Annotated in this window: 51 protein-coding genes (2 of these 51 only partly in view); 27 read left to right on the top strand and 24 right to left on the bottom strand. The window is 61.1% G+C overall.

Annotation, left to right across the window (positions count from 1 at the left end; all coding sequences use genetic code 11):
* The 4 genes from D3P04_RS16970 to ybgC form a co-directional block, all read right to left on the bottom strand.
* Positions 1–238: the 5' portion of an ExbD/TolR family protein gene (locus D3P04_RS16970; protein ID WP_119750968.1), read on the bottom strand. Its footprint begins 215 nt before the window's first position; 238 of the gene's 453 nt are visible here — the first part of the coding sequence; the start codon lies at positions 236–238; its stop codon lies beyond the left edge, outside the window.
* A gap of 3 nt (positions 239–241) precedes the next feature.
* Entirely contained in the window at positions 242–934 is a 693-nt protein-coding gene (tolQ, locus tag D3P04_RS16975; RefSeq protein ID WP_119750969.1) for a protein TolQ, read from the bottom strand.
* 111 nt (positions 935–1,045) lie between these two features.
* Entirely contained in the window at positions 1,046–1,777 is a 732-nt protein-coding gene (locus D3P04_RS16980) for a sulfotransferase-like domain-containing protein (RefSeq protein ID WP_333473104.1), read from the bottom strand.
* Positions 1,770–2,174, bottom strand: coding sequence for a tol-pal system-associated acyl-CoA thioesterase (gene ybgC, locus D3P04_RS16985; protein ID WP_119750972.1), 405 nt, complete (start codon positions 2,172–2,174; stop codon positions 1,770–1,772). Before ybgC ends, D3P04_RS16980 begins: the two co-directional genes overlap by 8 nt.
* 171 nt (positions 2,175–2,345) lie before the next feature.
* Between ybgC and D3P04_RS16990 the strand changes: the two genes are divergently transcribed.
* Both D3P04_RS16990 and D3P04_RS16995 read left to right on the top strand, forming a co-directional pair.
* Positions 2,346–2,597: a hypothetical protein gene (locus D3P04_RS16990; protein WP_119750973.1), complete on the top strand. Its 252-nt coding sequence runs from the start codon at positions 2,346–2,348 to the stop codon at positions 2,595–2,597.
* A gap of 130 nt (positions 2,598–2,727) precedes the next feature.
* Positions 2,728–3,609 (top strand): LysR family transcriptional regulator, encoded by an 882-nt coding sequence (locus tag D3P04_RS16995; protein WP_182912906.1) that lies wholly within the window; start codon positions 2,728–2,730, stop codon positions 3,607–3,609.
* Positions 3,610–3,624: 15 nt separating this feature from the next.
* On the opposite strand, the gene D3P04_RS17000 is transcribed toward D3P04_RS16995, so the two are convergent.
* The 10 genes from D3P04_RS17000 to D3P04_RS17045 form a co-directional block, all read right to left on the bottom strand.
* Positions 3,625–4,200 carry a hypothetical protein gene (locus tag D3P04_RS17000; protein WP_119750977.1) on the bottom strand — a complete coding sequence of 192 codons (576 nt, stop codon included), beginning with the start codon at positions 4,198–4,200 and terminating at the stop codon, positions 3,625–3,627.
* Positions 4,201–4,312: 112 nt separating this feature from the next.
* Complete coding sequence (locus D3P04_RS17005) at positions 4,313–4,939, bottom strand: CoA transferase subunit B (RefSeq protein WP_119750979.1); 627 nt, start codon at positions 4,937–4,939, stop codon at positions 4,313–4,315.
* Positions 4,939–5,643: a CoA transferase subunit A gene (locus D3P04_RS17010; RefSeq protein ID WP_119750980.1), complete on the bottom strand. Its 705-nt coding sequence runs from the start codon at positions 5,641–5,643 to the stop codon at positions 4,939–4,941. Before D3P04_RS17010 ends, D3P04_RS17005 begins: the two co-directional genes overlap by 1 nt.
* 129 nt (positions 5,644–5,772) lie before the next feature.
* A complete protein-coding gene (locus D3P04_RS17015; RefSeq protein ID WP_147391952.1) occupies positions 5,773–7,551 on the bottom strand; it encodes a glycosyltransferase family protein in 1,779 nt (592 codons plus the stop codon).
* A 138-nt stretch (positions 7,552–7,689) separates the two neighbouring features.
* Positions 7,690–8,634, bottom strand: a complete 945-nt coding sequence (locus D3P04_RS17020; protein WP_119750984.1) for an AEC family transporter — start codon at positions 8,632–8,634, stop codon at positions 7,690–7,692.
* Entirely contained in the window at positions 8,631–9,461 is an 831-nt protein-coding gene (locus D3P04_RS17025; RefSeq protein WP_119750986.1) for an MBL fold metallo-hydrolase, read from the bottom strand. The genes D3P04_RS17020 and D3P04_RS17025 overlap by 4 nt, the downstream gene beginning before the upstream one ends.
* On the bottom strand, positions 9,458–10,267 hold the full coding sequence (locus D3P04_RS17030) for a TatD family hydrolase (protein WP_119750987.1): 810 nt from the start codon (positions 10,265–10,267) through the stop codon (positions 9,458–9,460). The genes D3P04_RS17025 and D3P04_RS17030 overlap by 4 nt, the downstream gene beginning before the upstream one ends.
* Positions 10,268–10,275: 8 nt before the next feature.
* Entirely contained in the window at positions 10,276–11,388 is a 1,113-nt protein-coding gene (locus tag D3P04_RS17035; RefSeq protein ID WP_119750989.1) for a DNA polymerase III subunit delta', read from the bottom strand.
* A complete protein-coding gene (gene tmk / locus D3P04_RS17040) occupies positions 11,385–11,981 on the bottom strand; it encodes a dTMP kinase (RefSeq protein ID WP_119750990.1) in 597 nt (198 codons plus the stop codon). Before tmk ends, D3P04_RS17035 begins: the two co-directional genes overlap by 4 nt.
* Complete coding sequence (locus D3P04_RS17045) at positions 11,981–13,126, bottom strand: D-alanyl-D-alanine carboxypeptidase family protein (protein ID WP_119750992.1); 1,146 nt, start codon at positions 13,124–13,126, stop codon at positions 11,981–11,983. Before D3P04_RS17045 ends, tmk begins: the two co-directional genes overlap by 1 nt.
* 38 nt (positions 13,127–13,164) lie before the next feature.
* Here D3P04_RS17045 and D3P04_RS17050 point away from each other — a divergent pair, with 38 nt between their 5' ends.
* The 8 genes from D3P04_RS17050 to D3P04_RS17085 all read left to right on the top strand — a co-directional run bounded on the left by D3P04_RS17050 (position 13,165) and on the right by D3P04_RS17085 (position 19,726).
* On the top strand, positions 13,165–13,959 hold the full coding sequence (locus D3P04_RS17050) for a hypothetical protein (protein WP_147391953.1): 795 nt from the start codon (positions 13,165–13,167) through the stop codon (positions 13,957–13,959).
* A gap of 114 nt (positions 13,960–14,073) precedes the next feature.
* Positions 14,074–14,706 (top strand): CDP-diacylglycerol--glycerol-3-phosphate 3-phosphatidyltransferase, encoded by a 633-nt coding sequence (pgsA, locus tag D3P04_RS17055; protein ID WP_119750995.1) that lies wholly within the window; start codon positions 14,074–14,076, stop codon positions 14,704–14,706.
* Positions 14,699–14,947: a molybdopterin converting factor subunit 1 gene (gene moaD, locus D3P04_RS17060; protein WP_182912911.1), complete on the top strand. Its 249-nt coding sequence runs from the start codon at positions 14,699–14,701 to the stop codon at positions 14,945–14,947. Before pgsA ends, moaD begins: the two co-directional genes overlap by 8 nt.
* A gap of 3 nt (positions 14,948–14,950) precedes the next feature.
* The gene (locus D3P04_RS17065; protein ID WP_119750999.1) at positions 14,951–15,385 is read left to right on the top strand and encodes a molybdenum cofactor biosynthesis protein MoaE; all 435 of its coding nucleotides are present in this window, start codon (positions 14,951–14,953) and stop codon (positions 15,383–15,385) included.
* A gap of 40 nt (positions 15,386–15,425) precedes the next feature.
* The gene (locus D3P04_RS17070) at positions 15,426–15,986 is read left to right on the top strand and encodes a hypothetical protein (RefSeq protein WP_119751000.1); all 561 of its coding nucleotides are present in this window, start codon (positions 15,426–15,428) and stop codon (positions 15,984–15,986) included.
* 15 nt (positions 15,987–16,001) lie between these two features.
* Complete coding sequence (locus D3P04_RS17075) at positions 16,002–17,372, top strand: glutamate--cysteine ligase (protein WP_119751002.1); 1,371 nt, start codon at positions 16,002–16,004, stop codon at positions 17,370–17,372.
* Between the two features lie 140 nt (positions 17,373–17,512).
* Positions 17,513–18,928, top strand: a complete 1,416-nt coding sequence (cysS, locus tag D3P04_RS17080) for a cysteine--tRNA ligase (RefSeq protein WP_119751003.1) — start codon at positions 17,513–17,515, stop codon at positions 18,926–18,928.
* A 27-nt stretch (positions 18,929–18,955) separates the two neighbouring features.
* Positions 18,956–19,726 (top strand): squalene/phytoene synthase family protein, encoded by a 771-nt coding sequence (locus D3P04_RS17085; RefSeq protein ID WP_182912907.1) that lies wholly within the window; start codon positions 18,956–18,958, stop codon positions 19,724–19,726.
* 18 nt (positions 19,727–19,744) lie between these two features.
* Here the strand turns inward: D3P04_RS17085 and D3P04_RS17090 are convergent, their stop codons facing one another.
* The 4 genes from D3P04_RS17090 to D3P04_RS17105 form a co-directional block, all read right to left on the bottom strand.
* Positions 19,745–20,227, bottom strand: coding sequence for a GNAT family N-acetyltransferase (locus D3P04_RS17090; RefSeq protein WP_119751007.1), 483 nt, complete (start codon positions 20,225–20,227; stop codon positions 19,745–19,747).
* Positions 20,228–20,269: 42 nt separating this feature from the next.
* A complete protein-coding gene (locus D3P04_RS23755) occupies positions 20,270–21,469 on the bottom strand; it encodes a Hint domain-containing protein (protein WP_232845057.1) in 1,200 nt (399 codons plus the stop codon).
* Between the two features lie 237 nt (positions 21,470–21,706).
* Positions 21,707–23,077, bottom strand: a complete 1,371-nt coding sequence (locus D3P04_RS17100; protein WP_119751009.1) for an aspartate aminotransferase family protein — start codon at positions 23,075–23,077, stop codon at positions 21,707–21,709.
* Between the two features lie 13 nt (positions 23,078–23,090).
* Positions 23,091–24,551, bottom strand: coding sequence for an NAD-dependent succinate-semialdehyde dehydrogenase (locus D3P04_RS17105; protein WP_119751011.1), 1,461 nt, complete (start codon positions 24,549–24,551; stop codon positions 23,091–23,093).
* Positions 24,552–24,842: 291 nt separating this feature from the next.
* Between D3P04_RS17105 and D3P04_RS17110 the strand changes: the two genes are divergently transcribed.
* The 3 genes from D3P04_RS17110 to D3P04_RS17120 all read left to right on the top strand — a co-directional run bounded on the left by D3P04_RS17110 (position 24,843) and on the right by D3P04_RS17120 (position 33,240).
* The gene (locus D3P04_RS17110; protein WP_119751013.1) at positions 24,843–30,308 is read left to right on the top strand and encodes an alpha-2-macroglobulin family protein; all 5,466 of its coding nucleotides are present in this window, start codon (positions 24,843–24,845) and stop codon (positions 30,306–30,308) included.
* Positions 30,305–32,413 (top strand): penicillin-binding protein 1C, encoded by a 2,109-nt coding sequence (gene pbpC / locus D3P04_RS17115; protein WP_232845058.1) that lies wholly within the window; start codon positions 30,305–30,307, stop codon positions 32,411–32,413. The genes D3P04_RS17110 and pbpC overlap by 4 nt, the downstream gene beginning before the upstream one ends.
* Positions 32,414–32,568: 155 nt before the next feature.
* A complete protein-coding gene (locus D3P04_RS17120; protein ID WP_119751014.1) occupies positions 32,569–33,240 on the top strand; it encodes a DUF1523 family protein in 672 nt (223 codons plus the stop codon).
* Position 33,241: 1 nt separating this feature from the next.
* Here D3P04_RS17120 and D3P04_RS17125 read toward each other — a convergent pair whose 3' ends face one another.
* Positions 33,242–33,634 carry a YigZ family protein gene (locus D3P04_RS17125; RefSeq protein WP_119751016.1) on the bottom strand — a complete coding sequence of 131 codons (393 nt, stop codon included), beginning with the start codon at positions 33,632–33,634 and terminating at the stop codon, positions 33,242–33,244.
* A gap of 142 nt (positions 33,635–33,776) precedes the next feature.
* Between D3P04_RS17125 and D3P04_RS17130 the strand changes: the two genes are divergently transcribed.
* Positions 33,777–35,093: a GH1 family beta-glucosidase gene (locus D3P04_RS17130; protein WP_119751018.1), complete on the top strand. Its 1,317-nt coding sequence runs from the start codon at positions 33,777–33,779 to the stop codon at positions 35,091–35,093.
* A gap of 118 nt (positions 35,094–35,211) precedes the next feature.
* Here D3P04_RS17130 and D3P04_RS17135 read toward each other — a convergent pair whose 3' ends face one another.
* The 3 genes from D3P04_RS17135 to D3P04_RS17145 form a co-directional block, all read right to left on the bottom strand.
* Positions 35,212–36,828, bottom strand: a complete 1,617-nt coding sequence (locus D3P04_RS17135; RefSeq protein ID WP_119751019.1) for a GMC family oxidoreductase — start codon at positions 36,826–36,828, stop codon at positions 35,212–35,214.
* 78 nt (positions 36,829–36,906) lie between these two features.
* The gene (locus D3P04_RS17140; protein WP_119751021.1) at positions 36,907–37,983 is read right to left on the bottom strand and encodes a YcjF family protein; all 1,077 of its coding nucleotides are present in this window, start codon (positions 37,981–37,983) and stop codon (positions 36,907–36,909) included.
* Positions 37,980–39,350, bottom strand: coding sequence for a YcjX family GTP-binding protein (locus tag D3P04_RS17145; RefSeq protein WP_119751023.1), 1,371 nt, complete (start codon positions 39,348–39,350; stop codon positions 37,980–37,982). Before D3P04_RS17145 ends, D3P04_RS17140 begins: the two co-directional genes overlap by 4 nt.
* Positions 39,351–39,478: 128 nt before the next feature.
* On the opposite strand from D3P04_RS17145, the gene hrpB reads away from it, so the two are divergent.
* On the top strand, positions 39,479–41,896 hold the full coding sequence (gene hrpB / locus D3P04_RS17150; RefSeq protein ID WP_408634388.1) for an ATP-dependent helicase HrpB: 2,418 nt from the start codon (positions 39,479–39,481) through the stop codon (positions 41,894–41,896).
* Between the two features lie 27 nt (positions 41,897–41,923).
* Here the strand turns inward: hrpB and D3P04_RS17155 are convergent, their stop codons facing one another.
* Entirely contained in the window at positions 41,924–43,615 is a 1,692-nt protein-coding gene (locus tag D3P04_RS17155) for an acyl-CoA dehydrogenase family protein (RefSeq protein ID WP_119751026.1), read from the bottom strand.
* Positions 43,616–43,756: 141 nt separating this feature from the next.
* Between D3P04_RS17155 and D3P04_RS17160 the strand changes: the two genes are divergently transcribed.
* The 11 genes from D3P04_RS17160 (at position 43,757) to D3P04_RS17210 (ending at position 56,132) form a co-directional block, all read left to right on the top strand.
* Positions 43,757–44,125: a Zn-ribbon domain-containing OB-fold protein gene (locus D3P04_RS17160; RefSeq protein WP_119751028.1), complete on the top strand. Its 369-nt coding sequence runs from the start codon at positions 43,757–43,759 to the stop codon at positions 44,123–44,125.
* Entirely contained in the window at positions 44,125–45,276 is a 1,152-nt protein-coding gene (locus tag D3P04_RS17165) for a thiolase (RefSeq protein WP_119751029.1), read from the top strand. The genes D3P04_RS17160 and D3P04_RS17165 overlap by 1 nt, the downstream gene beginning before the upstream one ends.
* Positions 45,266–47,371, top strand: coding sequence for an acetate--CoA ligase family protein (locus tag D3P04_RS17170; RefSeq protein WP_119751031.1), 2,106 nt, complete (start codon positions 45,266–45,268; stop codon positions 47,369–47,371). Before D3P04_RS17165 ends, D3P04_RS17170 begins: the two co-directional genes overlap by 11 nt.
* Positions 47,368–48,426, top strand: coding sequence for an acyl-CoA dehydrogenase family protein (locus D3P04_RS17175; RefSeq protein ID WP_119751033.1), 1,059 nt, complete (start codon positions 47,368–47,370; stop codon positions 48,424–48,426). Before D3P04_RS17170 ends, D3P04_RS17175 begins: the two co-directional genes overlap by 4 nt.
* Positions 48,427–48,479: 53 nt before the next feature.
* Entirely contained in the window at positions 48,480–49,658 is a 1,179-nt protein-coding gene (locus D3P04_RS17180) for an acyl-CoA dehydrogenase family protein (RefSeq protein ID WP_119751035.1), read from the top strand.
* 11 nt (positions 49,659–49,669) lie between these two features.
* On the top strand, positions 49,670–50,590 hold the full coding sequence (locus tag D3P04_RS17185; RefSeq protein ID WP_119751037.1) for an SDR family NAD(P)-dependent oxidoreductase: 921 nt from the start codon (positions 49,670–49,672) through the stop codon (positions 50,588–50,590).
* A gap of 252 nt (positions 50,591–50,842) precedes the next feature.
* The gene (rpsA, locus tag D3P04_RS17190; protein ID WP_119751039.1) at positions 50,843–52,522 is read left to right on the top strand and encodes a 30S ribosomal protein S1; all 1,680 of its coding nucleotides are present in this window, start codon (positions 50,843–50,845) and stop codon (positions 52,520–52,522) included.
* A gap of 132 nt (positions 52,523–52,654) precedes the next feature.
* Positions 52,655–53,299 (top strand): LysE family translocator, encoded by a 645-nt coding sequence (locus tag D3P04_RS17195; protein ID WP_220475364.1) that lies wholly within the window; start codon positions 52,655–52,657, stop codon positions 53,297–53,299.
* 77 nt (positions 53,300–53,376) lie between these two features.
* Positions 53,377–54,426 carry a selenide, water dikinase SelD gene (selD, locus tag D3P04_RS17200; protein ID WP_119751040.1) on the top strand — a complete coding sequence of 350 codons (1,050 nt, stop codon included), beginning with the start codon at positions 53,377–53,379 and terminating at the stop codon, positions 54,424–54,426.
* A 180-nt stretch (positions 54,427–54,606) separates the two neighbouring features.
* A complete protein-coding gene (locus D3P04_RS17205; protein WP_119751042.1) occupies positions 54,607–55,506 on the top strand; it encodes a DMT family transporter in 900 nt (299 codons plus the stop codon).
* A gap of 23 nt (positions 55,507–55,529) precedes the next feature.
* Positions 55,530–56,132 carry an inner membrane-spanning protein YciB gene (locus tag D3P04_RS17210; protein ID WP_119751043.1) on the top strand — a complete coding sequence of 201 codons (603 nt, stop codon included), beginning with the start codon at positions 55,530–55,532 and terminating at the stop codon, positions 56,130–56,132.
* 35 nt (positions 56,133–56,167) lie between these two features.
* Here the strand turns inward: D3P04_RS17210 and D3P04_RS17215 are convergent, their stop codons facing one another.
* Positions 56,168–57,064, bottom strand: coding sequence for a DUF726 domain-containing protein (locus D3P04_RS17215; protein ID WP_119751045.1), 897 nt, complete (start codon positions 57,062–57,064; stop codon positions 56,168–56,170).
* A 541-nt stretch (positions 57,065–57,605) separates the two neighbouring features.
* Here D3P04_RS17215 and D3P04_RS17220 point away from each other — a divergent pair.
* Positions 57,606–57,671 carry the 5' portion of an Rne/Rng family ribonuclease gene (locus tag D3P04_RS17220; protein ID WP_119751140.1) on the top strand. The gene runs 2,595 nt beyond the window's last position, so the window shows 66 of its 2,661 coding nt (coding positions 1–66); it begins with the start codon at positions 57,606–57,608; its stop codon lies beyond the right edge, outside the window.

Consider the following 57,671-nt stretch of genomic DNA (forward strand, 5'->3'; position numbering starts at 1 on the left):
GCCCTTCGGCCGGAATCGAGATGACCAGCGGCTCCTCCGGTTCGGAGGGCACGGCCGTCGCGGCGGTACGAGGCAGGTTCAGCGGCACACCCGCGGTCATAAGCGGCGCCGCGACCATGAAGATCACCAGCAGAACCAGCATCACATCCACAAAGGGCGTGACGTTGATCTCGGACATCGGCGCGTTGCGCCTGCGCCCGCGGCCCTTGCGCGTTACCCGTTTGACGACATCCGCCATGGCTCAGCTTTCATCCATCTGCCGCGACAGCAGGGTCGAGAATTCATCGGCAAATGCTTCCCAGTTGCCAACAACCCTTTCGGCGTCGCCCGACAGCTTGTTGTAGAAGATCACCGCCGGGATGGCGGCCAGCAGGCCAAGAGCCGTGGCCAGAAGCGCCTCGGCGATGCCGGGGGCGACGACGGCAAGGCTGGTATTCTGGGACATGGCGATCCCTTCGAACGCGGTCTTGATCCCCCAGACAGTGCCGAACAACCCGATAAACGGGGCCGTCGCGCCAACCGTGGCAAGGAAGGACAGGCCGCGGAACAGCCGGGTTTCCTCGCGCTGGATCGCCACATTCATCGCCCGGTCGATGCGCTGCGCGCCCCCGGGAATCAGCGCTCCGTCATCGCGGTGACTGCGCCGCCATTCGGTCATGCCCGCCGCAAAGATCCGTTCGGACGCGCCGGAAGGGGTTTCGCCCAGCCGGTCATAGAGATCGTCCAGGGGTTCGCCCGACCAGAAGGCGCGGTCGAAGCGCGACGCCTCACGCTTCGCATTCGCGAAGGTCAGGAATTTCTGAATAATGATCGCCCAGCCCCAGAAAGAGGCGATGATCAGGATAATCATCACGATCTTTACGGTCAGAGAGGCGCGGAAAAACAGCGCCATCAGCGAAAAATCAAGGGCCTGCGCGGCCTGAATGGGTTCCATTGTCACTGCCTCATATGGATCGGGCGCGTTTCGGGCCTTCTAGCGCCTGTTTTACAGGAGTTTTACCCCCCACGACAACACAATGCTGTCAATCTCCCGTGTCGGACGGGATCATCGGATCGCAAGCTTGTGCGCCGCGATTTTCTCATATGCCGGCCGCAGCTTATCCGCCAGACGCGCCAGGTCGCCGCCCAGTTCCGGCAATGCTCCCTCGGCCCCGGCAAATCCGGTCGAGCGGTTGACCGCGTCATACCACACCTCGCCCCAGACCCCGTCCTCGGGATGCGGGCCGGGCTGCCATGACAGCATGCTTTCGCGGAATGCGATGCCAATCCCGTCACATAGCGTTTGCAGGGCGGGCGCGGGGGCGCGGCGGATATCGGCGCTGTCGATGACGATAGGGGCAGGGCCGCGGGCGGCCATTTCCTGAAACATCTCCCATTGTCTGTCGAAACCGAGTTCATCGGGATCGGGCAGCCCCCGCTTGGCCGCGAAAGAGGCCGCGACACGTTCGGGTTCGCGGATCAGGAAGATATTGGTGATCATGGCGGTCCAGCTCAAATCCATATCGGGCAGCATATGCTGGACCATATGTTTCTGATATTGGATCGGTTTCCCGCAAGGTTCCGTTGTCAATCCGGGCAGAACCTCGCGCCAGTCGCCTGGCTGGCTGGCAATCACCTTGTCGCGGACGGGATGGGGCAGGCCGGTCCGGATCAGGTAATGCGCATAGAAAGGCTCATCCACGCAGGCGCAATCGCCGCGTGCGCCGAATGATCGCATCATCGCGGTAGACAGGTTCCGCGGTCCCGACCACATGGCGATCCGGTGAGGCTCAGTCATCCGCATCTTCCTTCAGGGCAGAGATCAGGGCCGTGGGCAATCGGGCGGGGCGGCCGGACGAACCCAGACAGACGATGGTGACGCGGGCCGTAAACAGAATCCGGTCATCCCGCCGCACCGACTGATCCAGAACTACCCGCGCTGGGGTCACCATGAAGGTTTCGGTCGTAACCTCCAGAAGATCGTCGAATTTCGCCGGGCGCAGGTAGTCGGCTTCGACTCGCCGCACGGCGAAGACATGCCCGGTTTGCTCCTTCATTGCGGCCTGATCCAATCCGATTTGCCGCAGCCATTCAGAACGGCCGCGTTCGATGAATTTCAGATAATTGGCATAATAAACGATCCCGGCAAGATCGGTGTCCTCGTAATAGACCCTTATGGTCAGTCGATGCGCCATAGCCGTTCCTTTCGGTCTGCATATCCCCTTTTCTCGTCCGCTTTGCATATTGTGCAACCACATCGAACACAGAAAGCGAAAAATCGCGCCTAATCATTCCAAGGGTGCGGCCATATTTCCATGTCACAAAACAGACGCATTGATGCGCCGCATTTCAGATGGAGAAGAAAAATGAAAGTCCTTACAGCGTCTTTGCTTGCATTGGGTCTGGTCGCCAGCGCTGCTTCTGCAGGCCAGTTCTCTGGAACCAGCCGGAATTCGATCGTCGAGCGTCCGGCACCGAATACCCAGCAGATCGAGGTCAGAGCCGGCTCCGTTCTGACGACGCCCGAACTTAAAAGGGCCAATCTTGCAGCTGATGACCTGATCACGGTGACGAGTTTCCCAAGCCCGGAAAACGCTCGGCTGACCAACGAACGTTAAATTCTTTCCCGGGGTCCCTGCGAGCATGGGGACCCCGGTTTCACAGCCTGCGACTGATACCGCCCGCTTTGGGCGGTATTTTTTTGTCGTGATCTTGTCAAACACGCCCTGCGGAAACATTTCCCTAGTCATGGACACGACCGTTCTTCGCACATTCATCAGCATCCTTGACGAAGGCAGCTTTTCTGCGGCTGCCAGACGTATGGGAATTTCCCGCAGCCTTTGCAGCAAATATATCTCTGATCTCGAGTCCGATCTGGGCGCAAGGCTGTTGACGCGCACGACGCGCGCGCTGCGTCCGACCGCGCTGGGGACCGAATATGCCCAGCATATCCGAGAGGTCCTGAACCGGTTGGACAATGCGAATGAAATGGTGCGCAGCGCCTCGGGTCACCCGGCTGGGGCGCTCAAGATCGGGGCGCCGTCAGCCTATGTCCATAAGGTGTTTCATCCGCATATCCTGCGCTTCATGGACGATCATCCCGATATCCAGATGGAAATGGTGCTGGATGACGGCGTTACCAATCTGGTCGCGGGCGGTTTCGACGCGATGATCCGCATCGGCATTCTCGGAGATTCAACCCTGCATGCCCGCAAACTGCATGAGGCGGCAATCCTGCTGGTTGCCTCGCCCGATTATCTGGAGCAGCGGGGCATTCCGGAAAACCCTGCCGATCTGTCCCGCCACAGCTGCCTGCATTACACCAATCTTCGCGGATCGGGCACATGGCCCATGCGCTGCGGCGACCAGACTTTTCATCAGAAGGTTCAGCCGGTCTTTTCGACCAATAACACCGAGTTGCTGAAGTCTCTGGCCGTCAGTGGAAAGGGGATTGCGCTTTTGCCGCGCTTTATCGTGGCCGAAGATCTCGAGGCGGGCCGACTGGTGCAACTGCTGACCAATTTCACGCTGCCGGATATCCCGGTGAATCTTGTCTATCCGACCGGCAAGCTGATGACGGCGGCAATGCGCAGTTTTCTGGATTTCACCACACATCTGCGTTTGCTCTGAGACGGGTGTTCCGGTTCAGTCCCGCATTATCCGTGCCGCCAGACGCATTGCATGGGCTGGCTGATCCGTGGCGACGGGCAGCACCGGGTCATAGGCCGCCCGGATCAACGCGGCCAGTTCTGGCGAAGGCGCGATCTCGCGGGCGAAACTCAATGCGCTGCGCATCATGAGCGCCTCGGCAAGTGCGGCCGGATGCGCTTTGGCCAATGAGCCGGACATACGCAGAAAGATCATGCAAGCCCGAATGCCCCCATCCGGATCAAAGCGGAACAGGCGGTATTGATCGGCCTCTCCGCCTTGCAGCCGTGCAGGCAGGTCGGGTTGCCCCGTCAGGCGGTCAAGATCGGGAACGCCATCCATCTCTGCCCAGTCCCGCATGAAAAACAGCATCAGGTTGCTGCCCATCTCGGGATCGGTATCGACGACGGGATGCCCGGCATGCGCATATCCCGCGCGGATCGCGCTGCGAAAAATATCGAGACTTTCATCCGCCAGCCCGAAAATCACCGGCGCCACCGGCCGTCCCCAGCGGGCGCAAAGAAAGGCTCCGTCCTCGCCCGTGAACAATGCGGCGATCCGCTCGGGTGTCATGCCTGCCAAAGCCTTTCTTCTTCATGGAAATATCCCGGGGGGAACCGTCGTATAAACGATGACGGGGGGCAACGCCCCCCGCTTGACAGCCCAGGATGACGGCCAGTCAATGTCAGCCGACGATCGTCGCCTCGGTCGCCGCGCGAAGCTCGTCTTCGGTCACGCCGTCGGCCGTCTCGACGATCTTCAGCCCGCCAGGGACAACATCCAATACCCCCAGATTGGTGATGATCCGGTCGACCACTCCCTTGCCGGTCAGCGGCAGGGTGCAGGTTTTCAGCAGCTTGGATTCGCCGGCCTTGTTGGTGTGGTCCATGACCACGATCACCCGGCCCACGCCTGCGACCAGATCCATCGCACCGCCCATGCCCTTGACCAGCTTGCCCGGGATCATCCAGTTCGCCAGATCGCCATTTTCGGCCACTTCCATCGCGCCAAGGATTGCCGCGGCGATCTTGCCGCCGCGGATCATCCCGAAACTCATCGCGCTGTCGAAATAGGACGTCCGCGACAATTCGGTTATGGTCTGCTTGCCGGCATTGATCAGGTCGGGATCCTCCTCACCCTCATAGGGGAAGGGACCCATGCCAAGCATGCCGTTTTCGGATTGCAGTGTGATGTCCTTGTCGCCGACATAATTGGCCACCAGCGTCGGAATCCCGATGCCGAGATTCACATACATGCCATCTTCCAGCTCCTGCGCGGCACGTTCGGCCATCTGGTTGCGATCCCAAGGCATTACGCGGTCTCCTTCTTGCGGGTGGTGCGCTGCTCGATGCGCTTCTCATGCTGTCCCTGCACGATCCGGTGCACATAGATGCCGGGCAGGTGGATCAGGTCGGGATCGAGACTGCCGCGCGGCACGATTTCCTCGACCTCGGCCACACAGACCCGCCCGCACATCGCCGCCGGAGGATTGAAATTCCGCGCCGTCTTGCGGAATACCAGATTGCCGGTATCGTCCGCTTTCCACGCCTTGACGATCGACAGATCGGCGAAGATGCCGCGTTCGAGGATATAATCCTCGCCGTCGAAACTCTTGACCTCCTTGCCCTCTGCGATCTGGGTGCCGACGCCGGTTTTGGTGTAGAAGCCGGGAATACCCGCACCGCCCGCGCGCATCCGTTCGGCCAGGGTGCCCTGGGGGTTGAATTCAAGCTCCAACTCGCCGGACAGATATTGCCGCATGAACTCGGCGTTCTCGCCGACATAGGAGGACATCATCTTGCTGATCTGCTTGGTGTCCAGTAGCTTGCCGAGGCCGAAACCGTCGACACCGCAATTATTGCTGGCCACGGTCAGGTTCCTGACCCCGCTTTTGACGATCGCGTCAATCAGCAATTCGGGAATCCCGCAGAGGCCAAATCCTCCGGCTGCGATCAGCATCCCTTCCTTCAAGAGGCCATCAAGCGCCTCATCCGCATTGGCATAGACCTTTTGCATCGGTCCTCCTTTGATACATCGCTGCGTTGTATCTTAACTGACGGGTCCGCACGGCCAAGTCAATCTGGCGCAGCGGGAATCGCGGAGCCTGTCAGACGTTAACATTTCCGCCTGCACAATCCTCCCGCTTCATTTTCGCGAAGCAGCCCATAGCGAGGATAATGAAAACTTGCGTGGAGGCTGCTCGAGTGGCGCGGCCTCGTTGCCCGCCTGCGGGACCGGGGTCAATGTCATGCTTCCGGTGGGCAGGTCAGGCGCCACTGGGATCTTGTCAAGATCGACCGTGACCTGGGCAAGCTGGGCGAACAGTTCGTCGTCGATCTGTTGCTTATAAATGGCGAGATCCTGGCTTGTGAAACCTGCGAAGATATTCTTGTCGGAATATTTCCTGACATAATCCGCCGTGGTCAGGGTGCTTCTATCCTCGCTTTTGGCGGCATTGGACAGAAATTCCAGCTTCTCCCGGGACTGTTGAAAATGTCCGGAAAGCGCAAGAAGAAAACTCTCCTGCTTCCGGATGATATCCTCATAGGAAAAGATCAGCGTTCTTTCCGGCGCCGCTTGCGCGAGCTCCAGATATCCGCGCAGTTTTTCCTGATAAATGGCCAGAGGGGTTCCGATGAAGTCATAGGGCAGACAATCCCGGTCGGTCAAAGCGAAATCGCGGGTCATGAAATCCCGCAATCTCTCGGCTTTCTGCTTCTGAAACGGATTGTAAGGCCGTTTGAACATGGATTTCAGCCAGAATGCGGGGTGTTTATAGGTCAGGATAAAGACGGTGTAGTCCCAATTCGCGTTTTTCCTGAACCGGGGAATGTCGGGTCTGGCATGTTTCCATCCGAATTGCGTGTCCATGGAATATTCATGCAGCAGATCCCGCCAGGCGAGGGGATGTTCGGGAATGCCAGCCGTGATCTCGTTCATGAGGTTTCGAAGCGTCGCGCCTTCGGGACTGGTGATCAAAGGGCGTGCGCGAAAGTTCCTCCGGATCGTCGATTCGATGAGATTGGTGCCGGTATTCCGTTCGCCCATGACCTTCGCGAACGGATAGTTCTTATTATCTGGCGTCCTTCCGGCTTCGTTGGCTCCTTTCAGAACCTGATACAGGAAATGCTCGAATGAGCGGCATTTCAAAACCCGCCTGACCGCGAAATCCGCCGCCCGGGCAAGCCCGGAACTGCGCAGAAACACCAAATTCGTATAATGGGCCAGGACGATATCATGCGCCCGGCGACGCCGGGGCCGGATATTTATGGTGTTCTTTACCAAAGCAGTGTCATCCGATACCCGCATCGCCGCCAGCGAAAGAGCGATCTGATCCAGCCAGGGACGCTTTTGCGTGATCGTGCTGTCGGCATCGATTTCTCGGCTGATCCGTAGCCATTCCTGCGCGAAACCCGTCTTTTTGTCGAATGACACAAGTCCGGCATTGAAATACGGGAATGTGTGGCCGCTCCGATCCCGCAGCCGCTTCAGACGGTCCTGATCTATCGAGTAGCGGCCATACAACTGGTCCCAAACGCCATTCTGTCCGACATTCCGGGTCCATAACGGGAAAAACACCTCCTGCACGGCGATCTCGCCCCTGCATAATTCGGAGATATCGACCGAGCGGACAAAGATCGTGTCGCTGTCCAGAAAGACGATCCGGTCCTCGGGGTATTCGAGTGTACTGGCGATGACCTTGTTGCCGATCTTGTATTCGGGATTGAATACCCCCCTGTTGGAGATCGTCCGGATGGTTCCGCCAAGCTGCCTGATGAAATTGCGGGTGGATTGCGCCAATTGCGGAAGCTGTGTGTCTTCGATGCAGAAATACAGGTTATACTCGCCTTTGACGTAATTCCGTATCGTCGCGCCAAGCAGAAGCGCCTGCCACTCCAACTCATGTGATGGAGCAATCATCATGATTATCGCACATGATGCAGACGTCACTTTCGGGTCTTGCATATCGTTTTCCCTTGCGCGGTTCCGGGAAGCATAGCGCCTCATTCCGGCGGGTACTACTCACAGGCTTGGTTCATAGGCAAGCGGAAAGGCCCGGTTTCAGGGTAGGATCGCCAACCACATCCAGATGCTCAGGATCGACAGCGCGGTGCCGATCAACACGGTGGAAGCGGCGACACGGCGGGCTGCTCCGTAGAAATTGGCGAAGAGATAGGCATTGACGCCCGGCGCCATCGACGCGGTCATGACACCGGAACGCATGCCCGCCGTATCGAGCCCGACAAGCGAGCCAATCCCGAAGACAATGGCCGGATGCAGGATCAGTGAACAGGCGCAGCACATGACGATCGCCGAGATGTCTCCTTCCGGGCGATAGCGGTAAAGAACTCCTCCAAGACCGAACAGCGCCGCAGGCAGGGCCGCGTGCGAGATCATTTCTACCGCTTCCCAGAAGCTGCCGGGCATGACAAGTCCGGCATGCGTCAGCAGGTTCATCGCAAATCCGGCGAGTATTCCGATAACCATCGGCGTGCGCAGCGTTCCCGACAACGCGCGCAAGGCGACCCGGCCCAGGGACATCCCGCTGCCCCTGGCGCGGGTAAACTCCATGAAGCTGATCCCGAATGTATAAAACAGCGGCGAGTGTAGCGCGATGATGGTCCAGTTTCCGGCAAGCGCCTCGGGGCCATAGGCGCGCTCGGTGATGGGAATTCCCAACAATACCGTGTTCGAGAACAGGCAGGTGAAGCCGATCACCACGCAATCCTGTGGCGCACGTTTAAGCAGATATTTCGCGCCCGCCCATCCTGCGAAAAAGCTGATCCATGCGCCCACATAGAATGAAATCAGCATGGATGGGCGGAACTCGGTCCCCAAATTCAGCCGGGCCATCGATGAGAACAGCAGGACGGGAACCGCGAAATTCTGGGCGAATATCATCAGCCCGTCCACCGCGCTTTCGCTGAACCATTTTCTCCAACTGACAAGATAACCGAAACCGACCACCAGGAAGACCGGCAGGATGATCGTCAGAAGCGCGTTCATAGCAGCGCGGCCATTGTTGCGGGAAGCCTGGGATCTTCGGACAAAGTTTCCAGCACCATCCCGTCATGTGCGGGAACAACGTGATCCGGGGTCTCTGCCATGACCCTATCGTAATCCATATCGATATGCATATTGGTCAATACGCCGCGCCGGCAGCCAGAACGCGCGATCCATTCCAGTGCCTGCGCCATATGGGCGTGGCTGGGATGCGGCTGAGGACGCAGCGCGTCGATCACGAAGATGTCCGCGCCTTCGATCAGCGTCCATGCGGCTGCGGGGATCTCCGAGACGTCGGGCAGATAGACCAGACCGCCGATGCGAAAACCCAGCGCGGTGATGCCGCCATGCTGAACCCGGAACGGGTGGAAGGTGATAGACCCTCCAGGCCCGTCAATGGTGACCGGGCCATCGATCGGATGCAGCTCTGCGATCGGGGGATAATGGCTTCCCTCGGGTGCCGCGAAGATATAGCGGAAACGCTCCATCAGGGCTTCGGTCGTGGGTTGATCGGCCCAGACCGACATGATGCGGCGGGCATTGTAAACCGGTTGCCGCAGATCATCGATGCCGTGGATATGATCGGCATGGGGATGGGAATAGATCACCGCATCCAGCGTGCTGACCCCGGCATCCAGAAGCTGCGATACCAGATCGGGACCGGTATCGATCAGCACCTGTGTCGCGCCCTTGTCCCCATGCCGTTCGACCAGCAGTGAACAGCGTCGGCGGCGGTTCCTCGGGTTGTTCGGGTCGCATGCCCCCCATCGTCCCCCGATCCGCGGTACCCCACCGGACGAACCGCAGCCCAGGATGGTCGCGCGGATCACGCCTTGCCCCCGGCGGCCTTCCAGAACAGGCGGTCGAAATTCTCGGAGGTCTGGCGGGCGAAATCGGGGTAATCCATGCCGAATAGTCCCGCCCCGACTGCGGCGGTTTTGGCGGCGTAAGCCGGTTCGTTCCGTTTGCCGCGATAGGGCGGCGGAGCGAGATAGGGGCTGTCTGTCTCGACCAGAATGCGGTCGACGGGTGCGGCGGCAAAGATTTCGCGCAGTTCCGCCGATTTCGGAAAGGCGGCGATTCCGGACATGGACAGATAGAAGCCAAGATCAAGCGCCGCCTGTGCAAGCGCCGGCCCCGAACTGAAGCAATGCATGACGCAGGTGAAAGTACCGGCGCGGTATTCATCCGACAGGATGCGGGCCATATCCTCATCGGCGGCGCGGGCATGGATGATCAGCGGCAGGCCGGTGCGGCGCGCGGCCTCGATATGGATAAGCAGGCTTTCCTGCTGAAGCTTCGCGCTTTCGGCGGTGTAATGATAATCAAGGCCGGTTTCGCCGATGCCCACGAGTTTGGGATGATTTGCCAATGCGACCAGTTCCCCGACCGTCGCCATCGGCTCTTCCGCCGCGCTCATCGGATGGGTGCCCGCAGCATAGAATACTTCGTCATAGGTTTCCGACAGGGCGCGGACCTGCGGCTCGTTCCGCAATCGGGTGCAGATCGTGACCATGCGGGTGACGCCGGCCTCGCGCGCGCGGGCAACCAAAGCGTCGCGTTCGCCGTCGAAATCGGGGAAATCCAGATGGCAGTGGCTATCGACGATCGGCGAGACAGGGGCCGCTTGGGTCATGAGGCAGGTCAACTCTTGGCTGGGCGTGCGGATTGCGCAGGCGGCAGATGCGCCAGTTCCGTCAGCATATCCATCACCAGAGCGGCAGGGTCAAGGTTGACCGCCCGTCCCGCGCGGGCACGCGCCGACAGTCTTGCCTGGGCATCGGCCCAGTCCCGCGCCGCCAGATCGTCGGGCGAAAGCCGCGTCAGCAGGGCGCCTTCGCCATTTGCCGCCTGCGGAAGCGGCGCACCCATCAGCCCGGTGCGGGCGGTCCGGGACAGGAAGCGATCCAGCAGCGTCGTCGTCAGATCGAAAGGATCGCCATCGGCATTGGCCCGCCCCGCCGCCTGATCGGAAAGCTTCGCAGCCGCCAACCGGTCAAGCCGGGGCAGGGTGGTGAATAGGTCAACAATCTGCTGATAACGGGCAAGCCCGTCCTGCCCGGAAAGCCTGAGCGCCTCGCCGACGGAACCGTCAGAGAGCGCCGCCAGCGCCTCGGCATCTTCCTTTACGTCCAACCCGGCCAGCACATCGGTCATCAATTCCGGTGTCAGGGGGTTCAGGCGCAGTAGCCGGCAACGTGACCGGATGGTTGGCAGAAGCCGTGCCGGCTGATGCGCGATCATCAGGATCAGCCCGTTTGCAGGGGGTTCTTCCAGCACTTTCAGCAACGCATTGGCGGCGGCGGTATTCATCTCGTCGGCGGCGTCGATAATGGCAATGCGCCAGCCGCCTTCGGAGGATGACAGATGAAAGAAAGACAGAAGTTTCCGGATCTCGTCCACGGTGATCTCGGCCCGCAATCGGCCCGCCTTGTCATCCCAAGGACGGCGGATCAGTTGCAGCCCCGGCTCGGACAGCGCGCGGATCCGGCGCGCGGCGGGATCGTCTTCCGCGACGCTGAGATCGCCGCTTTTCTCGCCTGAGATCAGCCAGCGGGCAATCGCCCAGGCCAAGGTGGCCTTGCCGACGCCACGCGGCCCGGTCAGCAGCCATGCGTGATGCAGCCGCCCTCCCTTGGCCGCCTCGACGAAATCGGCGATGGCGTGATCCTGTCCGATGACCCGGTTGGTCATGCGCGGATGCGGTGCGCCGGGAACCCGGTCGGGTTCGGGGATATCCTGCGGATCCGTACTCATAACGCGGCCCGGACGCGGGCGGCGACATCAGCGATATTGCCGCTGCCGTCGATCAGTCGCACCCGTTTGGGATATTCCTGCGCCAATGCCCGGAACCCCTTCGCCAGCTTTTCCTGAAAGTCGAGGCCAAGGCTTTCGAAGCGATCCTCGGTTCCGCCACGCGCCTTGCCGCGTGCCAGGGCGGTTGCCGGGTCGATATCGATCACGAAGGTCCGGTCTGGTTCCGTCATGATCATCAGATCATGCAACCGGTCCACCAGTTCGCGCAGATCACCACGCGCCACGCCCTGATAAACCCGGGTCGAATCCGCGAAGCGATCCGTAACCACGACCTGCCCCTGTTCCAGTGCCGGAAGGATCCTGCGTTCAAGGTGATCGCGACGGGCAGCGGTGAACAGCAGGCATTCAGTCTCGGGCGACCAGCGTTCACCTGCACCCTCGACCAGAAGCCTGCGGATTTCCTCCGCCCCGGCGCTGCCGCCGGGTTCGCGGGTCAGAATCACGTCACGCCCCTCGGCCCGCAACGCCTCTGCCAGCATTTGCGCTTGCGAGGATTTTCCGCAGCCGTCGATTCCCTCGAAGCTGATGAACATCAGCCGCCCACGGCGTCGATGGCCCTGGAGCCCAGGCGCAGGACCGCGCCTTTCATCCTGCCCATGAAACCCGCTTCCGGCACATCCTGCGCGGCAAGCAAAGGCGTGACCGCGTTCTTGGCCCCCGGAACCGTCACCACAAGCTGCCCCAGTTGGTCACCCTTGGCGATCGGCGCGGGAATGGGGGAATTGTAAACCGCTTCGACCTTCACCTGATCCTGAGCGCCTGCCGGAACCAGCACATTCGCCCCGTCCTTCGTCGTCAACCCTACTTTGGGGAGGGTACCCAGCCAGACCGGAGCCTCGACCACGGTTTCGCCCGCCGGAACCAATGTTTCCATCGTGAACTGACGGAATGCCCAATTGACGATCCGTTCTGCCTCTTCGGCGCGGGCGGAATCGCTTTGCAGCCCGGTGATGACGAAAATGACCCGGCGGCCATCCTGCACGGCCGATCCGACCAGCCCGTAACCGGCCTCCTGCGTGTGGCCGGTTTTCAGGCCATCCGCTCCGATCCCCAGTTTCAGCAGTGGGTTACGGTTGAACCGATTCGCCGGCGCGCGATTGTCGAACGGGAATTCGGTCAGGGCGAAATTCTTGTAAAGCTCGGGGAAATCGCTGATCAGATGCATCGCCAGAATACCCAGATCATGGGCCGTCATGCGATGTCGCGGATCGGGCCAGCCCGAGGAGTTGGCGAAGACGGAATTGGTTAGCCCCAGTTCCTTGCCCTTTTCGGTCATCTGCCGGGAAAATGCCTCTTCAGTGCCCGCCAGTCCTTCGGCGACGACCACGCAGGCATCATTGCCGGACAGGACGATGATGCCCTTGATAAGCTCGTCCACAGTCGGCCGGTCCTGCTCGTTGAGGAACATGGTCGAACCGCCCATCTGTCGCGCCTTTGTCGAAACCGGCAGGCGGGTATCCGGTTGCACCCGTCCTTCGCGGATCGCCTCGAACAGCATATAAGTCGTCATCAGCTTGGACATCGATGCCGGGGGAATCGGCTGGTCCGCATTCTTCTCCATCAACACCGTGCCGGTCGCCATGTCATAAACCCACGCCGTTTGGGCATTCGTATCGAATGCCTGAGCCGGAGCGGATAAAGCCAGCAGGGCGATTAGCTTCAGCAGGAATGCGCGCATGGGATGTCCTTTGCCAGTTACGTATTGATGGTTACTATATGGGCGATCATGCCGCAACGCGGCTGCGCTATTCGCGCCCTGATTTGAACGGATTTTTATCGCGAGGATATGAAGCAACCCCGTTCGATGCGAATCCCCTCCGGGCGATCATGACCTTTCACCGAATTACCTCCTGTGGAATCGGTGATACCACCCAGCTTCGAGATTGCGGGGGGCGCGTCATTCGGTCGCAGCAGGCATCCGGGCGCCATGCCCCTCCGAACGCAGAGAACCTTCATAAGCGATTTTTTGCTGATTGCTCTGTCCCCCTGCTTTTGTTCACGAAAACGTTAATCTCGACCCGTAATATCGTCTATGTGGAGCAGAAGGTAAAAATTTACCGCTTCCGTGAGGTGGATTCGCGTTATGGTAAACATCTGCTCACCCACACTCTTGAGGAGGCTGCCATGCCCCATCTTCCGTGCTTTGGCATCAATAGAAACCCGACGCGCCTTTTCGCGCCGGACGACGTCATGTCCGGCAATCCCTGGGCCGAATTCGAGGAAGAACTGACCAGACTGGATGCTGTCATTACCGATATCAACATATCCGGCAGCGATCCCACATTGCAGGTCAGGGCCAGCAATGGCGTGAACTGGACCATCGAACTGGGCGATCGTAGCCGTAATCGCCAGGCCGGGCTGGAGGATGCTTCGGCCATCATTGGCGATCCGGTTTCGGTTACCGGGCGGCAGACGCATCATTTCAGCGAAAACCGGATCAAGGCTATAGAACTGACCATCAATAATCTTGATTACAAACTTTATCCCGAGGAGTGGAACCGCGGGTTCTGAATTTCTTGGGAAATACCACTTCCGGTCTTGCGCCAGCCAGCGAGTTGTCATTTTACCGTCAGAGAAGAGGCGCTGCCTCTTTCCAACCGCCGTCGCAAGGATTAGCTTGCCGCCATGCGCTGGACCGTTCCGAATATCCTTACTCTCTTGCGGCTGATTGCGGCACCTGCCGTGCCGCTGATGTTTCTGTATTTCCACCGTCCCTGGGCGGATTGGGCGGCGCTCGCGCTGTTTCTGGTTGCGGCGATAACTGACTGGTTCGACGGTTATCTGGCACGAGCCTGGCAGCAGGAAAGCCGCTTTGGCGCCGCCATGGACCCAATCGCCGACAAGGCGATGGTGGTGATCGCCATCGTTGTGATCACGGGCTATTCAGGCATGAGTCCCTGGTTGATTCTGCCGGTGACGGTGATCCTGTTCCGCGAAGTCTTCGTTTCGGGTCTGCGCGAGTTTCTGGGTGCGAATGCCCGGCTGTTGAAAGTCACCAGGCTGGCGAAATGGAAAACCACGTTCCAGATGGTCGCGATCGCGGTGCTGTTCCTGGGTACCGGGCTGGCATATGTGGAACATGGCCGTCCGCCACTCGTCGGCGAAGGGCATCTGCCCTGGTCCGACAGTTGGTCGGATCTGGCGACGCAGCTTGGCCTTGTGCTGATCTGGTTGGCGGCGATCCTCACCGGTTGGACCGGCTGGGAATATTTCATCAAGGCGCTGCCTTACCTCCGAGGGCCGAAAGATGATGCTTGACGTCCTGTATTTCGCGTGGCTGCGCGAACGTATCGGCCAGCCCCGCGAGCGGATCGAGACCAGTGCCGCCACGGTGCGCGATCTCGTGGCCGAGCTGGCCGCGATGGATGAATGGCACGCCGCCGCATTCTCCGACATGTCGGCGGTTCGCTGCGCCGTGGATCAGCAGCTGGCCGAGCTGGACACATCACTGAACGAGGTTCGCGAAGTCGCCTTCTTCCCACCCATGACCGGAGGCTGAGCCATGTCCGCCCGCGTCCAGACCGCGCCTTTCGATCTTGCCGCCGAGCTGCGCGGCTTCGGAAAGGGCGCTGGCGCGGTCGTGACCTTTTCGGGCGTGGTGCGTGATGATACGGGGCAGATGACGGCGCTTGAGATCGAGCATTATCCCGGCATGACCGAACGGATCCTGAACGATTACGGCCAACAGGCCGCCAGCCGGTTCAAGCTGACCGACTGGCGGATCCTTCATCGTCACGGCCGTTTGGCGGTGGGCGAACAGATCATGATGGTCGCTACCGCGGCTCGCCACCGCCGCGCGGCATTCGACGCGGCTGATTATCTGATGGACTGGCTGAAATCCCGTGCGCCCTTCTGGAAACGCGAGCTATCCGCCGATGGCGGCGGCGCATGGGTCGATGCAAGGGACAGTGACGAAACCTCGCTGAAACGCTGGTGAGTTGTTTCTTTGCCCAGATAGCTGTTCGGGGTTGCCATCCGTGATCCGCCCGGAATTGCGCAAATTTCTTTCACGCTGGTCCGAACTGCTGATCGCAGGGTTCATATCTCTGGCGGGTCTGTGGCTGGCGTTTCGTGGCGGCTGGTTTCTTGCCCTGCTTGGGGGATTGGTCATTTTGGTGGGGGCGGCGCTGCTGATCGGCGCATGGCAAAGACTGCCCTTCCGCCGCAGGATCGCGGCACCTGGCGTGGTCGAGATCGATGAGGGAACGGTCCGCTATTATGATGCCACGGTTCCGGGTGGCGAGATCGCCTTGCGGGACCTGACGGAAATCCGGCTGCTGCGTCTGAATGGGCGGGGCTATTGGCGCTTGCGTTCCGATTTGAACGAGGCGCTGCTGGTTCCGGTCGACGCCGCAGGCGCCGAAGCGTTGGCGCATGCTTTCACCGCATTGCCCGGATTGGAAATGGGGCTGCTCTCTGCTGCACTGGCGCATCTGGGTGAACAGCGGGACGCCATGCGCACCGTTTGGACGAGGCCCGGTCGTGGCGGGTTGACTCGGCCGGGTCCTGTTGCCACCTGTGACACAGATCAATCTTGAAAGGGCCTCATCGCCATGTCCATTCCACAGCAGGGCGGTGGCCCGATCGAGCACCGCGATCAACTGATCGACTATATCGCCTCGGGTGAGAAACCCCGTGACGCATGGCGAATCGGTACCGAGCACGAGAAATTCGGCTACTGCAAGGACAGGAAGCTGCCATTGCCCTATGAGGGCGACTGCTCGATCAAGGCCATGCTGACCGGGTTGCAAGAGCGTTTCGGCTGGCAGCCGATTTTCGAGCAGGACAATATCATCGGGCTGGAACGGAACGGCGCGAATATCAGCCTTGAGCCGGGCGGGCAGCTTGAACTGTCGGGCGCGCCTCTGGAAACGATTCACCAGACCTGCGACGAGGTGAACCAGCATCTGGCCGAGGTGAAGACGGTTGCCGATTCCATCGGTGCCGGGTTCATCGGGCTGGGTGCCGCGCCGATCTGGTCTCAGGATCAGATGCCGATGATGCCCAAGGGGCGTTACCGGCTGATGACCGATTACATGGGGCGCGTGGGCACATTGGGCACGCAGATGATGTACCGGACATGCACGGTGCAGGTGAATCTCGATTTCGGCTCGGAAGCGGATATGGTGCAGAAACTGCGCGTCGCGCTGTCGCTGCAACCGGTCGCGAATGCGCTTTTCGCCAATTCTCCCTTTCTCGATGGCAAGCCCAACGGCATGAAAAGCTGGCGCGCCCATATCTGGCAGAATCTCGATGATGCGCGGACAGGGATGCTGCCTTTCGTGTTCAAGGACGGTTTCGGCTATGAAGCCTGGGTCGATTACGTTCTGGATGTACCGATGTATTTCGTCTATCGCGACGGTAAATATATTGATGCACTCGGTCAGAGCTTCCGTGATTTTCTGGACGGCCGTCTGCCTGCGCTTCCGGGCGAGATCCCGACGCTGTCGGATTGGGCCGATCACCTGACCACGGTTTTCCCCGAAGCGCGCGTGAAGAAATTCATCGAGATGCGCGGCGCGGATGGCGGGCCGTGGCGCAGGCTTTGCGCATTGCCGGCCTTCTGGGTCGGGCTGATTTACGATCAGCAGGCGCTTGATGCAGCCTGGGATCTGGTCAAGGGATGGGATGATGCGACCCGCGAGGGCTTGCGCCATGCGGCGGGCAAGGATGCGCTTGCCGGAGTTGTCGGAAACCTCCGGATTCACGATCTGGCGCGTGAGGTGCTGGCGATTGCCGAACAGGGGCTGAAACGCCGCGCGCGCGCCGGTGCCGGCGGGCTGGTCCCGGATGAAACGCATTTCCTGAACGCGCTTCGGGAAAGCGTCGATACGGGCAAGGTTCCGGCCGATGAATTGCTGGAACGCTATCATGGTGACTGGCAGGGCGATCTGTCACATATCTATGCAGAATATTCCTATTAACGCAGATTATCCGCGTCAGCTGGGGAGTGCTTCACTCCCCGGACCCCCAAAGGATATTTATTGCGAAGAAGAAGCCCGGAGCGGTTTCCGTGGGTTCCGGATTGCGTTAGAAGCCTGCCGTCCGGCAGGAAAGGCGTAACATGGTCGAGATCAGGCTGACGAATACACGTACACGAAAGAAAGAGCTGTTCATGCCGCTGGATGCGGAGAATGTGCGGCTGTATCTTTGTGGGCCGACGGTCTATGACCGGGCGCATCTGGGCAATGCGCGTCCGGTTCTGGTTTTCGATGTGCTGGTCCGGTTGCTGCATCATGTCTACGGCCCGGATCAGGTGACCTATGTGCGCAATTTCACCGATGTCGAGGACAAGATCAACGACCGGGCGGCTGCGCTTGGCCGCTCGATCCGCGATCTGACCGAAGAGACGATCGGCTGGTATCATCAGGACATGGATGCGATCGGCGCGCTTCGCCCCGATCACGAGCCACGCGCGACGGATTATATCGCCGAGATGGTCGAGATGATCGAATTGCTGATGACGCAGGGCCATGCCTATGCCGCCGAGGGTCATGTGCTGTTCGATGTGCGCTCTTTCCCCGAATATGGGCGGCTGTCGGGCCGGTCGGTCGATGACATGATCGCGGGCGCGCGGGTCGAGGTGGCGCCCTTCAAGCGCGACCCGATGGATTTCGTGCTGTGGAAGCCTTCGGATGCGGATACGCCGGGCTGGGACAGCCCGTGGGGACGGGGAAGACCGGGCTGGCATATCGAGTGCTCGGCCATGTCGCGGGCGCTTCTGGGGGATACATTTGACATTCATGGCGGCGGGATCGATCTGCAATTCCCGCATCACGAGAACGAGGTCGCACAAAGCTGCTGCGCCCATCCCGAAGGGGATTTCGCGAAGGTCTGGTTGCATAACGAGATGTTACAGGTCGAGGGCAAGAAAATGTCCAAATCACTGGGCAATTTCTTTACCGTCCGCGATCTTCTGGAACGTGACGTGCCGGGCGAGGTGATTCGCTTCGTGATGCTGTCCACCCATTACCGCAAACCGATGGACTGGACCGATGCGAAGGCGAAGGACGCCGAAGCGGTGCTTCGGCGGTGGCGCGGCCTTACTGACGGTACCGAACCTGCATCAGGTCCGGCACCTGCTGTCATCGATGCGCTTGCCGATGATCTTAACACGGCAGGCGCCATTGCCGCGTTGCACGAACTGGCCGGGCAGGGCGATGCGGCAGGGCTGCTGGCATCGGCGCGCATGCTGGGACTTCTGTTGCCTGAGATGGGGGCATGGGCGGATGATGCGCCGCTTCAGGATGAGATTGCAGAGAAGATCGCCGAAATCTGCCGGCTCTGGCGCGAGTTGCGCAATGCCAAAGAGTTTTCAAAGGCCGATACGCTGCGCGATGAGATGGCCTCTGTCGGGATCAGACTGGTTGCCGAAAAGGATGGAAGCGCCGGTTTCAACTTCATCCAGCCATTCTCGCAGGACCGGACCGCGGAATTGTCCGAGCAGCTTGCCGGGGCCTTGAAACGGTGGGGGCAGTGATGTGCTCCAAGCCGGATTGCCATTGATGTGACCCTTGAAGCCTGCACCGAATTGCTTCGCCAGCACGACCCGGATCGTTTCGGGGCGCTGTTGACCGCTGCGCCACAGAAACGGCCTGCACTTGTCACCCTTTATGCACTAAATCTTGAGATTGCCCGTGCGCCCTTCCAATCCGCCGAGCCGATGCTTGCCGAGATGCGGTTGCAATGGTGGATCGAACGTCTGGCCGAGATGGGATCGGGCATTACGCCGCCCCTGCATGATGTCCTGACTCCGCTTTGGAATGAGTGGGGTCAGGATGCCGGAGCGTTGACGGCGCTGGCCGAAGCGCGGCGGCGGGATTGCGAGAGGGTGCCTTTCGATCTGCCCGCTGATGTAATTGATTATATCGCTGCGAGCTCGGGCGGATTGATGTGGCGCGCGGCCTGTCGTCTGGGCGCAACAGAAGAACAGCGCGCGATCGTTGCCGATCAGGCTTTGGGCGCAGGGCTGGCCGCCTGGTTGCGGGCGTTGCCGGAACTCCGGCAATTGGGGCTGGGATTGGCGCATGAGCGTCCGGAGCAGATACAGGAACTGGCGGCGCAGGGGCTTGAGGCGATGCGCCGGGCGGCATCGGACCGCCGCCGAATTCCGCGCGACCTGGCCGCAGCCCTTTATCCCGGCCCGCGTGCTGCGCATTTTCTGGATCAGGTGGCGCGGGGGCGGATCGATTGTTTCCGTCAGACTTACGCGCCTGCGCCGATAGCACGCCGGGCTTCGCTGGCCAAATTCGCTCTGACCGGGCGGTGGTGGATCTAACCGGAGCGTCGGCACAGGTCAGGCGGGGCCAAGATCTCGTCCCAGATAAACCGCGCCGGGGATTGGGTTGTGATAATAAGGCGCGATCCGCTGAAACCCAAGCCGGTCATACAGGCGCAGGGCGTCCTGCATATGATCGAGCGTATCCAGCACCATACGCCGATATCCCGCCTGTCGCGCCACCTGCATCACGCTTTCGGCCAATCCGCGGCCCAAGCCGGTTCCACGTGCCTCGGGGCGCAGATAAAGCCGTTTCATTTCGCATATATCGACTTTCAGAGGCCGCATCGCGACGCAGCCGATCGCCTGATCGCTGGTATTTTTCGCCAGCAATGCGCAACCGTCAGGCCGGGCATATTTGCCGGGCAGACTGGCAAACTCGGCTTCGAAACCCTGAAAGCCCAGATCTACGCCAAGCCAGTCCACATATTCGCGGAAAAGCCGAAGCAAATCCGGGGCGTCATCGGGAAATCTTGCATCGCGAATGGTGATCTGCGCCATAATATGCTGATTATGTATCGCAAGCCACGATGACAAGCCGTTTCAGATTTTATCGGCGAGCGGCTTTCCGTTCTTCAGATGACGCTCGGCGAGTTTGCGCCCCTCATGTCCGTTCAGGAGACGCCGGACCGGGCAAGGACGATAATCCAGCTGGGCGAGTTCCGGGAATAACGTGAAGATTTCGCGCCGGGCGGATTCGGTAACGCCCTGCAATGCCTGCGGACCGGTAAAAAGGCTTTCCGTCCAGCTTCCGTTCGAAAACACCAGTTCATGTTTGTCGAACAGCATATGCCAGTAGCTGACGCCGTTTTCCGGATGGATGGCTTCGATTCCCGGAAGCGTGGTCAGATGCTTGGCCGCCACAAGGATTTCGTCCTCGTCAAACATGCGCCGCGCGATTTTCGAGATGACCAGAATCCGATGCTGGGGCGAAACGATCAGATCCTGCTGCGGCGTTCCGGGACCAAGAGCATCCGCACGGATCAGGATCGGGCGCAGATTCGGTTGCAGGTCAAGCTGTCGCGGATCAAGGTAGCGGCCACCGATCCAGCGGATGTGGCGGGCACCGTGGTCGCGGGTCGGGATCAGATCACCCGCGCGAAGCGTCTCAATCGCGCGGGGACCGGCAGTGGTCAGGATCATCGTGCCTTGGGTGAAACACGGGGCTTTCGTGGTTAACTGAGGCAGCGTCGCATCGGCATGTCTGTCCTGCGATGCGATCTCCAGCAGGCTGAAGCTTTTCTCTGCGTTGAATTCCGGCAGATAGCTGTTGCCGGTTTCATCGAACCGTGGTTCCGGGAAGACCAGCACCGAATGCATTCCGCCCAGAAATCTGCCGCTGTCATATTGCTCGAATTCCCGCGGAAACTGTAAACGGAAGATGTTGCCGTCTTCGTCAATCAGCCGGGACCCAAGATAACCGGCCAGCTGCGTTCCTGCGGGAAAGGGCGTGCCATCGCCGAATGTGGCATTCGTGGTGGCCAACGTCTGCCCCGTTTCTCCGGGGGCGCCGATGCCGTCATGCAGAACCGTATCGTCATCGTTCAGGATGATATAACGTTCTTGCAGGGAGCCAAGGCGGAAGGATGTGGCAGGATCGAATTCACGATTGGCGTTCGTGGGCGGATAGAGGCCCGGAGATCTGCTTGGGACCATGTTTCCCCACGGGACGCGCGTCGAAAACCCGACATTTCCGACCGGTACCGGAGTATCGAAGTTCAGCATCAGAATTTTATATTGCATTGCCTGTCTCGCATTTCACCATTGCCACGGGTAGCGAGGTCGCCCCCTGTCAATGGGATGCCTAGCGAAACTTAGTTAGCGAATCGTTAATTCGAACTGGCGAAATATCGGTATGCGTCAGGGAGTGGATGCAGAATCCGAATGTGGGAATACCTGATCGCATCGCGCCTGCCGCGATCTTCGTCCCGTATGTCCGCAAGCGAAAGGCGGGAATTTGCACTCCCGCCTTTTTGCCGTTTATCCAAGGACTTCGGTTATCGCGTCCTTGGTGGCCAAGACGATCTGATCCGCCTCGGCGCGGGTCAGACACAGGGGCGGCGCATAGCCGATGATATCCCCTTGCGGCATGGCCCGCGCGATTACGCCGCGCTTCAGCATCGCCGCGACGACTTTCGCACCGGTGCCTTCGGAAGCGTCAAAGAATTGCCGTTTATCCTTGTCGGCCGCCAGTTCCACGGCGCAAAGCATGCCTTCGCCACGCACCTCGCCGACATTGCCATGGCCGCCGACTTCGTCGCGCATGGTTTGCCAGAAATAGTTGCCGGTATCGGCGGCATTCTGAACCAGACCAAGCTCGTCAATCAGCTTGAGATTGGCAACACCGGCAGCCGCGCCGATCGGGTGGGCGGAATAGGTCCAGCCATGGCCAATCACGCCATTCTCATCGGTGCCTTTCATCAGCACATCCCACATCCGCTGCCCGACGATGCTGGCTGAAAGTGGCGCATAGGCCGAGGTCAGGCCCTTGGCCGAGGTGATCAGGTCGGGTTTCACCCCGTAATGATCCGCGCCGAACATCGTACCTAGACGCCCGAAGCCGGTCACGACCTCATCGACGATCAGCAGGATATCGTGCTTGTCCAGCACCTTCTGGATCGCCTGCCAGTAACCAGCCGGGGGCGGAACGATCCCGCCTGTGCCCAGTACCGGCTCGCCGATAAAGGCGGCGATCGTATCCGCGCCTTCACGCGCAATCAGCTCTTCCAGCGACTGGACGCAATAGGCGGTGAACTCCTCCTCTGACATGTTCATGTCGGGGCGGCGGTAATAATAGGGCGCCTCGGTATGGATCACCTGTGCAAGCGGAAGATCGAATTTCTTGTGGAACAGTTCCAGCCCGGTCAGCGATCCGGTCATCAGGCCCGAACCGTGATAGCCGCGCCAGCGGGAAATGATCTTTTTCTTCTCGGGGCGGCCAAGGATATTGTTGTAATACCAGACCAGCTTGATGTTGGTTTCATTCGCGTCCGAACCACCCAGCCCGAAATAGACCCGCGCCATGTTCTTGGGCGCGCGATCCATCACCATCTTGGCCAGCGTGATCGAGGCTTCGGAACCATGACCTGCATAGGCATGGTAATAGGACAGCTCCCGCGCCTGATCGGCAATCGCCTCGGCGATTTCCTGACGGCCATAGCCGACATTCACACAGTAAAGCCCGGCGAAACCGTCCAGCAGCTTGTTGCCGTCGCGGTCCTGGATAAAGACGCCTTCGCCGCCGGTCACGATCCGCTGCGCGGCCTCGCCGCGGGCGAATTGCGCAAGATGGGTCGAGGGATGGAAAAAGCTCTCGCGGTCCCATTCGGCCAATTTATCGTTTGTTAGCATTGTTTTGCTCCTTTCATCCCCAGTCACGGCAGACATATTTGATTTCAGTAAAAGCTTCGAGACCCTGCCGGGCACCTTCGCGCCCGATTCCGGATTGCTTCATTCCGCCGAACGGAATCGGCGCGCCTGTCACCTTGGTACGATTCACCGCCACCATGCCGTATTGCAATGCCCGTGTCATGCGGTAGATGCGGCGCGGGTCGTGGCTGTGAACATAGGCGACAAGGCCGTATTCGGTGTCATTCGCCCGCCTGATCACCTCGGCCTCGTCGTCGAAAGCGGACAGCGCCGCGACGGGACCGAAGGTTTCCTGCGACATGATCGCGGCATTATCCGGCACATCGGCCAGAACTGTCGGGCGAAAGAACAGCGGACCCAGTTCCGTGGCGACCTTGCCGCCGGTCAGCAACTTCGCGCCCTTGGCCACGGCATCCTCGACATGCTCGAGTTGCTTGGCGACGGCGCGGTCATGGATCAGCGGACCGATATCCGGATCCTCCATGCCGCGACTCAAGGTCAGCTTTTCGACGGCGACGGTGAAACGCTTGCAGAATTCGTCATAGATCGGACGCTCGATGTAAAAGCGATTTGCGCCAAGGCAATCCTGACCGGAGGTGGCGAATTTCGCCTTGATTCCCTCGGCCACCGCGCGATCCAGATCGGCGCCCTTGAAGACGATGAAAGGCGCATGCCCACCCAGTTCCAGCACCAGACGTTTCACCGTGTCGGCGGATTGCCGGTAAAGCAGCCGCCCGATTTCCGTCGAGCCGGTGAAGGACAGGGCGCGAATCCGGGGATCGGCCGTCCATTCGCCGACGATCGCCGCTGCGTCTCCGATCACCGTGTTGACCGTACCTTCGGGGAATCCCGCGCGACGCGCCAGTTCCGCCAGCGCCAACGCCGAAAGGGGCGTTTCCGCCGATGGATGAATGACAACCGTGCAGCCCGCACCCAACGCGGCGGCGGCCTTGCGGGTAATCATGGCGGTGGGGAAGTTCCACGGGGTGATCAGTGCCGCGACGCCGACAGGCTCGCGCCACAATTCCATTTCGGCATCGGGCAGATGGCTGGTGACGCCTTCGATATTCGGGCGCAGCGCCTCTTCGGCATAGAACCGGACGAAGCTGGCGGCGTAATCGATTTCACCGCGGGCTTCGCTGATCGGTTTGCCCTGCTCGGCAACCATGATCCGGGCGAGATCCTCTTTCGCCTCCATGATCAGGCTGTGCCATTGATGCAGGATATCGGCACGGTTCTGCGGCAGCATTCCCGACCAGCCCGGAAAGGCCGCCTGAGCGGCATCGACGGCGGCGGCGGCTCCGGTCGCGTCGCTGATGGCGACCTGTGCCACCAGATCCCCGGTAGCAGGATCGCGAACGGCCAGCCGGCCCGCGCCGGGAAAATCACCGCTTCCGGCCAGCAAACCGGGATCGGCAAGCCTGCCCGCCAAACACGGAACCAAATCGTCAAGCATTACACACCTCCTTGATTGCATAGGAATATGGAGGCAACTCGCCAGACGATTTCTCCAAAGGTGATGCTTGAAGCAGAAAAACACTCTGTCTGGGGTGATCCCCGCAAGATTTTCCTCGCCGGGATGCAGGTGTTATCCGCTTTCATAGATTCCCCCGAAGCAGCCGATTTCCGTAGATGCGAGCCATGCTCGTATCGGTGGTGAAATTGTTTCGAAACAAGTTGACACCCGGTCACGATGACAGGCCATAATCGCCTTGTCACGCAGGTCATATGCGAATGGAGCCGGGTAATGCATGCAATTCGCTGGGTGGTTTCGATACTTGTTCTGTTAGCCGGGCTGGGCACATCCGCGATGGCGCAGGACGGGCGTCGAATCGAGGTGACCGAGAGGGCGGATTATTTCGGCTTCGATCTGCGGACCGAGAAGGATGTGACGCTGGATCAATGCAAGGCCATTTGCCTTGATGATTCCGAATGCCGGGCGTTCACCTATAATACCAATGCGCAATGGTGTTTCCTGAAATCGGATTTCACGCAGGCCAGCCCTGCAGACGGTGCCGTCGCGGGAAAAGTCGTCATTACCGGTGCGGCCCCGGATCTTGGCGCGCCTCCGCCCTTGCGGTTCCTGACCAGGGAATTGCTGGGCGAGGCGGATGATTACCGCCGCGATCTTCTGCGCCATTCCGAACCCGGCGGGGCGGGGCTTCTGTCAAGCGTGGACCGGGCCGAACGGCTGCTTGCCCAGGGCTCGCCCCACGAGGCGATGGCGGCATGGGCCGAGGCCGCGGCCATCGACCCCGAAGAATCCCGCTTGTGGTCCGGTCTCGCGCAGGCAACCGTCGCGACCGAGCCGAATAACGAGACGGGACAGGGCGAACTGGAACGTATCGGCGTGGCGGCGGCGGTGAACGCCTATCTGACCTCGCGCAGCGAAGAGGATCGGGCGGCGGCGCTGGGAGTCATGGCCGCGGGGCTGGAACGGCGTAGTCAGTTCCGCCCGGCGATCAGTGCTTATGAGGCCGCGATTGCACTGCGTTCGACGCCGGAATTGCAGGAAAAATACGCCGATCTCAAGCGCCGCAAGGGGTTTCGGGTGCTTGACCATTCCGTGGATTCCGACAGCGCCGTGCCGCGTGTCTGCGTCCAGTTCTCGGAACCCCTGCTCAAGAGCGGTGTCGATTATGCGCAATTCGTGACGGTCGATAACAGCCCGGGCGCGGCGGTCGAACGCAGCGATCAGGAACTCTGCGTCACCGGGCTGAAACATGGCGGTCAGTATCGCGTGAATATCCGGCAGGGCCTGCCTTCGGCGGTCAACGAGGCTCTGGCGCAATCCGTACCGCTGGAGATCTATATCCGCGACCGCGGAGCGGCGCTGCGCTTTACCGGCGACAATTTCGTGCTGCCATCGTCGGCGCGGCGCGGGATTCCCTTGATCTCGGTGAATGCCGATGAGGCGGAATTGTCGGTTTACCGCGTTGGCGACAGGGCTTTGACCCAATTGCTGGGCAGCAGGCAATTTCCCGGTCAACTGAACGGATATAATCTGGATTATCTCATGGGCGAGATCGGGGAGCCGGTCTGGAACGGAACGGTCGAGATCGCCTCGGAACGCAATCGGGACGTGACCACCAGCATTCCCATTGATGAGGCCGTGCCGGAACGCAAACCGGGCATCTACCTGATGACGGCCAAACCGGCCGAGGCGCTTCAGGATGATTCCGATGAACTGGCGACGCAATGGTTTCTGGTCTCCGATATCGGGTTATCCACCTTTGCCGGGCAGGATGGGCTGACGGTCTTCGCCCGGTCGCTGACCTCTGCGGCGCCGCTGGAAGGCGTGACGCTGAAGCTGCTGGCCCGCAATAACGAGGTACTGGGCGAGGTGGTGACAGACGCGCAAGGTCAGGCCCGGTTCGAGGCGGGGCAGGCGCGCGGAACGGATGGGCTGGCCCCGGCTGCACTGATGGCGCGGAATGGCGACAAAGATTTCGTGTTCCTGGACATGACCCGTGCCGGTTTCGACCTGTCAGATCGGGGTGTGACCGGACGCGACGCACCGGGGCCTCTGGATGTTTTCGCCTGGACCGAACGCGGAATCTACCGTGCGGGTGAGGTGGTTCATGTCGCGGCGCTTGCGCGTGATCCCTCGTCTCAGGCGATCGACAATCTGCCGCTGACCTTTATTTTCCGCCGCCCGGATGGCGCGGAAGCCCGGCGGATGGTCTCGAAGGGCAAGGCGCTTGGCGGCCATGCGGTCGATCTTGAGCTTCCCGAAAACGCCATGCGCGGCACCTGGCGGTTATCCGTCTATACCGACCCTGATAAACCGGCACTGGCCGAACAGATGTTTCTGATCGAGGATTTCGTGCCCGACCGCACCGAGATTGCGCTTTCCAGTGACGAAAACAGGATCGCTTTGGGTGATATGACCGATGTGACGGTCGACGGGCGTTATCTTTACGGCGCGCCGGCTTCGGGGCTTTCGCTTGAAGGCGAATTGTCGGTTTTCCCGGTTCGCGGCTGGAAAGCATATCCGGGCCATGTGTTTGGTCTTGATGACGAAGATGATATCGGCACTGTCCGCCTTCCGTTGACCGGCCTGCCGCCGACCGATCCGAATGGACAGGCGGTTTTTCCGGTATCGCTGGACAACGCTCCGGCAACCACCCGTCTGCTTGGCGCCGAAGTCAGCGTGCGGATGCGCGAGGCTGGCGGTCGCGCGGTCGAGCGTTCCCTGCCGCTGGAGGTCGAGCCGTTGGGCCCGATGATCGGACTGCGTCCCGAATTCAGCGGTGGCAGCGTGCCAGAGGGTGGCAGCGCGGCTTTCCGTGTCATCGCCGTGAATGCCGACGGAGAACGGATTGCGATGGATGGCCTGCATTGGTCGCTTTACCGGATCGAACGTCATTACCAATGGTATCGCGATGGCGGATCGTGGAATTACGAGCCTATCACCACCAGCAGCCTTGTTCAGGATGGCAGCATTGACGCGCGCCCGGACAGCGAAGCGCAGATCAGCGTGCCGGTCGATTGGGGCCGTTACCGGCTTGAGGTCGAAAGCCCGGACATGGGCGGCCCGATCAGCAGCGTGGCATTCGATTCCGGCTGGTATGTCGAGGCAAGCTCGACCGAAACGCCGGACGGTCTTGAGGTCGCGCTTGATCGCGACAGTTATGATGTGGGCGACACGGCGAGGCTGCAGATATCGCCGCGTTTCGCCGGAGAGGCACTGATCACCATCGGCTCGGATTCCCTGATCCAAAGCTTTACCGAAACCGTTCCCGAGACGGGGGCAGAGATCGATATTCCGGTCACCGAAGAATTCGGCTCGGGCGTTTATGTGACCGTGACATTGTTCCGGCCCGGCAGCGATACCGAAAACCGCCTTCCGATGCGATCCATCGGCCTGCGCTGGCTGAAGGTCGATCCGGGCAAGCGCAGCCTTGCCGTCGATCTTGATCTGGATCAGCAAATCCAGCCGGATCAGCAGCTTTCCGTGCCGGTCAGAATCGATGGGCTGGCAGAGGGCGAAGAAGCATATGTCACTGTCGCTGCCGTGGATGTCGGTATTCTCAACCTGACCCGATATGAAGCGCCGGACCCGGAAGGCTGGTATTTCAGTCAGCGAAAACTCGGGCTGGAACTGCGTGATATCTATGGCCGCCTGATCGACGGCTCGCTTGGGGCGCAGGGGCGGATCAGAACCGGCGGGGACGGGGCGACCATGGAGTCGAATGGCAGCCCTCCGACCGAAACGCTTCTTGCATCCTTTTCGGGCATCGTTCCGGTAGATGCGGATGGGCGCGCGCAGGTATCCTTCGATATCCCGGATTTCAATGGCACCGCGCGGGTGATGGCGGTCGCGTGGTCTGCCGACGGGATCGGGCATGCCACGGGCGATGTCGTCATCCGCGAACCGCTTGTTCTGACAACCAGCCTGCCGCGCTTTCTCGCGCCCGGCGACCAGACCCGCATATTGCTTGAGATCGCCAATACCGATGGTCCCGCAGGTGACTACAGCCTCAATGTCGAAACAACCGGGCTGCAACTGACCGAAGCCGACCCGCTTCCCGAGACCCTGACGCTGGATGCCGGGGAAAAGATTTCCGTGACGATTCCAGTGACGGCAAGCGGGACGGCGGGAGAGGGCCGGATCGATCTTTCGCTGACCCATGATTCCGGCCTGTCCGTCAGGAAAACCGTCAGCCTGCCAGTGCGTCCGGGCGTCATGCCGGTGACCACCCGCGAACAGATGACACTGGCGGCGAATGGTGGCAGCATCGTGCTGGACCGGCAATTGCTAGCGGATCGCTTCAGTGAAAACGCATCGGTCAGCGTCAATGTCTCGCGCAATCAGGGCTTTGACATTCCTGCGCTGCTGATGGCTCTTGACCGTTATCCTTATGGCTGTGCCGAACAGACGACAAGCCGCGCATTGCCGCTGCTTTACGTCAACGAGCTTGCCGCCGCCGCCGGGATGGAAAACGATCCGCAGGTGAAAGAGCGGGTCGATGATGCGATTGCGAAAATCCTGTCTTATCAATCTTCCGCAGGCAGTTTCGGGATGTGGAGCCCGGGCTCGGGTGATTTGTGGCTTGACGCTTATGTCACCGATTTCCTGACCCGAGCGTCGGAACAGGGCTTCGCCGTTCCTGAACAGCCGATGGCGCAGGCGCTGCGCAACCTGCAAAACTCGGTGGCCTATGACACGGATGTCGAATCCCGCGGCAGCGAGATTGCCTATGCGCTTTACGTTCTGGCACGAAATCGCAAGGCATCCGCCGGGGATTTGCGTTATTACCTCGATACCCGTCTGGATGAGTTCAGCACCCCGATGGCCCGTGCCCAGCTTGCGGCGGCAATAGGGCTTTACGGGGATGGCGACCGGGCCGCGAGTGGATTTGCGTCCTCATTGCTTCTTGCGCGTGAGGAAAACGAGTCCCGTTCACGTTCGGATTACGGCTCGCCGTTGCGGGATGGCGCCGCGATGCTGGCGCTTGCCGCAGAGACGCGGCCCGAGCCGACGATCGTCCCGGAAATGATCGACTTTGTCGGGGGTATTCAAAGCGATATCCGCTACCAGAGCACGCAGGATCAGGCATGGATGTTGCTGGCGGCGCGTGCGATGGCCCGCTCGGATGACGATCTCAGCCTGACCGTCAACGGCATGGTGCATGAAGGCGGCTTTGCGCAGCAGATGGGTGGGGCAGAGATATCCACCGCGCCCGTGACGATCACCAATCGCGACGATCAGCCCGTGACCGCGACGGTTACGACCGTTGCCTCCCCGCGCGAACCTTTGCCCGCCGGAGGCGACGGTTTTGGCATCACGCGCAGCTATTACACGCTGGACGGACAGGAGGCCGATGTGACTGCGGCCCGTCAGAATGAGCGTTACGTCGTCGTGCTGGAGGTGACGCAGGATAATGACTGGCCGTCGCGCGTGCTGGTGTCGGATCTGCTGCCCGCCGGCTTCGAGATCGATAATCCGCGCCTTGTGGACAGTGCGCAGCTTGACAATTTCGGCTGGCTGGGCGGGACGGATGCGGCGCATACCGAGTTTCGGGATGATCGCTTCATCGCCGCTTTCGACCGGAACGCCGGAAGTGACCGCAGTTTCCGTCTGGCCTATGTGGTGCGGGCGGTATCGCCGGGCGTTTACATGCATCCGGCGGCCAGCGTCGAAGACATGTATCGCCCGCAACTCTCGGCACGCACCGCCTCGGGCTTCATGGAGGTCAGGGAGAATTGACACAAGCGCAGACCGGTGTCGCATTGCGCCGCTGGCTGCGGCGCGGCGCGATTGCGCTTTCGGTGCTGGCTGTTCTGATCGCTGCCGCAGGGGCGGCGCTGTGGCGGTTGGACAAGCTTTATCCGCTGCCGCCCGACACCGTTTCGCTGTCAAGGGAAGTGCTGGACCGCGACGGTGCATTGCTCAGGGCTTACGCGGCCAGGGATGGCCGCTGGCGCCTGCCGGCTGATAGCGAGAAACTGGATCCGCAATTCATCGAGATGCTGATCGCCTACGAGGATAAACGCTTCTGGTCCCATTCGGGGATCGATCTGCGGGCGCTGTCGCGGGCGGCGTGGCAACTGGCCACGAATGGGCGGATCGTGTCGGGCGGATCGACGCTGTCGATGCAGCTTGCGCGTCTGCTTGAACCGCGCGACGAGCGCAGTTTCACCGCTAAATTCCGGCAGATCGGCCGGGCATTGCAGATCGAGCGGCGCATGTCCAAGCGCGAAATCCTGAATCGTTACCTTACGCTTGCGCCTTATGGCGGCAATCTGGAAGGGGTGCGGGCGGCCAGCCTCGCATGGTTCGGGAAAGAGCCGCACAAGCTTGAACTGGCAGAAGCAGCGCTGTTAGTCGCGCTGCCGCAATCCCCCGAGGCGCGTCGGCCCGACCGAAACCCCAAGATTGCCCTGATGGCCCGCAACCGGGTGCTGGACCGTATGGCGCAAGCAGGGGTGATCGCCGAAGGCGAGATCGCAAGGGCATCGGGCGACGCGGTTCCGGCACGACGGCTGCCGATGCCTGCCTATGCCGCGCATCTGGCCGATGCAGTGATGCGCTCTGCGCCAGAATTGCTGCAGCACCGCTTGCTGATAAGCCGCAATGCGCAGGCTAGTCTCGAAAAGATTGCCGCCAGCGGGGCCAGACGGCTTGGCCCGAATGTTTCGGTTGCGATGATCCTTGCCGATGCCAGTAACGGAGAGATATTGGCCCGGGTCGGCTCTGCCGGGTATTTCGACCCGTCCCGCGCCGGTTGGATCGACATGACCAGAGTTTTGCGTTCTCCCGGTTCGACCCTGAAACCGTTCATCTACGGCCTTGCCTTCGAGGAAGGTCTGGTCATGCAGGAAACCATGATCGAGGACCGGCCCGGCGATTTCTCGGGCTACCGTCCACGGAATTTCGACATGGCCTATCAGGGCGACGTTTCGGTCCGCACCGCGCTTCAGATGTCGCTGAATGTGCCCGCGATCCGTTTGCTGGACTCGATCGGCCCGGCGCGGCTGGCGGCGCGGATGCAGCGGGCAGGGGCCACACCCGTTCTTCCGCCCGGGGAGACTCCGGGTCTGGCGATCGGGCTTGGCGGAGCGGGATTGACGCTTGAGCAGCTTGTACAGCTTTACGGAGGAATCGTGAATCGCGGCAAGGTTCAGCCGTTGCGGTATCTGGCTGGAACCAAGCCGACACGGGAGCCTGCCATGATCCTGACTCCTCAGGCGGCGTGGCAGATCACCGACATTCTTTCGGGCGTCATGCCTCCGAAAGGTGCGCCGCATCTTGGCATCGCCTACAAGACCGGCACTTCCTACGGCTATCGTGATGCCTGGGCGGTCGGTTATGACGGACGTCATGTGCTTGGCGTCTGGGTCGGGCGCGCCGATGGCGGTTCGGTTCCGGGCCTGACGGGGTATGACGCGGCTGCTCCTCTGCTGCATGAGGCGTTCCGCCGGTCGGGTGTCGGTCTCAATCGCTTTCCGTCGCCTCCGGCCGGCGCATCGCGATTGCCTGCCGCCGACCTTCCCTTTTCCCTGCGCCGCTTTGCTGCCTCAGGCAATCACCCGGTGGCGGGTGCCCCGCCCGAGGCCGCGCCTGAAATCGTCTTTCCGCCGCAGGGCGCCCGTGTCGATCTTGGGCTTTCCCGCGGAGTGACGGATGCTCCGCTGGCGCTCAAGATCAACGGGGGACGCGCACCGTTCCGCTGGCTCGCCAATGGAAAGCCGCTGTCGCAGCCATTCCGGCGGCGCACCGCCATGTGGGTTCCCGACAGCAGCGGCTCATCGACGCTGACGGTTATCGACGCCGCAGGTCGTGCCGCGAGTGTCCAGATTTATATCGAATGAACCCCTTACGAGAGGCAAAATCCGGGATGGACGGCTTCGGGTTGGATTCGTCCTGTGATTCCGTATAACTCTGGTTTATGCATCAAGACCCATGCCGCTGATCGGGTATCATTGGAATCGTCCTGGGGATGAAGGGCAGTAGGAGCCGCAAAATCATGCATTATATCAAGGTTTTCATCGGAGTTCTGTTCGGGGTCGCGGTCTTTCTGTTCCTTGATTACGCGCTGCCTTCCAAGAACGTGGTGCGGATCACGAATACCTATAATCGCCTGACGCTGGTCACTCCGAGAAATGCGATCTTCTATGCGTCCGAAGATACCGGCACGGTCGAAAATTCCTCGGGTCAGCGGGATGTACGGTTCATCGATACGGTGCGTCCGAACGGCAAGGTTTTCGTCTATCGAAATGAGGATACCGGCTGGGTCTGGCCCCCCTATTTCAAATATGACAGCGCCAATCTGCATTCCGAGGCGACGAATCTCAGATCAGCCTCGGGCACCCCGCAATGGGTCAGCATCACCGCCTATGGCTGGCGCCTGCCATGGCTGAGCATCTATCCGAACGCGATCGGGATCGATACGCTTGCAAGCCCGGACGAGCGTCCGCGCAACTGGCCGGCGATGGTCATTCTCGGGGTGCTGTTCATGCTCCTGCTGTCACTGTGGCGGCTATGGACACAGTTTCGCCAGCGCCGGATCGATCCCGCGCTTCGTGCGGCAGATGAACGCTGGGACAACGCGACCGACCGGGTCAGTTCCGAAGCCGCCGAGATGAGAGGAAGCTTCGGAAAATTTCTGGACAGATTCCGGGGCAAATCCCGCCGATAGGTCAGCCTCCGGAAGTCCCCGACCGTGCTGCGCCGTCGCTGTCCGTTCCTGTCTCGCGCAGATAGTGCCGTACCGCGTCCGCGACGTGCCGGAACCGGTCGCCGCCCAGATGTTTGCCGCCATACCAGCGGGTTACCACTACCAGATGATTCTCCAACCCGGCGCGCTCCAGCATTTGCAGCATCAGGGCGCCCGCACCGGATTCGCCATCGTCATCCTTGACCGGCTCTCCTGAAATAATCGCGGCCCAGCTGTTATGCGTCGCCTTGGCGAAGCGCTTGTTGCGTTTCAGTTCGCTCAGCAATGCCTGAATATCCTTGCGGTCCCTGGCCGGACCGCCGGAAACGGCATATCGCGATCCGCGATCCGAGATGATCTTGTCGAAAATCTCCATATCGCTCCTTTCTTTCATCAGGCCCGAAACAGCATGACAGCTTCTGGAAGTCCATATCCCCGTGCTGTCGCGCAAGCGGGTCCATCCTGTACAACCGGCCCAAGTCACGTATGTTTGCGCCTATAACCGATCAGGGACCGCCATGCTGCCCAGCAGATCAGATTTTCCCCCGGATTTCGTCTTCGGAGCGGCGACCGCCGCCTATCAGATCGAAGGATCGCATTTCGGCGGCGCGGGGCCTTCGCATTGGGACAGTTTTGCCGCGACTCCCGGCAATATTGCCGATGACAGCAATGGCGGGCGGGCTTGCGATCATTATCACCTGTGGGAGACCGATCTCGATCTGATGCGGGATGCCGGCTTCGATGCCTATCGCTTCTCGACCTCGTGGGCGCGGGTCATGCCAGACGGGCGAAGCCTCAATGCCGAAGGGCTGGATTTCTATGATCGCCTCGCGGACGGCATGCTTGCGCGGAATCTGAAACCGTTCCTGACCCTGTATCATTGGGAGCTTCCCGCCGCTCTTGCCGATCGTGGCGGGTGGCGTAATCGCGATATCGCCGGCTGGTTCGGCGATTATGCCCGGGCCGTTCATGCAAGACTGGGTGACCGCCTTGCCAGCATTGCCACCCTGAACGAGCCGTGGTGCATCGCCTGGCTGTCGCATTTCCTTGGACATCACGCCCCCGGCCTGCGCGATATCCGTGCCGCCAGCCGGGCGATGCATCACGTATTGCTGGCGCATGGCACCGCGATGCAGGTCTTGCAGGCGAATGGCGCGCAGAATCTGGGGATCGTCCTGAATTTCGAAACCGCGCATCCGATTGATGACAATCCCGGGGCGGCGATTTCGGCGGCACGGCAGGATGCTATCTATAATCAGTGGTTCATTCGTGCGTTGATGGGGCAGGGATATCCTGAAACCGCGCTTGAGGGAATCGGCCCGCATCTGCCGGATGGCTGGCAGCAAGACATGCAGATCATCTCCGCGCCGCTGGACTGGCTGGGGGTGAATTACTACACCCGCAAACTGCACGGAATGGTGCCGGGCTTGTGGCCCAACGGCCATGCGCAGGATGGCCCTTTGCCGAAAACCCAGATGGGCTGGGAGATCCGTCCCGAGGGGCTAAGCGAATTCCTGATCCGCTTGAGCCGCGATCATACTGGCGGCTTGCCGCTTTATGTGACCGAGAATGGCATGGCGCTGGAGCCGGGCAAAAATGTCACCGATGATGAACCACGCGTGACCTTTATCGCCGATCATCTTCGTGCGGCCAGATCGGCCATGGATCATGGAGTGAATCTGCGCGGCTTCTTTTACTGGTCGCTTCTGGACAATTACGAATGGGCCTTTGGCTATGGACCTCGTTTCGGTCTCGTCCATGTTGATTACGAAACGATGAAGCGTCGCCCGAAGACAAGTTGGCATGCGTTTCGCGATATGCTGCGTCCCGATTAGGCCGCTTCAATCCTCACCGAGATCCCGCTTTCGCTTCTTCTTCATCCAAATATCCCGGGGGTCCGGGGGCAGGCATCCGGCTTTCGCCGGTTGGTGTCAGGCGCGAATCCCGCAGCAATCAGCCCGACCGCAATGGCGACGCGCCCAGAATCATATCGGCGGCCTTCTCGGCGATCATCGTCACGGGCGCATGGGTATTGCCCGAAGGAATCACCGGCATGATCCCCGCATCCGCGATACGCAACCGCCCGATCCCGTGCAGGCGCAATTCCGCATCGACCACCGCCATTGGATCATCGCCCATTTTCGTCGTGCCGACGGGATGGAAAATGGTCGTGCCCACATCTCCGGCAGCGCGAGACAATTCAGCATCGCTTTGCAGATGTGGTCCGGGCATAACTTCCTCGGGTCGGAACGCGGCCATGCGACGGGTTTGCATCAGCCGCCGGGCGTGCCGCAGGCTGTCGATGGCGACCTGCCGGTCTCCTTCGGCCGAAAGGTAATTCGGCGCGATGGCCGGCGGTGTTCCCTCCTTGGCGCTGCGGATGTGGCTGCTTCCGCGACTGTCGGGACGCAGATTGCAGACCGAGACCGTCAGGCCGGGAAAATCGTGCAAGGGTTCTCCGAACTTGTCCAGTGACAGCGGCTGGACGTGATATTCGATATTCGCGGTCTCGAAAGCTTCCGAGGATCTGGCGAAAATTCCCAACTGGCTGGGCGCCATCGCCATCGGGCCCGAACGCCGAAGCGCATATTCCAAGGCGATCCCGGCACGGCCCAGCAGATTGCGCGCCCGGTCATTCAGCGTTTTCGCGCCGGTGATCCGGAAGATGCAGCGAAGCTGTAGGTGATCCTGCAAATTCTCGCCCACGCCCGGCAGATCAAGAACCGTGTCGATCCCCAGCGATGACAGTCGTTCATGCTGTCCGATACCGCTGAGTTCCAGGATCGCGGGTGAATTTATGGCACCTGCGGCAAGGATGATCTCACCCCGTATCCGCGCGTGCAGCCTTTGTCCCTTATGGGTGAAGAGCACGCCGGTTGCCTGCCGTCCCTCGAAGGACAGCCGCTCTACCTGCGCATTCGTTACGATCCGCAGGTTAGCGCGGTTCCTTGCCGGGTTCAGAAACGCCTTGCGGGCGTTCCAGCGGATCCCGCCGCGCTGGGTTACGGGGAAATATCCCACTCCCTCATTGGTGCCGCAGTTGAAATCGGCGCAAGCGGGCAGGCCCAGTTCCTGCGCGGCCTCGGCAACAGCATCGAGGATTGGCCAGTTCAGGCGCTGCTGTTCGATCCGCAATTCGCCATGATCATTGTGAAATTCATCCGCGGGACCGTGATGACGCTCCGAGCGGCGGAAATAGGGCAGGACATCGTCCCAGCCCCAGCCGGAATTTCCCGCTTGCCGCCAGCGGTCGTAATCATGGGCCTGACCACGCATGTAGATCATGCCATTGATCGAGGAACAGCCCCCCAGAACTTTCCCGCGCGGGTAATTCAGGCTGCGGCCGTTCAGCCCGGGCTCGGGTTCGGTCTTGTAACACCAGTCAAGCGTCGGATCGCCCATTGCGTATAAATATCCGACCGGGACATGAACCCAGAAACGATTGTCGCTGCCGCCTGCCTCCAACAGCAGAACTCGGTGCCGGGGATCGGTCGAAAGCCGGTTGGCCAGCACGCAACCGGCAGATCCAGCCCCGACAACGATGAAATCATATTCTCCGAAATCCTGCATGGTCCTCGATCGAATGATTGCCCCGGAATCATGTTTCATGCCTGAGATGCCGTGGCAAGCATTCGCTGGTCGGTCGGGTCAGGCTTTGCCGTCTTCATCGCTGCCGAACAAGCCGCGTAAACCTCGTGTCAGCAGGTTGCCTACCTTGGGTCTGGGCTGGGTGACGAATGGCAATGGACGGCAGACCTCCATGGCGGCGATTCCGACGCGGGCCGTCAGGGCGCCGTTGACGACTCCTTCACCAAAGCGGCGCGACAACTTCGCCAGAACGCCGCCACCCGCAATGGTGTGGATCAGATCGTCGCCTGCGGCGACCGCGCCTGTCGCGACCAGATGGGTCATCACGGTACGGGCAAGTTTCCAGCTGCCGACGGTTCCGGCGCGACCGCCATAAATCTCGGCGATGCGGCGGATCATCCGCAGATTGGCGGCCAATGCGGCGACGACATCGGCCAAAGCCAGCGGGATCAGGGCCGTTACTGCGGCGACGCTGCGGGCGGCGGCCTCGATTTCGCGGCGGGCCTCTTGATCGAGCGAGGTCATGAGTTCGTTTTCGGCCATGCTGAGCAGGGATTTCGCGTCATAAGCCTCGGCCCGGCCATCGGTCAGCCGATCATGTCCCCATTTCAGCTCTGGGCGACCGCGATAGAGCGAAAGCAGCTGGTCCGTGACCTGCTTTGCCTTATCGCTGGAGTTTTCCGCCAGAGCCAGCCCCGCCTGCCGCTGAATCGCATCGATCCGGGCAAAACGGGACCAGGCGCGATATTCGCGCCATGCCATGCCAAGGCTGGCAAGCGTGAACAGCGCCAGCAGCCCGATTCCGGCCCATCCCAGCGGAGGATAGCGGTCGATCAGCCTGCCCAGAAAATCCAGCGCGGCGACCGTCAGCAGAAAGACCAGAAGCGATGCGGCTGAACTGATGAACACCCGTGTCAGCAAAGAGGCGCGGCGACCAACCAGCCGGGTGACCATCTGCATCGTGCGTGGACGGGGAAGCGGGTAGCCCGGCTCTTCGATCGGCGGCGCGTCCGCAGGGTTTGGCCGGGTCTGTTCCGCCTCGTCCCTTATTTCTTCCGCGGGACCGGACCGGCGGGTTTCAGAAGCGGAATCATCGATCTCGATCAGCACAGGGCCGCGTTTCGGGGTGTCGCTCACAACAGGTCTCCGATCAGGAATTCCGCGGCGCGATCCAGCCGGATATGTGGCGGTCCGTCACCGGGTCGACGCGTCATCGGGGCGGGCAGGAAATTCATCACCGCGTAATCCGCATCCAACCATTCCTGCGCCCCGTTCCGCGCAGGATGCAGCAACTGGGCCGGATCCGGCGGCAACTCGCCGGGATAGAATGCCGCCTGCCTGCCATCGGTCAGCGTTCCGCGCACGGCGGGCAGTTCCTCGCCCTCCTTCCTGATCACGTCCTCGGTCGTGGCGCGCAGGGCGGCGATGGACATCGCCTCGGTCCGCGCGCCCGAGAAGTCCGCCCGGTCGCGGGCCTCGCGCAGCATGGCCGACAGGATCGCGGTCAGCCGGTCGTGCTGGCTGTGATGCAGGTGATCGGCCTTGGTGGCGGCGAACAGGATACGCTCGACCCGTCTTGTGCCCAATAACTGTGCCAGCCAGCCCGCGCGACCGGGACGGAATGCGGTCAGGATATCGGCCATGGCGCGGCGCATATCCTCGACCGATTGCGGTCCCTGATGGATCGCGCCAAGCACATCGACCAGGATCACCTGCCGGTCGATCCGGGCGAAATGATCGCGGAAGAAAGGCCGGACGACGCGGGATTTATAGGCATCGAAGCGGCGGCGGAACTCCTTGTAAAGCTTGCCGTCCTTCTGGATCTCGGGCAGGGGGGCGAATGTCAGGGCGGGCGAGCCCGCCATCTCGCCGGGGATCAGGAAGCGTCCCGGTGTGCAATCCGACCATCCGGCCTCCCGCGCGGCATGCAGATGGGTGGTATAGCTTTCGGCAAGCCGCTGCGCGGTCGGTTCATCGAAACGGGCAGTGGGATCAAGTTCCGCAAGCGCCTGCTGATAGTCGGTGGCACCGGGACGGTTATCGATCCGCGAAAGGACCTCGGCGGACCATTCGCTGAAATCCTTGCCCATCAGCCGCAGGTCCAGCAGCCATTCGCCGGGATAGTCGACGATATCCAGATGGACTGTCTGTGGCCCGCGCAGCCCGGAAAGCAGCCCGCGCGGCTCGACCCGCAGGGACAGGCGAAGCTGGCTGACATGGCGGGTCCCATCCGGCCAATGCGGATCAGAGCCGGTCATCGAGGCAAGATGACGCTCGAAATCGAAACGTGGCACGGTATCGTCCGGCTGCGGCTGCAACCATGCGGCTTTCAGGCTGCCATCGGCGGCGGCCCGCAGGGCATGCATCCGTCCCCGGTCCATCAGATTGGCCACGAGAGAGGTGATGAAGACGGTCTTGCCCGCCCGTGACAGGCCGGTCACCCCCAGCCGGATTACGGGTTCGCCGAATCCCAAGCCCCTGATCAGATCGCCACCAATTCCCATTCCGCCTGCCGTTCCGCCCTTGTCATTTCAGAAAAGATAGGCGCGGGCAGGACGGATTGATAGGGGGCATCGTTTGTCGCGCGGCGACGGGATTGTGGAGGCCGCACCCGTCAGGTTACTTAGCCGGGATGAGGATGAACTTACCCATCGACGATATCCTGGCCGAACTCCGCCAGGTCATTGCCGCGCATGGGCGCGCCGTTCTGGTCGCGCCCCCGGGGGCGGGCAAGACGACGCGGGTGCCTGTGGCCCTTATGGATCAGATCGCGGGACGGATCGTCATGCTCGAGCCGCGACGGCTGGCGGCGCGGGCCGCGGCCGAGCGCATGGCCGGTGAGTTGGGCGAAAAACCGGGCGAGCGGATCGGTTATCGGATCCGGGGCGAGGCTGTGCCGGGCAGCCGGATCGAGGTCGTGACCGAAGGCATCCTGACCCGGATGATCCAGTCGGATCCGTCGCTAAATGGGATCGGTTGCGTGATCTTCGATGAATTTCACGAACGCAACCTGAACGCCGATCTGGGCCTTGCGCTTGTCTGGGAAGCCCGCGCCGCTCTGCGCGAGGATCTGGCGGTGCTGGTAATGTCGGCGACGCTGGATGCCGAACCCGTGGCGGCATTGCTGGACGATGCGCCGGTGCTGCGATCCGAGGGACGGGCGTTCGAGGTCACGACGCGCTGGCTGGACCGCCCCTTGCCTGCCCGCTTCCGGCTGAGCGACGAGGCGGCGCGGTTGATCCTGCAAGCCGAGACCGAGACCCGGGAGACCGGCGGTACTGTGCTGGCATTTCTGCCGGGCGAGGGCGAGATTCGCCGTGTCTCGGGCATGCTGGACGAAAGCGGTTGCGAGGTGCTGCCGTTATTCGGGGCGTTGGATGCAAAGGCCCAGCGTGCAGCTCTTGCGCCGCCGGGCAGGCGGCGGCGGATCGTGCTTGCGACCGCGATTGCCGAAACATCGCTGACCATCCCCGAGGTGCGGGTCGTCGTCGATGCCGGACGGGCGCGGCGGGCGCGTTTCGATCCCGGCAGCGGGATGTCGCGGTTGGTGACCGAACGTGTCAGCCGTGCCGAGGCCGATCAACGGCGCGGGCGGGCGGGCCGTGTCGCGCCCGGCATCTGCTATCGGATGTGGGCGCGCGCCGAAGAGGGGGCATTGCCTGCATTCGCCCCGCCCGAGATCACGGTGGCGGATTTGGCCGGTCTGGCACTAGAGCTGGCCACATGGGGAGCGAAACCTGCAGAACTCGCGTTTCTGACTCCTCCGCCGGATGCCGCTTTGGCCGAGGCGCGGAATTTGCTCGCGGAACTGGGGGCGCTGGACGGGGCCGGGCGGATTACCGGACATGGCCGGCAACTGGCGCGGTTGCCGCTGCATCCCCGGCTGGCGCATATGCTGCTGCGGGCCGGGCGCGGGGCGGCAGAACTGGCGGCGCTGTTGTCTGATCGCGATCCGTTGCGTGGCGCGCCTGCCGATCTGACGCTGCGGCTGCATGCGATCCGCGATCCTGTGGGCTTTGCTGCACGATATCCGCATGATCTGCACCGGCCCGCCTTGAACCGCATCCGGGACGAGGCGAAGCGACTGCGGCGGCTGGTCCCGGGCGGTGACGTGATGACGGTGGGCGCGATGGCGTCGCTGGCCTATCCGGACCGGATCGGGCAGCGACGCAAGGGCGAGGCGCCGCGCTTCGTTCTGTCGGGCGGCAAGGGCGCGGTTCTGGACGAGGGCGATCCTTTGGCCGGGCAGCGGCTGATCGTGGCCGTGGATCTGGACGGCGATCAGCGAGAGGCGCGGATACGCATGGCGGCGCCGGTGGATGAGGCAGATATCAGGGCGCTTTACGCCGGCCGGATCGAAACGGTCGAGCTTTGCGAATGGTCCCGGCGGGAAAACCGGGTGCTCGCCCGGCAGCAAGAGCGTCTGGGCGCCGTTATTCTGTCCGACCGGATCTGGCAGGATGCACCCGAGGGATCGGTGGCGCAGGCGGCGCTTGACGGATTGCGACAGGACGGTTTGCCTTGGACGCCTTCGGCCGCGCGGTTGCGCGCCCGGATTGCCCTTGTGGACGGGCTGGGGCCGGTGGATGATGCCAGTCTGCTGGCCGATGGTGCGTGGCTGTTGCCGTGGTTGGGAAGCGTGAAGACGCAGGCCGATCTGCGGCGACTGGATCTGACCGAGCCTCTGAAGGCACGGATCGGCTGGGATGGTCAGCAACGTCTGGCCGCCGAGTTTCCGGCACATTTCGTCACGCCGCTGGGACGAAAAGTCCCGATCGATTACAATCACGAGGAACCCTCGATCGAGTTGCGATTGCAGGAATTGTTCGGCGTGACCCGCCATCCCGTCGTGGGTGGGCGTCCGCTGCGGATCAGCTTGCTGTCGCCAGGCGGCAAACCGGTGCAGGTGACGATGGATCTGCCGGGATTCTGGGCATCGTCCTACAGCGATGTCCGCAAGGATATGCGCGGCCGTTATCCCCGGCATCCATGGCCGGAGGATCCGACCGACGCGCTGCCGACGACAAGGGCGAAGCCGCGGGGGCGGTGAAGCTGTGCCCGGCAGCGACGCAAATTCCTATATGTCAAGAATGTCGGCGACCGGGCTTTCCTCATCCTCGGGCAAGGCCAGCGGATCGCGCGCAGCCAGCTTGTGCCGCAAGACCTCATGCGCAAGGCACAACCGCGCATCGGCGCCGGCCATGCCAAGCGATGTCAGCCTTGCGCTTTCCCATGCCATGATACAGGCGGATGTGGCGTTATAGACGGCAGTTGCCGCGCGCCGTGTCTCGGCCTCCCGCGCGGGGTTTTCAGCGACGGCTTGCAGCAATGCGGCGGCGCGGTGATAAGCTCCGGTCAAATCCGTCAACGGTCCCAGTATCGACGCGGCTTCTTTCATCAGATCATCGATATAGCCGGATAACGCGCTAAGCGCATCCTCGCGCCGTGCCGCCCGGGCGACATCGAGGGCGACGATATTGCTGGTTCCCTCCCATATCGAGCCCAGATGCGCGTCGCGCAATACGCGGGCATCCGACCATTCCTCGATATAGCCGCAACCGCCCCGCACCTCCATCGCGTCACCTGCCACCTTGCGGGCGTCGCGGCAGGTCCGGAATTTGATCAGCGGAGTGAGAATGCGCAGCACCCGCGTCATGGCGGTATCGTCCCGGTCGGAGGCTTCAAGGACATGGGCGGTGTGAAACACCATCGCGCGCCCCTGTTCGGCCGTGACCAGAAGCTTGGCCAACTGCCGGCGCATCAGCGGCAGGTCCGCCAGCCGCTTGCCGAAGGCGCTGCGATTGCGGGCGATGAACAGCGTCTCGTTCACCGAGCGCCGCATAAGTCCGGCGGAACGCACGCCGTTCGCAAGGCGCGACATGTTGATCATATCGGTCATCTGTTTGAAGCCCTGACCCGCTTCGCCGACCAGATAGGCAGTTGCGCCTTCGAGTGTGATTTCACCGCTGGCCATCGATCGGGTGCCCAGCTTGTCCTTGAGCCGTAAGATGCGATAGGCATTGCGGCTGCCATCGGGCAAAATTCGTGGCAACAGGAACAGGGACAGGCCGCGCGTGCCCGCGCCGCCATTCCCGGGCCGGGCCAGCACCATCGCAAGCGCCGCATCCGGATTCGAGCAGAACCACTTGTCGCCGTAAAGCCGCCATTCGCCGTCGACCTTGCGGGCCGTGGTCTCGATCGACCCGACATCCGAGCCCGCCATCTGTTCGGTCATGAACATCGCGCCTTGAAAAAGCTGATCCACGTCCTGGCTGGTCAGCCGGTCGAAATAGGTTGAAACCAGTTCGTCCGAGCCGAAACGGGTCAGCGTCCGGGTCAGCGAGTCGGTCATGGATAACGGGCAGCAAAGCCCGAATTCGGATTGCACGAACAGATAGACCAGCGCGTATTTGACCAATGGCGGAAGTTTTTCCTTTGCACCGAACACGCCGCCGCGATGGGACATGGCGGCAAGTCCGAATTCACCGAAGGCGATCCTTTCGAGTTCCTCATAGGCCGGGTGTTTCTCGATCCGCTCATCGGCAGCTCCGTTTCGGGCGCGGATATGAAGCTTCGGAGGATTCCGGTCGGCGGCAAGGGCAAGCTGTTCCAGCCTGTCATTCACCATGGCTCCCATACGATCCAGTTGCGGCAGGGCGAGTTCGAGGAACCCGGAGGGCAGGTAGATTTTCAGAAGCTCTGCCATGACGGGGTCGTTCCGGAACGCGTTCATTCCGGTGCTGTCGGGGATGTTCTGATGAAGCTTCATGGATTGTCCTCTCCTGCGATGACACTGCGCGACTTGTTAAGAAATGCCTATTCGGCATGGCTGCTATTTCTAACATGCATTTGCACAATAGCTTATCCCCCGACATCATTCAGGTGAAGGAAAATTTCCGTGGGAGGGGAGATGGCTCAGAACAAGCCGGGTCCGCAAAGGGCCTTCGAAGCCTATCTGGCCGAGGGCAGATTCATGCTTCAGCGGTCCCGCTCGACCGGAAAGCATTTGTTCTGGCCGCGGGTTCTGGTTCCGGGATCGGGCGAGGATGATCTGGAATGGGTGCCCGCATCGGGGCTTGGTCATATCTATTCGATTACGGTGAATCGGGCGCGTTCCGGCGATTACAACGTCGCATTGATCGATCTTGATGAAGGGCCGCGCATGATGGCGACCGTGACTGGCGCCGAAACCGCCGCAATCGGCAGCCGGGTGCGTGCGCGGATAGAGAGCGGAGAGGTTCCGCGCGTGGTGTTCGATCCAATCTCGGAGGATGCGTGATGGCACATCCGATCAGGGGACGGACCGCGATCGTGGGCATGGCAACCGCCGGTATTGGCGAAGCTCCGGGTTTTTCGGGTATCGAGCTTCTGGCGCAAGCCACGCTTGGGGCGCTGGCGGATGCCGGACTGAAAATCCCCGATATCGACGGAATATTCGCCGCCACGAGCACGCATGCCTTTCCCAGCATGAGCGTAGCGGAATATCTGGGTGTTAAGCCAAGGTATTTCGACAGCACCAATATCGGAGGTTCCAGCTTCGAGATGCATCTGTTGCAGGCCTCGCTGGCCATCGAGGCGGGCCTGTGCGACGTGGCATTGATCTGCTACGGCTCGAACCAGCGGACGGCAGGCGGACGGCTGGTATCGATGTCCGAGCCGCAATGGCACGAAACCGCGTATAACCCCCGCCATCCGATCACGGCCTATGCCCTGGCGGCGGCGCGGCACATGCATGAATATGGCACCAGCCGCGAACAGCTTGCCGATGTCGCGGTTGCGGCGCGGGGCTGGGCCAATCTGAACCCCGAGGCATTCGCGCGCGGCCCGCTGACGCGCGAGGATGTGCTGGGCAGCCGAATGATCTCGGATCCCCTGACCAAAGGGGATTGCTGTCTTGTCACCGATGGCGCGGCGGCCTGTCTTCTTGTCAGTGCCGACCGGGCGAAGGATTTCCCACAGAAGCCGGTCTATTTTCTTGGAGGAGCGGGGGCGAACTGGCACAGATCCATCGTTGCCATGCCCGATCTGACGGTGACGGCGGCTTCCGAAAGCGGGCCGCGCGCCTTCGACATGGCGGGCCTGACACATGGCGATGTCGATCTGGTAATGCTTTACGACGCCTTTACCATCAACACGATCCTGTTTCTTGAAGATCTCGGTTTTTGCCCCAAGGGCGAAGGCGGGCGTTTCGTCGAGGGCGGGCGCATCGCACCCGGCGGCGAGTTGGCGGTGAATACCAATGGCGGCGGGCTGTCCTGCGTGCATCCCGGCATGTATGGCATGTTTCTGATCGCGGAAGCCGTCGCGCAAATCCGCGGCGCAGCCGGGAAGCGGCAGTTGCAGCAGGCCGATATCGCGCTTCTCCACGGAAATGGCGGCACGTTGTCCAGTCAGGTCACGGCGTTTCTGGGTTCTGAAAATGCGATATGATTTCAATGAACTCTCCCAATTGCTGGAACCTCGCTCGGTCGCAATCATCGGGGCTTCCGCCGATCCGACCCGTATCGGCGGAAGACCGATCGCGACGATGCTGAAAGCGGGATATGGCGGGCGCATATTGCCGGTAAATCCCAATCGGGACGAGATTCAGGGTCTGACATGCTATTCGGATATCGAGACCCTGCCCGAAGCACCCGAGGCGGCTATCGTCGCCGTTCCCGCCCGTGCTGCAGTGGATGTCGTCGATGCGCTTGGGCGGCAGGGCTGCAAGATGATCACAATGTTCACCGCGGGCTTTGCGGAACTGGGCAGGGAGGGGCGCGGGGAACAGGACCGGCTGACCGGTATCGCCCGGCAATACGGGATGCGCCTGCTGGGACCCAATACGCTTGGCTGCTGGAATGTCGATATCGGTTATTTCGGCAGTTTCACGTCATCGCTGGATCTGGGTTTCCCGCTGGCGGGCAATATCGGCATGGCAAGCCAGTCTGGGGCGTTCGGCACACATCTTGCCGCTGTGGCGCGACGGCGGGGGATTGGCGTGCCGATCCTTGTGACGACGGGAAACGAGGCTGACATCACGGTTGCCGACGCCATCGGCTGGATGGCGCAAAGCGACCGGATCGATGTCATCTGCGCCTATCAGGAGGGTTTCAGCGATCCCGACAGGATGCTGGCCGCCCTGAATGCGGCGCGCAATGCGGATAAACCGGTTTTTATTCTCAAAAGCGGGCGCAGCGAGGTCGGTGGCCGCGCGGCAACATCTCATACGGCCTCGATGACGGGCGATGATGCCGTCGCGGACGAGATTTTGCGCGCCCATGGCGCCATACGGGTCTGCGATACTGAGCAGATGCTGGATTTCGCCTATGTCGCGCGCAAGCGGATCTATCCTGCGGAAAACAGCCTTGGCGTCGTGACCGTTTCGGGCGGCGCGGGTATCGTGGCCAGCGACGAAGCCGAGCAGCAGGAACTGCCGATGCCGCCGATGCCCGAAGACGCACAGGCCGAACTGCGCGCGCTTCTGCCCTTTTGTGCGCCGGTCAATCCCGTCGATTGTACGGCGCAGGCATTGAATGATCTGAGCCTGTTTCAGAAATTTACCCATGCGGCACTGGCAAAGGGTGGCTATGCCTCGGTGATCTGCTTCGCCACCACGGTCGCGGGCAGTGCGGCCATCGCACCGCGGTTTCTTGAGGCCCTGGCCCCTTTGCGGAAGGAATTTCCCGACCGGCTGATCGTGATCTGTGCGGTGGCGCCTCCGGATATCGTCAAGCGATACGAAGATGCGGGATTTCTTGTTTTTGAAGACCCATGTCGGGCGACGCGGGCGCTGGCGGCAATGGGGCGTGTGGGCAAGGCCCTGACGATGACCGCCGCGGTGAGACAAGCCGTTCCGGAGATTCCGCTGCCTCCGACCACGCCAGATGAATTTCAGGCCAAGGCGTTACTATCGGCGGCAGGCATCCAGATTTCCGCCGAACGGCTTGTACATGACAGCGAGCAGGCCAGGGCCGCCGCGCAGGAGATCGGCTTTCCGGTGGTAATGAAGATCGTGTCACCCGATATCCTGCATAAATCGGATATCGGCGGGGTCATGCTGAATATCGGCAGTTCGGACGAGGCCGCTTCTGCCTATCACAAGCTGATCGCTGTCGCGCGGAAACATCACTCCGATGCCCGGATCAGCGGTGTTCTGGTGGCGCCGCAGATCACCGGTGGCGTCGAGTGTTTCATGGGCATCAGCCGTGATCCGTCATTCGGCGCGATGGCGGCATTCGGGTTGGGCGGCATTTTCGTCGAATTGCTGCACGATATCGCGCTGCGGCAATGTCCGTTCGACGAGGTCGCCGCGCGTGAGATGATTCTGTCCATCCGGGGCGCGCCGATCCTGACCGGCGCACGCGGGCGCGCGCCTGTCGATCTGGACGCCTTGGCGCGAAGCTTGTCTCGTCTTTCGGTATTTGCTGCCGGCGCGGGGTCGCGGCTGGTATCCGTCGATCTCAACCCGGTGCTGGCCTTGCCGGAAGGCGAGGGCGCGGTCGCGCTGGATGCCGTGATCGAGCTGGAGGAGGCGGAACCATGAATGACGCGCTGCACCCGGACGATCTGGATCGACAACAGCAGTTGCGCATGCTGATCGAAAGCGCAAAGGGAATCGCGCCGCGGCATGGCGATTTCACGCGACTGCGCGGCTTGCGGTTCTCGCAGCCGGGATTTGACCGGGATGTCTGGACCCGGATCGCGGAAATGGGTTGGCTGGGCTTGCGCCTGCCCGAAAATGCCGGGGGCGCAGGTCTTGGGATGCTGGAATATGCCGCGCTTGCGACCGAGGCGGGGGCGGCATTGCTGCCCGAACCGTTTATCGAGGTGCAGCTTGCCATCGACATGATGGGTGCGGCCACGCCGCCCTCGGTTTTCGCTGGTGACGAGATCATCCTGCCGGCATGGGCCAGTGATCCTGATGGGCTTGGCTTTGATGGCGGCGTAATCGTCGGCAGGGGTGGACGGTTAAGTGGCGAAAAACGCTTCGTTCCGATGGGCGCTGCGGCTGACCGCGTCGCGGTTGCGACGAATGCGGGCATTTTCCTTGCCGCCATGGATCAGGTCGGCATTCAGACATTGCCGCTGCAGGATGGCGGTCATGCCGCGACCTTCCATTTCGAGTGCTGTCCGGCAACCCCGCTGGAAGGCGATCCGCGCCCGGCGCTTGAGGCCGCGACAGTTGCGAATGCGGCATATCTTCTGGGTGTAATGGAGCGGGCTTTTGATATTACGCTGGAATATCTGGGGACCCGCCGGCAATTTGACCGGCTGATCGGCAGTTTTCAGGTGCTTCAGCATCGCGCCGTGGATCTGAAGATACAGATCGAGATTACCCGTGCCGTCATCCGGGACGCCTGTGTCGCGCTTGATGGTGGTAATGACGCTCAAACCGCTGTTTCACGCGCCAAGACCCGCGCCGCCGAAGCGGCAATGCTGGTGACAAGGCAGGCGATCCAAATGCATGGGGCGATCGGCTACACCGATGAGGCCGATATCGGGCTGTTTCTGCGCAAGGCGCTGACCATCGGCAACCGCTATGGCTCTGCGTCCTGGCATCGCGCCCGACATGCTGCGTTAACGGAAAGAGATATGTGATGGCCGATGATCTCTTACATGCAATCCCGTTTCAGGACCCGTGGAGGATTTGAATGCCCGCCATTCAGCCAAGCCCGCATGACGATCTGAACCCGCTGCCTGATCAGGAATTTCGTGCCATTATCCGGCACTGGATACAGGAAAACTATCCGGAACATCTGCGCAATCCGCAGCGCCGCCTGCATATTTCCGACGGCCGGGAATGGTACGAGGCCCTGTCGCGGCAGGGATGGCTTGCCCCGAACTGGCCGCGTGAACATGGGGGAATGGGGCTGTCGCCCTCGAAGCTGCTGATCATGATCGAAGAGCAGGAACGTCACGGTGTGGCCCGTCTGCCGGATCAGGGGATTACCATGGTCGGCCCCTTGCTGATCCGGCACGGTACCGAAATGCAGCGCCAACACCATTTGCCGCGGATTCTCTCGGGCGAGATCATCTGGTGTCAGGGTTATTCCGAACCGAATGCTGGTTCTGATCTGGCATCGCTTCAGACCCGTGCGATGCGGGACGGCGATGACTGGGTGATCAACGGGCAGAAGATCTGGACGACCTTGGGCATGGATGCCGACTGGATCTATGTTCTCGCCCGGACCGATACGCATGTGGCGAAGCAAAAGGGGATCAGTTTCTTCATCATGCCGGTGACAGCGCCCGGCATCGAGATCCGTCCGATCCGCAATCTCGATATGCATGACGAATTCTGCGAGGTATTCTTTCGCGATGTCCGTATTCCCGCCGAGTCAATCGTCGGTGCGATCAACAGCGGCTGGAGTATCGCAAAGAATCTGCTGAGTTTCGAACGCATCTTTCTTGGTTCGCCGTTTCAGGCGATAGGTGCGCTGGATCATATGGCCCGGCTGGTGGAACATCTCGGTCGCGGAAGCGAGCCCCGGATCGCTGCGATGCTGAACGAATTGCGGATGGAGCTTGCCGACCATCAGTCCTTCTACAAAAGTTTCGCCGATCAGGTCCGGCGCGGAGAGCCGCTGGGGCCGGATGTATCGATGCTGAAGATCAATCTGTCGGTCCTGTATCAGCGGATTACCGACCATATTATTGAAATCGCCGGGGAACATGCCGCGATTCTGGAACCCTTGCCGGATGACCGCAGCCTGTATCCCGCAAGCGCCTTTATCCAGGCGCGGCCGCATTCGATCTATGGCGGCTCTAGCGAAATTCAGAAGAACATCGTGGCCAAGCAAGTGCTGGGCCTTGGCGATAATATCGCGTGACGGAGGAGCGGATGACCGTGGATTTGGGACTGACGGGTAAAGTCGTCATTGTGACCGGTGCCGGAGGTGGTATCGGGCGGGCCATCGCGCAAGGTTTCGCAGATGCCGGCGCAAAGATCGTCATAAACGACATTGGCGCATCGCTAGGCGGCGAAGGCGGATCCGCGAGTCCGGCACAAGAGACCAGGGCGATGATCGAGGCCGCCGGCGGAGAGGCCGCGATCAGCACCGACAGCGTTGCCGACTGGGACAGCGCTCAGAAGATCGTGCAGTGCGCGATGGATAATTTCGGGCGTGTCGACGTTGTGGTGAACAATGCGGGCATCCTGCGCGACGCGATCTTTCACAAGATGGATCCATCCGATTGGCGGTCCGTTGTGGATGTGCATCTGAATGGCAGCTTCTATGTCAGCCGTGCGGCCGCACCTTTGTTTCGCAAGCAGGAGGTGGGGGCATATGTGCATATGACCTCGACCTCGGGGCTGATCGGGAATGTCGGGCAGGCCAATTACTCGGCGGCCAAGCTGGGGATTGCGGCCCTGTCGAAATCCATCGCGCTTGACATGAAGCGCTACAATGTACGCTCGAATTGTATCGCGCCATTCGCCTGGAGCCGCATGACCAATTCGATCCCGGCGAACTCCCCCGAAGAAAAGGCAAGGGTCGCCAAGCTGCAACAGATGACACCCGAAACCAATGCGCCGTTGGCGGTCTTTCTGGCCTCGGAGGCGGCGCGGGACGTGACCGGGCAAATCTTCGCGGCGCGGTTGAACGAGTTGTTCCTGTTCAGCCAGCCGCGCCCCCTGCGCAGTGCCCATTCCGATACCGGCTGGACACCGGAACTGATTGCCGAGCGTGCCCTGCCTGCTTTCCGCTCGGGGCTGATTCCGCAAGAGGTCAGCGGCGATGTATTCGCATGGGATCCGATCTGACACCGGAATCGGAAAACTCGAAGCGCAAGATTCCGGGCGCGAAACCCGGTGAAGATCGCGATTATGGTTGATCTTTGGCGCTTGGGCGATTATTTGGGCCGCAGTCAATCGAACGACATGGTCATAACAGGCCGCGAAATACCGGGTCGGGCGTCATGCTGCGACCCTTTGTCGTTGTCGAAGGGCAAGATACAGACCGGCGGAGCCAACCGTCTGGCCAGAAAATCAGATCGTAAAGGAAACTGAACACATATGTGCGCTAAAGCAACTATGGAAGAATTCGAGGCCCTTCTGAATGAAAGCCTCGAGATCGATACGCCCGATGAGGGCAGTGTCGTCAAAGGCCGCGTCATCGCCATCGAGGCGGGACAGGCCATTATCGATGTCGGCTACAAAATGGAAGGCCGCGTCGATCTCAAGGAATTCGCAAATCCCGGCGAAGACGCGAAACTGGCCGTCGGCGACGAGGTCGAGGTTTATCTGGACCGGGTCGAGAATGCCCGCGGCGAAGCCTCGATCAGCCGCGAGAAAGCCCGCCGCGAAGAAGCCTGGGACCGTCTGGAAAAAGCCTATGCCGATGAAGAGCGCGTCGAAGGCGCCATCTTCGGTCGCGTCAAGGGTGGCTTTACCGTCGATCTGGGCGGTGCCGTGGCCTTCCTGCCCGGTTCTCAGGTCGATGTGCGCCCCGTGCGCGATGCGGGCCCGCTGATGGGTCTGAAGCAGCCCTTCCAGATCCTGAAAATGGACCGCCGCCGCGGCAATATCGTCGTTTCGCGCCGCGCCATTCTGGAAGAAAGCCGCGCCGAACAGCGCGCCGAGGTCATCTCGAACCTGTCCGAAGGTCAAAGCGTCAATGGCGTGGTCAAGAATATCACCGAATATGGTGCGTTCGTTGATCTGGGCGGCGTTGACGGACTGCTGCATGTCACCGATATGGCATGGCGCCGGGTGAACCATCCTTCCGAGATCCTTGCCATCGGTGAAACCGTCGAAGTGCAGGTCATCAAGATCAACAAGGAAAGCCATCGCATCAGCCTGGGCATGAAACAGCTTCAGGACGATCCGTGGGATACCGTGGCCGCGAAATTCCCGCTGGGCTCGGTCCATCATGGCCGCGTGACCAATATCACCGATTACGGCGCTTTCGTAGAGCTGGAAGCCGGTGTCGAAGGTCTGGTCCACGTTTCGGAAATGAGCTGGACCAAGAAGAACGTCCATCCGGGCAAGATCGTGTCGACCTCGCAGGAAGTCGATGTCATGGTTCTGGAGATCGACGAGGCCAAGCGCCGCGTTTCGCTGGGTCTCAAGCAGACCATGCGTAATCCGTGGGAAGTCTTCGCCGAAACCCACCCGGTCGGCACCCATATCGAGGGCGAAGTCAAGAACATCACCGAATTCGGTCTGTTCATCGGTCTCGACGGCGATATCGACGGCATGGTTCACCTGTCGGATATTTCCTGGGATGCCCGTGGCGAAGACGCCATTCAGGACTTCCGCAAGGGCGATACGGTCAAGGCCGTCGTTCAGGATGTGGATGTCGAGAAAGAGCGTATCTCGCTGTCGATCAAGGCTCTGGAAAACGAGCATATGGCCGAAGCCGTTGACGGCGTGAAGCGCGGCTCGGTTGTCACCGTCGAGGTGACCGCGATCGAGGATGGCGGGATTGAAGTCGAATATAACGGCGTCAAATCCTTCATCCGCCGCAGCGATCTTGCCCGCGACCGTCAGGATCAACGCCCCGAGCGTTTCCAGATTGGCGACAAGGTCGATGCCCGCGTGACCAATGTGGACACCAAGACCCGCCGTCTTGGACTGTCGATCAAGGCTCGCGAGATTGCCGAGGAAAAAGAAGCCGTCGAACAATATGGCAGCTCGGATTCGGGTGCATCGCTTGGCGATATTCTTGGCGCCGCGCTCAAACGCGACAACTGATCCGACGCAGATCTGAAATTGTAAACCCGTCCCCGGTTCCGGGGGCGGGTTCTTTCTTTTTGAGGTTTCTTCCTTTCATATTGCGTCTTCTGCCCGGCCGGCTCATTTTGACCCGGATATATAGGGGACAAGATGATGACCTGGGTCGAGATCACCACATTCGCTTTGGCCGTCGCCCTGCTGGTCGCGTCACCGGGTCCGAACGGCGTGCTGATCGCCCGCACCGTGCCGACATCCGGTGTCGCCGCCGGTTTTGCCAATATCGCGGGATTTTTTACGGCCTTCTACATCCACGGCACCCTGTCGATCCTGGGCATCTCGATCATCCTGCTGCAATCGGCGACTGCTTTCACAATCGTCAAATATCTGGGTGCGGCCTATCTGTGCTGGATCGGGATCAAATCGCTGCGCCAGGCTATCCGGCGCGAGTTCTCCGGCCCCGGCAATATCGCGCCTGCACGGCGGAAACGCAGCTTGTGGAGGGCCTATGTCGAAGGGTTGCTGACCAATGGGCTCAACCCCAAGGTTTCGATGTTTTACCTTGCTGTGTTTCCGCAGTTCATCCCGGCAAGCGATCACCCGGTGGCCTCGGCCTTCCTGCTGGTCTTCGTGCATTCGATGATAAATGTGATCTGGTTCGGAGCGATTATCATGCTGTTCTCACGCCTGACGGGGATAGCGCGCAGCAGCCGTTTCCAGCGCTGGCTTAAAGGCGTGACGGGGGTGGTCTTCATCGGCTTCGGCGTCAAGCTTGCAAGCTACCGCGCGCCCGTTTGATCCGCTCTGCCGCTTGCCTCTCTTGGCCGCGCCACCTATCCTGACCCCTGTCCAATCCCTTACCCACAGGATCCTCGATGACCGCAACTGAACCCCGGCTGACCTCGCTTTCTCATGGGGGCGGCTGTGGCTGCAAGATCGCGCCGGGGGTGCTGACGGGATTGTTGCGCGGCACCGCAATGCTGCCGGTGCCCGACGAACTTCTGGTGGGGATCGAAACATCGGATGACGCGGCGGTCTACAGGCTGAACGACCATCAGGCACTGGTGGCGACCACCGATTTCTTCATGCCTATCGTCGACGATCCGCTGGATTTCGGCCGAATCGCCGCAACCAATGCGATCAGCGATGTCTATGCGATGGGCGCAACACCGATCATGGCGTTGTCGCTGGTGGGGATGCCGATCAATATGCTGTCCCCGGAAACCATCGCCCGGATACTTGAAGGCGGAGCCGTCGCCTGCCGCGATGCCGGTATCCCGATCGCGGGCGGCCACACGATCGACTCGGTCGAGGCGATCTATGGGCTGGTCGCGCTGGGCCTGATCGATCCCGCTCATGTCAAACGCAATTCGGGCGCGCGGCCCGGCGATGTGCTGATCCTGGGCAAGCCGCTGGGTGTCGGGATCATGTCGGCGGCATTGAAGAAAGAGGCTTTGTCACCTGAAAATTATCACCGGATGATCCTGACGACCACGAAGCTGAACAGCCCCGGACCGGATCTCGCCCGGCTGGAATCCGTGCATGCGATGACCGATGTGACCGGTTTCGGGCTTGCCGGACATCTGCTGGAGATGGCGCGGGGATCGCGCTGCGATGCAGAGCTTGATTGGGCAAATGTGCCGCTACTGCCCGATGTGCGCGATCTGGCATCCGCCGGTTTTGTGACCGGCGCTTCGGGGCGAAACTGGAGCAGCTATGGCGAAGACGCGCTTCTGCCTGATGGTTTCGCGGCAGCGGATCAGGCGCTGCTGAGCGACCCGCAGACGAGTGGCGGCCTTCTGGTGTCCTGCGCTCAGGAGGAAGCCGGACAGGCCCTGCGGATTTTCCGGGAACATGGCTTTTCGGATGCCGCGGTGATCGGGCGGATGACCAAGGGACAAGGACGGCTTCGGGTCGGGCACTGATATTCGCCGCTGCACCTCCGCCTGCCTTTGAATGGGCGCGGAAGAAAAATTCTGTCAAAACCTGGAGAGTGCAAATCGGGAAAAGCGCCATTTGTTATTCTTTGAATTGATTTCGGTGCGAATAAGCCGACGAAGCTGGAACAACTTGCAGATCGTGTAAAACAGCGCCATTACCCCCGCATGAGCGAATGGATCATCCAGATCGCGGGAACACCCGAAGGCGCGAAACTGGCGACCGGCCTCGCATTGATGGCGGCATTTCTGCATGCGCTTTTCGGTGCGCTGCAAAAGGGACGGCATGATCCGTGGATCAGCCGGGCAGCGATCGATCTGTCGCTGGGCCTGCTGGCCTTGCCGCTTGCGCTGTTCGTGGTGCCCTGGCCGACGCCGCAGCTCTGGCCGATCCTGTTCGGCGCCATGATCATCCATATCATCTACAAGATCGCGCAGGCGCAGACCTATCAGCGGGGGGCCTATACCGTCGTTTATCCCGTTGTACGCGGCAGCGGGCCGCTTTTCACCGTGATAGCTGCCGGGCTGGTGTTTCACGAACATTTCAACCTGACCCAATGGGCCGGAGTGCTGTTGCTGGTCTGCGGAATTTTCGGGTTGGCGGCGTTCAATTTCCAGCGATTGACAGTCGGGCGGGAAACGCTGGTGCCGGCATTGAGCTGGGCGGTGATTACCGGCGGATTGGTGGCTCTATATACGACCTATGACGCCTGGGGCATCCGGTTGGCGGCGGATCCGTTCACATTTTTAGTGTGGTTCTTCCTTTTCGATTCCCTGTTCATGCCGGTATGGATGTGGAAAAAGCTCATGGCTTTGCCACGTCCCGAGATGAAATCGCTTGCATTGCGCGGAATTGCAGGAGGGTTGATCGCACCAGCGAGTTTTGGATCAATCATGCTGGCGACACGGATCAGCGATGTGGGGCAGGCGGCGGTGCTGCGCGAAACCTCGACGGTGTTTGCGGCCCTTGTCGGCTGGCTGGTATTGGGCGAAAAGGTGGGGCCGTATCGGACGGCATTGATGATCCTGATCGCAACCGGCGCGATTATCGTCGAATGGGGGGCCTGAAGACTTGGCGAAGGACGGATAAGATGAAAGAGACGAAACCCTGGGTCAAACCCGCGCTCGAAATAGGGCCGGTCTTGCTGTTCTTTGCGGTTTTCATGCTGTTCCGGGATCGGGAGGTCGTGGTATTCGGGCAGCCATATAGCGGGTTCATCTTTGCGACGCTGATTTTCGTGCCGGTCCTGGCCCTGTCCACCTTTCTGCTGTGGCGGGTGACGGGCAAGCTGTCGCCCATGCAGATCGCGACGCTGGTTCTGGTCATTCTGTTCGGCGGGCTGTCGGTCTGGCTGAACGACCCGCGGTTCTTCAAGATGAAACCGACACTCATCTATCTGATTTTCGCGGTGATTCTGGCCGTCAGCCTGCTGGCGCGGCGAAACTGGCTGCAACTGGTGCTGTCAGAGGCACTGCCGATGGATGCCGAAGGGTGGCGTAAGCTGACATGGCGGATGATGTTGGCATTTATCGGTCTGGCGGTCGCGAATGAGATCGTGTGGCGCACTATGTCCGAGACCACATGGGTCTATTTCAAGACTTTCGGACTGCCCCTGATCCTGATGGCGTTCCTGATGGCGAATGCCGGGCTTTTCCGGGATCACGCATTGGACAAGGATTCCGGCAAAGAATAGGGTGCCGGGGTGGCATGTCGTGCCATTGACTTGGCTCAGGCGCGTAAATTGCCCGCAGGCGGGGGCGGCGCCAGAAGTCGCGACCAGCGGGGCTCGATCCTGCCCGGCAGCCTGGTCCGCAGCATATGCATCGGCAAGGCCCAGGGCTGGCGCAATGCCGTGCGATAGAAATCGAACAGACCCCGGCGCAGATACGGGGTCCAATGAGACAGGCGCAAGGCCGTGCGATCTACCGGAAAGCCGAAATCGCTTAGCGCCGCCAGCGTCCCGTCATGATCGATCTGGACATCGATCCAGTTGCGGGCAGGGAGGGCAAGCCCAAATCCCAATGCCTGCCGCCGCCCGTATCCCAGCCACATTTCGATGGCGAAGTCGAACAGATCATTCTCGCGCGAGGTAATGTTCAGAATCTCGGCATATCGGCCCGCAGGGCTGTTCAGGGCATCCGCTGCCGCATCCCGGAACTCCGCCCCGGTCAGGAGGATGATGCGCCCGATGCTTCCGGGCTGGGCCTGATGCAACGCCTGCAACGCGACCCTTGCGCCCAGGGAATGGCCGATCAGTGCGACGGGCCGCCCGGCCAGATCCGCAAGTTCGGAAACGGTCCGGGCAAGCGCATCGCCCGCCTTGCCCGCGCGCCAATAGGCCCGACCAAGCCTGCCGGTCGCTTCCCAGCCGAATGCCAGCGCAATGCCCTCATCCGCCGAACCGGTTCCAAAGCCCAATGCGCGGGGCCAGGATAACGCCCGGCGCGCCGGCGTCTCGGGGTTCAGGGCAAGAATATGCCGGTGGGGATCATTGCCGGGCTGACTTGGGGAATAGCGGTAGCCGTGGATCATGACGATGATCGGTGCGTCCGTTGGAAGATCTTTTGCCAATCCCCGAAGTTCAAGCGATAAATCGCAGCCTGCATTGGTCCTGACGACTGGCATTCGTCACTTCCCGTTCAGCCCCTTCGCGGCTTTCCTAAGGCAGCCTTGCAACAGCGATGTGACCGGAATGTTACGCCTGCGTGAAACTGTCCGGAAAGAAACGGCGAGCGGAAAGACTCCATTCTGATCGGGCGGATCTTTTCGCCATTGAACTTCCCCCTAGTCAACCTCTATGTTGATCTTACGCGCCGTAGCAAAGCGGGATCGCTGGATCCGCGGCGCCCACAGTTTCGCAGCGCAGCACCTCTGACCCCGAGACAAGGGCGGCATGTGCCTCGCGGAAAACCCCGTCTCAGGCGCGATCAACCGCACCGGGATGACGACAATCAGTGATCCGGTCCGCCCGATGGCACCGGATTTTACGAAGGAACAGACGCGATGACGCGCGCGACGGATGGATTGATGGGAAGTGGGCAGGCACAGCGCCTTGCCTTCCCGGTCTTCTGTGCCGTTGCGGCGCCCGCGCCACAATCATGCCGCAGCCAAAGCCGAACAGTGCCCCTGGCACCGCCTGGCATTTGCCTGCGCGAAAGATATAAAAATGGCAAAGAAAATGCTGATCGATGCCACGCACGCCGAGGAAACCCGGGTGGTCGTGGTCGATGGA

Origin of the sequence: Paracoccus onubensis, assembly GCF_003591515.1 — a bacterium.
Classification (GTDB): Bacteria; Pseudomonadota; Alphaproteobacteria; order Rhodobacterales; family Rhodobacteraceae; genus Paracoccus; species Paracoccus onubensis.

Bases quoted from the DNA above. Each gene is read 5' to 3' on its own strand.
- tolQ (WP_119750969.1), bottom strand. From the start codon at position 934: ATGGAACCCATTCAGGCCGCGCAGGCCCTTGATTTTTCGCTGATGGCG.
- D3P04_RS16980 (WP_333473104.1), bottom strand. From the start codon at position 1,777: ATGACTGAGCCTCACCGGATCGCCATGTGGTCGGGACCGCGGAACCTG.
- ybgC (WP_119750972.1), bottom strand. From the start codon at position 2,174: ATGGCGCATCGACTGACCATAAGGGTCTATTACGAGGACACCGATCTT.
- D3P04_RS16990 (WP_119750973.1), top strand. From the start codon at position 2,346: ATGAAAGTCCTTACAGCGTCTTTGCTTGCATTGGGTCTGGTCGCCAGC.
- D3P04_RS16995 (WP_182912906.1), top strand. From the start codon at position 2,728: ATGGACACGACCGTTCTTCGCACATTCATCAGCATCCTTGACGAAGGC.
- D3P04_RS17000 (WP_119750977.1), bottom strand. From the start codon at position 4,200: ATGACACCCGAGCGGATCGCCGCATTGTTCACGGGCGAGGACGGAGCC.
- D3P04_RS17005 (WP_119750979.1), bottom strand. From the start codon at position 4,939: ATGCCTTGGGATCGCAACCAGATGGCCGAACGTGCCGCGCAGGAGCTG.
- D3P04_RS17010 (WP_119750980.1), bottom strand. From the start codon at position 5,643: ATGCAAAAGGTCTATGCCAATGCGGATGAGGCGCTTGATGGCCTCTTG.
- D3P04_RS17015 (WP_147391952.1), bottom strand. From the start codon at position 7,551: ATGATGATTGCTCCATCACATGAGTTGGAGTGGCAGGCGCTTCTGCTT.
- D3P04_RS17020 (WP_119750984.1), bottom strand. From the start codon at position 8,634: ATGAACGCGCTTCTGACGATCATCCTGCCGGTCTTCCTGGTGGTCGGT.
- D3P04_RS17030 (WP_119750987.1), bottom strand. From the start codon at position 10,267: ATGACCCAAGCGGCCCCTGTCTCGCCGATCGTCGATAGCCACTGCCAT.
- D3P04_RS17035 (WP_119750989.1), bottom strand. From the start codon at position 11,388: ATGAGTACGGATCCGCAGGATATCCCCGAACCCGACCGGGTTCCCGGC.
- tmk (WP_119750990.1), bottom strand. From the start codon at position 11,981: ATGTTCATCAGCTTCGAGGGAATCGACGGCTGCGGAAAATCCTCGCAA.
- D3P04_RS17045 (WP_119750992.1), bottom strand. From the start codon at position 13,126: ATGCGCGCATTCCTGCTGAAGCTAATCGCCCTGCTGGCTTTATCCGCT.
- D3P04_RS17050 (WP_147391953.1), top strand. From the start codon at position 13,165: ATGGGCGATCATGCCGCAACGCGGCTGCGCTATTCGCGCCCTGATTTG.
- pgsA (WP_119750995.1), top strand. From the start codon at position 14,074: ATGCGCTGGACCGTTCCGAATATCCTTACTCTCTTGCGGCTGATTGCG.
- moaD (WP_182912911.1), top strand. From the start codon at position 14,699: ATGCTTGACGTCCTGTATTTCGCGTGGCTGCGCGAACGTATCGGCCAG.
- D3P04_RS17065 (WP_119750999.1), top strand. From the start codon at position 14,951: ATGTCCGCCCGCGTCCAGACCGCGCCTTTCGATCTTGCCGCCGAGCTG.
- D3P04_RS17075 (WP_119751002.1), top strand. From the start codon at position 16,002: ATGTCCATTCCACAGCAGGGCGGTGGCCCGATCGAGCACCGCGATCAA.
- cysS (WP_119751003.1), top strand. From the start codon at position 17,513: ATGGTCGAGATCAGGCTGACGAATACACGTACACGAAAGAAAGAGCTG.
- D3P04_RS17090 (WP_119751007.1), bottom strand. From the start codon at position 20,227: ATGGCGCAGATCACCATTCGCGATGCAAGATTTCCCGATGACGCCCCG.
- D3P04_RS23755 (WP_232845057.1), bottom strand. From the start codon at position 21,469: ATGCAATATAAAATTCTGATGCTGAACTTCGATACTCCGGTACCGGTC.
- D3P04_RS17100 (WP_119751009.1), bottom strand. From the start codon at position 23,077: ATGCTAACAAACGATAAATTGGCCGAATGGGACCGCGAGAGCTTTTTC.
- D3P04_RS17105 (WP_119751011.1), bottom strand. From the start codon at position 24,551: ATGCTTGACGATTTGGTTCCGTGTTTGGCGGGCAGGCTTGCCGATCCC.
- D3P04_RS17110 (WP_119751013.1), top strand. From the start codon at position 24,843: ATGCATGCAATTCGCTGGGTGGTTTCGATACTTGTTCTGTTAGCCGGG.
- D3P04_RS17120 (WP_119751014.1), top strand. From the start codon at position 32,569: ATGCATTATATCAAGGTTTTCATCGGAGTTCTGTTCGGGGTCGCGGTC.
- D3P04_RS17125 (WP_119751016.1), bottom strand. From the start codon at position 33,634: ATGGAGATTTTCGACAAGATCATCTCGGATCGCGGATCGCGATATGCC.
- D3P04_RS17130 (WP_119751018.1), top strand. From the start codon at position 33,777: ATGCTGCCCAGCAGATCAGATTTTCCCCCGGATTTCGTCTTCGGAGCG.
- D3P04_RS17135 (WP_119751019.1), bottom strand. From the start codon at position 36,828: ATGCAGGATTTCGGAGAATATGATTTCATCGTTGTCGGGGCTGGATCT.
- D3P04_RS17145 (WP_119751023.1), bottom strand. From the start codon at position 39,350: ATGGGAATTGGTGGCGATCTGATCAGGGGCTTGGGATTCGGCGAACCC.
- hrpB (WP_408634388.1), top strand. From the start codon at position 39,479: ATGAGGATGAACTTACCCATCGACGATATCCTGGCCGAACTCCGCCAG.
- D3P04_RS17155 (WP_119751026.1), bottom strand. From the start codon at position 43,615: ATGAAGCTTCATCAGAACATCCCCGACAGCACCGGAATGAACGCGTTC.
- D3P04_RS17160 (WP_119751028.1), top strand. From the start codon at position 43,757: ATGGCTCAGAACAAGCCGGGTCCGCAAAGGGCCTTCGAAGCCTATCTG.
- D3P04_RS17165 (WP_119751029.1), top strand. From the start codon at position 44,125: ATGGCACATCCGATCAGGGGACGGACCGCGATCGTGGGCATGGCAACC.
- D3P04_RS17170 (WP_119751031.1), top strand. From the start codon at position 45,266: ATGCGATATGATTTCAATGAACTCTCCCAATTGCTGGAACCTCGCTCG.
- D3P04_RS17175 (WP_119751033.1), top strand. From the start codon at position 47,368: ATGAATGACGCGCTGCACCCGGACGATCTGGATCGACAACAGCAGTTG.
- D3P04_RS17180 (WP_119751035.1), top strand. From the start codon at position 48,480: ATGCCCGCCATTCAGCCAAGCCCGCATGACGATCTGAACCCGCTGCCT.
- D3P04_RS17185 (WP_119751037.1), top strand. From the start codon at position 49,670: ATGACCGTGGATTTGGGACTGACGGGTAAAGTCGTCATTGTGACCGGT.
- rpsA (WP_119751039.1), top strand. From the start codon at position 50,843: ATGTGCGCTAAAGCAACTATGGAAGAATTCGAGGCCCTTCTGAATGAA.
- D3P04_RS17195 (WP_220475364.1), top strand. From the start codon at position 52,655: ATGATGACCTGGGTCGAGATCACCACATTCGCTTTGGCCGTCGCCCTG.
- selD (WP_119751040.1), top strand. From the start codon at position 53,377: ATGACCGCAACTGAACCCCGGCTGACCTCGCTTTCTCATGGGGGCGGC.
- D3P04_RS17205 (WP_119751042.1), top strand. From the start codon at position 54,607: ATGAGCGAATGGATCATCCAGATCGCGGGAACACCCGAAGGCGCGAAA.
- D3P04_RS17210 (WP_119751043.1), top strand. From the start codon at position 55,530: ATGAAAGAGACGAAACCCTGGGTCAAACCCGCGCTCGAAATAGGGCCG.
- D3P04_RS17215 (WP_119751045.1), bottom strand. From the start codon at position 57,064: ATGCCAGTCGTCAGGACCAATGCAGGCTGCGATTTATCGCTTGAACTT.